We start from the raw sequence: 57,671 nt of genomic DNA, 5'->3' as shown, positions 1-57,671 counted from the left end.
GCTTCGAGCCGCAGCGCCTGCCGGCGTGTGCGGCAAGGACGTGAGCACGGCCTTGATTCAGGCGCAGCTCATGACCGGCCTGCCGCAGACGCCTCGGCTCTTGAAGCGCCTTGCGGAAGAGATTCGTTGGGTGTCGACCTCCGTGGATTCCGCCCATGGCGCCTTCCGCCTCGTTTGGCTCCTCACCTTTCCCTATTTCAAGGGAAATTTCGTCCCCTTCATGGAACGGACACTGAACCTGTGGCCCGTGCTGGATGAGATCACCCACGTGTTTTGGGATCCTTTGGATCCGCAGCGTCCCTACGAGAGCCTGGCGGTCAAGCTGCTTCAGAACCCCGGGCTGGGACCCGTGGACAGGCGGGTGGAGATGGTGGAGCGCATGGTGCGGGAGGCGAAACCCGACGGGGTGGTCCATTTTTCCCATTGGGGATGCCGTCAGGGCCAGGGCGGGGTGCGGGCTGTGGCGGAACTGTTGGAAAGGCTCAACGTTCCTTTTCTGGATCTTGACGGGGATTGCATCGACAGCCGCAGCTATGCGGAAGGGCCGACGCGGACGCGATTGGAGGGTTTCGTGGAGCTTTTAAGAACGCGTGCGGGAACACATCGAAAAACGAGCGCCTCGCGAGACGGGCTTTTTGCCGGAATCGACATCGGGTCCATGACGGCCAAAGCCGTGGTGGTGGACTCGCAAGGGGACATGGTGGCGCACATCATGAGCGCCACCGGGGCGAGTGCCCGTCGGGCGGCGGCCTCCCTGGATCGGTTCCTTCGTGAGGTTTCCCAACGATACGGGCCTGTGCGTCGATGCGTGGCGACGGGCTACGGCCGCAAAGTGGTGGATTTTGCCGACGAGCAGGTGACCGAAATCACGTGCCATGCGCGCGGCATGTGGCACCTGTTTCCCGAGGTGCGCACCATCATCGATATCGGCGGACAGGACACCAAAGCCATTGCGGTCAACGACCGGGGCGAGGTGGAAAATTTTCTCATGAACGACAAGTGCGCCGCGGGAACGGGGCGTTTTTTGGAACTCATGGCTCGAGCCCTGGAGATGGACATCGAGGATTTGAGCGCCCTGGGTGCCAGGGCGTCTCGGGCCGTGCCCATCAGTTCGGTCTGTTCCGTTTTTGCCGAAAGCGAGGTGGTCTCCCACATTGCGGAGGGGCATCCGGTGGAGGCCATCTGTCGGGGCATTTGCGAGAGCGTGGCAGAACGCACCGCGGCCTTGCTGAAAAAGGTCGGGCGGCGTCCCGTGGTCGCCATGACCGGGGGAGTGGCGAAAAACGTCGGGGTTGTGAAGGCCTTGGAGCGGCGTCTCGCAGGGCGCATTGCGACGGCCCCGGAGCCTCAGATCATCGGTGCCCTGGGAGCCGCCCTTCTGGCCCGGGACAGCGCCTGAAAAATGGCAACGTTTTGAAGCATTTCAAGGAAGGAAAGAGAGCGAGAGGTTATGAACGGCAGGCACGAAGAAGGTTTCCGCCCCGGGACAACGTCCGTGTGTGGTTTGACCGACGACGGGCACACCTGCTGTTTGATCATGAACAGCATCGGCGATGGGCTTTTCATGGTCGGCCGGGATCGGCGCATTGAAGGCTTCTTCAACCATGCCGCGGAACGCCTCACGGGGTTTCGTATCCAAGAGGCCCTGGGACGGACCTGTTATGACGTGTTACGCTCCGACCTGTGCCAGACCCAGTGCCCTCTGGACCTCGTTTTTCAGACCGGTGAAGGGGTTCGGGATCGCCCCGCGCGGATCGTCACTCGAGATCACCGGGAAGTGCCCGTGTGCATTTCGGTCTCCCCCATCAAGGATGATCAGGGGCGGGTGGTTGCGGCGGTGGAAGTGGTTCGGGATTGCAGTGTGGAGGAGGACCTCCGCAAGGTGCTACACGATTCTTACCATTTCGGCGAAGTGGTCAGCAAAAACCCGCTCATGCAGGAAATTCTTGAGCTTCTGCCCGTCGTGGCCGAAAGCCCCAGCACGGTGTTGATCCAGGGGGAAAGCGGTACGGGCAAGAGCATGCTGGCCCGCATCATCCACCAGCTTAGCCCCCGCCGCGACGGTCCCTTCGTGAAACTCAATTGTGGAACGATCCCAGACCCTCTCTTGGAATCGGAGCTCTTCGGGTATCGCAAGGGCGCGTTTACCGATGCGAAGAAAGACAAACCGGGACGTTTGCAAAGCGCTGAGGGCGGCACCCTTTTTCTTGACGAAGTGCAGTGCATGTCCGGTGCACTTCAGGTCAAGCTTCTACGGTTCTTGGAAGAACGGGTTTTTGTTCCTTTGGGCACCACAGAACCCGAGTCCGCCGATGTGCGCATTGTGGCGGCCAGTAATGTGGATTTGGAGCGCAAGGTTGAAGATGGCACCTTTCGAGCTGATCTCTTTTACCGGTTGAACGTGATCGGTATTCGGTTGCCTACGCTGGCGGAACGACGGGAAGACATCCCCTTGCTGGCTCGCCACATGCTGAAAAAGTACAACGCCGTGTGCGGGAAAAACATTCGTGAAATTTCGGAGCACGCTTTGAGTCTTTTGATGAACTATGACTTTCCGGGGAACGTCAGGGAGTTGGAAAACATCATCGAACACGCCTGCGTTCTGTGTTCCGGTCCCATCATCGAGGTGAAACACCTGCCCATGGATGTGGTGGGCAAGGTCCGAACCCGCCGCCGGGAAAACCCTGACGCCTCCCCTTTGGCCTCGTCCGAAGAACGCACCATCCGCTGGGTGCTGCGCAAGGTCGACGGCAACCGCGTGGAAGCGGCTCGAGAGCTGGGTATCAGCCGCGCGACGCTATGGCGCAAGATGAAACGTTACGGCATTTCTTAACCGGAGGTCTCCATGCCCGAGACGACCTCGCCTTTCGAACAGGGCTTCATCAAGGTGGCCATTCCCCGCTTCGGGCCCAATGTCGCGCCCCACTTCGCCACGGCGCCGGAAATCCTTTTGTGCGTCTTTCACAAAGGCCGCGTGCGCCTGCGAATACCTCTCGACATGGCAAAACAGACGGTGCAACAAAAACTGGAAAAGGTATTGGCCCTGGGCGTGCAAGTCTTCATTTGCGGAGCCATCGAGGAGCGGGCTCGGGTTTTCCTGGAACGTCGCGGCATTCGGGTGCTCAGCAATCGTTCGGGGCCGGTGGCTGAAGTTGTCCGCCGTTTTGCTTCGAAGGAAGAAAAGCAGAGGCCTTCCTCCCCCAGCCCGACACTTTGAACCGTCCCACCGTAATTACCATCCGCTGTCCCCTAAGGCGCAAGACCGATCGGTCAAGGGCCAAAGGCTGCTGGCCGTGGCCACTTGAAGACACGTTGCCGGACCGGCCACGTACCGATCATAGGCTATCTAGCTGGCGTTGGGCGGACCCCACATCATCCGTCACGTCGTCATATGGCCAAGTCAGAATGTGGGGCGAGGCGGCTTTTCATTTCCGCAAAAGCCGTCAAGACCGTTTGCCGATACCGAGCCACGGCTTCTTCGCAGGCCGCCTAAGGCTCTGCCGCACATTGGCGTTCAACCGGTCACCTTGATTTACGGGGAAAATGAGGGCCGGGTTGACGATCCAAAACAGACTCGCACTGTCGAACAAAGCGCTCAGATCCTTGTCTGGCGTTCAAATCCCCGCTCCAAAATCTCGCCCTCACTTCCAGTTTGATCAAAGAAAAAAACGTTTGTGACCGTTCCGTCATGAGCTGAGGCGGGGTATGCGGCGTGGCGCAGCCTTTCCATAAGGTCACTAGGCCATCCCGGATGCGAAGCGACGGGTGGGCCGACCTTCAGGAGGCTTCAGCCAAAAAAAAAGCGACGGATTCTGTACCAAAGCAGCGCCAAGGGCGTTTCGAACGTGGCCCGCTACATGGCGTTGTCCGAAACCTGGGCCTTTGTGGGTTTTCAAACGGCTGTCGCCGAGGCGGAGGCGGATTTTACGGCACGGTGCACTCATCCCTGAAAATTGCGGCGGCGACAATGGCCCATACCATCCGTACAAGACCTTTGGGACCCGTTCGCGCGTCCCCATCATCGGCTCTTCTGTTCGCCGTCCGCCGTTGAAACCGGCGCCACGGGCTTGAGCTCTTTAGGACACTCACCGGATCTGGCCCAGCATTTTGTGAAACTCCTCTTCCGTGATCTCGCCCCGGGCATACCGCTCTTTGAGAATTTCCTCAGCCCGTGACGACCCGGTCGACGGCCGCGCGTCGTCCGGTGAAGACCGAAGCAGTCGGCGGATCACAAGGATCATGGAGACACAGACAAGCACCCAGAAAAGGACGCCGAAAATCAAGGGAAACCATCCTCCGGCCCATCCCCCGAAAAAAGGACACCACGGAGAGGCCCACGAACCGAGACCCGTAGCCAACCACGGAGCTCGCGCCTGGGCGCCGAAAGCCTTCATAACCATGGTCAAGACAGTCGATGCGGTGTGGATCATGATGACACCTCCATTTTTTTCACCCAAAGCGTAGGGCACAGAACGTGCCAGAGCAAGGTTTCTGTCACGCCAGTCATGACGGGATGTGAAGGCGGTCCGTGCCGCGGCGCTTTCAGGTCTCTGGATCACAACGATCCGTTCGCCCGCAAACCATGGATATTTTGAAACCAGCCTGCCCATGGACTTCATGAACGCACATGGGAATGTGTGCCATAATCATAATATGTTGCGCCTTCCAACGAGCGGCGAAGGCGATGGGGGCCCACAGCCCCACGGAGTCCATGAGGCATTGGAGCGATTCCACCCGAAGATGCTCCTCGATGACCTTAAACCGCACGGCAACGATGGCCGTCACGATGAACACAAGAAGCGCTGCAGCGCTTTCTTTCGATTCTCGGCATCTCTTGTGGCCGCTTCGTCCATAACGTCAACGCCTTGAGCGCTTATGTGCCGAAAGCACCCCGAAATGAAAATGGCGTGCACACAAAGCCTTCGATCCGGCCTCCTTCACCACATTCCGCCCATGGACTGGTGGCCGGCGTTTTCTCGGACTTGCCCACCGGTACCCTGGACGGCCGGCGTAGTGGTCGATGAGACTGGCCCCAGGTCATCTTAACCCGTACGGGCGTTGTTTGAAGAGGCCGATTGCGAGGAAACTCGCACAACATTGGCGCGGTTTCCACACAAAATCTCAATTAACCGAGCAGGGCTGACGGAGTGCTTGCTTGGAAGGGTGACGAGCGGCGCGCAAGTGGTTGCCCATGGGCTGGATAGGGTTCCTTCCGAAAAAAAAAGGGGGGCTTCGAAGCGCATGAAAGGCACCCGAGCCCCCTTCTGTTGAGGCGATGAATCGTTTCGAGCACGCCCCGTGAGGTGTCAGACGGTGCTCGATCGCGGCCAGCGGACGATTGGAGTTCCGGCCGCGTCAAGGATGGTGATCTGGATTGCCGATTCGCCGTCCAGGCGATGAGTGGCGCAGGAAATTCAGGGGTCGTAGGCGCGCACCGCCATTTCCACGCGGTTCAAAAGTCCCTGATCCACGACGCCTTGGTGAATGAGGGATCGAGCCGCCTGCTTAACGCTCAGGTTCATGGGAGCGATGTTGTGGGTGGTTCCGACAATGAGATTGGCTCGAGTGATCAAGCCGTTCTCGTCCGTGGAGTAGTCATGAATGAGGGTTCCGCGGGGCGCCTCCACGCTGCCGACGCCGCGGCCCGCTCGAGGTTCCACCTCGGCCCGAACCTGGGGATCGCAAATCTCGGGATCCTCCAAGAGTTCAATGGCGTGCTCGCAGGCATAGACTTCTTCGATAAGCCGGGCCCAGTGATAGAGGAGCGTCGCTTGGGCGGGGCGGCCGAATTTTTCGCGGAATTCCTCCAATTCCGCCTGCGCTCGAGGGGTGGCGATGCGATCCGCCACGTTGATGCGGGCTAATGTATTGGCCCGATAGATGCCTCGAGGGTTGTTTTCGTCGAGACAAAAGCCTTCGTTCCACACCTTGGCATAAGGCATTTTGGCGTAGGAATACGGTTCCACATGTTCCCCGAGAACGTCGGCGTAGTCCTGAACGTCAAATTCCGTAAAGGTTCCGTCGGGTTTCATGAGGCGAACACGCCCGTCGTAAAGATTTAGGGCGCCCGTCGCATCCACCGTGCCGATAAATCCCGTGCGAATGACTCCCAGGGACTGAATGGTTTCCATGTACGGGGGAAAAACTTTGGTCTTGGCAAATTCCAAAGTAAACAGCGCAAAATCCAACAGCTCCCGCATTTGGGCGAGAATTTCCCGGCGGTCTTCTTCAAGCATGGGTTTGGAAAAACCACCCACCACGCCCGCAATGGGATGGATGGCTTTGCCGGCGAATTTTTCCAGAACCATCTTGGCGCGATGCCGCATGTGCACCACTTTTTGGGCCAGTTCCGGATGTGCCTTGGCGATGCCGATTACGTTGCGCACCGAGTAATCAGCATCGGGGCCGATGACGAAATCGGCGGCAGCCAAAAAGAAAAAGTGCAGCAGTTTATCTTCCGCATGGGCGATGGTCTGCATGAGTTCCCGCAGCTTTTGAGCGGCCGGGGGTGGCGTGACACCAAAGCAGCGGTCCACCGCCTTGTTGGATGCCAAGTGGTGCATCCAGGGGCAGATGCCGCAGATGCGGCTGACGATGCGAGGCACCTCTTCGGCAGGTTTGCCTTCGATGAATTTTTCAAACCCTCGAAGAGACATAATGTTGACGCGCGCATCCTGAACATCGCCCGCCTCGTTGAGCTGAATCTGAATGGAGGCGTGGCCTTCGATGCGCGTGATGGGCTGAATATGAATCTCCCGACTCATGGTCTAACGCTCCTTTCGCGGCCGTGAAGGCCTGAGCAACCGGTGGGCTCCCGCAAAGCGCAGAAGCGACGGGAATTCCGGAAGAGATTTGACGTCGATGCCGTTGGAGGCCAAAGCGTTGAGCATGTCCAGCATGGGGTTGCCGTCGTGGCGCACGGGGCCGTAACAGCCGCGACAGGGGACTCGGGCGGCGATGCATCGCGGCGTTGTGGCGTCCCCGCCGCAGCCGGCTCGTGTCACAGGGCCCATGCACAGGAAGCCCTGTTCCAAAAGACATGGCATCTTGTCCAGAGGTTCCCTCGGGCTGGAATAGAAAGGATTTTGCAAAAATCGGCGCAGCTCCGTCAGCTTTCCCTTGCCTTCGCGCACCGTCGGACACGTGTCGCAGACGCTTTTGGCGGGAAGTTCCGGCATTGTTCCTTGCACGAGGGCTGTGAGTGCCGAGAAGAGCTGGTCTGGGTGCGGCGGGCATCCCGGCAGGTACACATCCACGGCAATGTGTTCGTCCAAGGCCGAGCATCTGTCCAAAAGCTGAGGGACAGGGGGTTCAAAGGTTCGAGGGTTTTCGTCGGTACTTTCCGTGGTAAAGCACCGTTCCAAAAGATCCGATACCGGAAAGCTGTTGGCCAAAGCGGGAATGCCTCCATGCGTGGCGCAGGTTCCCAAAGCGATGATCACTTTGCAGCGGGATCGCATGTGAGCAGCGATGTGCGCATGTTCTTCGTTGCGAATGCCGCCGCTGATGAGACCCACTTCGGCTTCGGGAATATCCACGTGCTTTTTGTCTCCGGTCTGGCCGAAATACTTGTGATCCAACAGAACCGGCATATGGACGATTTCCACAAGATTGAGCACGTCCAGAAGGCGTTCCCCCAGATCCACCAGGGAAATTTCACATCCGGAACAGGCATTGAGCCATTCACTGGCTACGGTCACTGACATGGCTGGTCCTCCTCACGCGGCATCCGCCCCAAAACATTACAGGGCGACAACCACAGCTTTTCCCAATTCACGGCGATGCTCCCTGGCCTCGGCGCGTTTACGCGCCGCCGCCCTCATGACCGCTTCAAGAACCTTGTCCGACAGGCCTGGGTCTTGATGACGATCCATTTCTTCCACCGTTCGGCCTCGCGCATCCAAATAGGCGGCGCGGCCCTTGGGAGTTCGCGTGATGAAGGACGTCCAGCCTTCGGGAGCGCCAAGGCCGCCGAAGGAAATGTCCGCCACTTCGGCGCTGTAGTCTTCGCAGTATCGGCAGGCGTGCCGTTTGAGGCGGTCCAGAACATGAAGGTCTAAGTGCCGCACCGTGCCGTCCTGAAGGTGGACCTGAAAAAATTCCTTGACGTTCATCTTGACCACCTGATCCCAGGAAAAATTTCCGGCTCGCGCCAGTTCCAGGCGATGGGGTTCGTCGAAAAGGAAGTTCCCGGAACAATAGAGGCCAAAGCAGAACGCCACCGATTCGGACGGCACGACGCCCAAGGTTTCCATGCGTCGAAACGCCTGAATTTGACACGGGGTTCCCACAAGGGCCACCCGGCGAAGCCCTTTGCTCATCAGAGGGCTCATGGCTTCCACGCTGGCTCGCGCCATGTAAGCATCGCCCAGCCCCGCCACATTATGGCTGGTATCAAAGAAAAACCCCCGAGACTCCATGATCTCTTCAGGCGATGTGGCCAAATAAGGCTCCCGCTGGTACGGGCCCACTCGCTTGGCCACAATGGCCCCGTCGATGCGCCCTGTGTGAAACAGATGCAGCAACAGAGCCGTAACCAAACCACCGTCCGTGGCGTGAGCGCGCACTGCGGCGTCTGAAGCGCGGGCGACGCCCGCGCTCAGAACGCGCCCAATGGGGGCGCTCCAACTCAGGCGGTGGCGTGTCTCCGGCTCCAATTCGTCGATTTCGGGGCAGACCGCGTGGCACAGGCCGCATTCGATGCATTTTTCCACGTCTTTGTACCGAGGGCGGCCATCTTCGCCGATTTCCAGGGCGCCGTAGTTGACGGAAGTGCATAGGGAGACGCAGCCGCCGCATCGATGACACAATCCCGGCTTGATCACCTCTTGGAGCAAATGGAAAAAAGTTTTCATTGCCGCTCCTCCTTTCAGGCGCACCGGGCTTGGCCCGCCCCCGATTCCTTTAAAGGATTGGGGCCGAGGGCTCGAACCTTTTCCGTAAACCGGGTCACCAGTTGGGCAAACCGCGGGGCTTCGGCGGAGGAAACCCATTCAATGGCGAACCGTTGCGGGTCGATGCCGAGGTTTTCCAGGGCGATGCGTACGGCGTGGCTTCGGGCCAGGGCTTTTTTATTACCGTCCAGGTAATGACATTCGCCCAGGTGTCAGCCCATAACCAGAACGCCGTCGGCACCCTTGAGCAGCGCTCTGGCAATGAGGTCCGGAGGCACCATGCCCGAACACATGACCCGTATGGGCCTCATGTTTGGGGGGTATTGAAGCCGGGAGACACCGGCCAGATCCCCGCCGGCATAGGCGCACCAGTTGCATAGAAAACCGACGATCACGGGTTCAAAGGTTTCGTTCATCGAATGCGCTCCTTTGTGGGCCGCAGGGTCCTTGTTCTGGATCGATCCTGCACCATTGATGGAATTTAACAAACTTCAGCCAACAAGGCGTCGATCTGCGCTGCCAACTGGTTCAGGGTAAAGCCGTGCACCAGGACGCCCCCTTTGGGACACGTCGCTTCACAAAGCCCGCAGCCCTTGCACAAGGCCGGGTCGGTTCGAATGCGCCGACGCACCGCCGATCCTTTGACCTCCTCCAAGGCAATGGCGTGGTACGGGCAGACATCCAGGCACAGGGCGCAGCCGTCGCATTTTTCCGTGACGTAGGATTTGATGGCGTCCAGCTGCATCTCTTCTTTGGAAAGCAGCACGGCCGCTCGAGAGGCTGCGGCTCGCGCCTGCGCAATGGTTTCGTCCAGGGGCTTGGGATAATGGCACAGGCCGGCCACAAAAAGGCCGTCTACCGTGAGGTCCACGGGACGCAGCTTGGGATGGGCTTCGGTGAGAAAGCCGTCGGCGTTGACGCTGCACTTGAAAAGATCGACCGCATCGTGGGTGGCGTTGGGTTCGATGGCTGTGGCCAAGACCACATAATCGGCGGGGATGCGCAGCCTGCGCTGCAAAATGGGATCAAGCACCTCAACCTGTAAGGCCCCGTTGTGGACCGCCACCTGAGGCTTTGTGCCCAGCGTGTATTGAACGAACACAACACCCATGGCTCGAGCCTTTTGGTAGAGCTCTTCCCGCATGCCGTAGGTGCGCATGTCCCGATACAGAACGTAAATGTCCATATCGGGGTTCATGGCCTTCATGCGAAGGGCGCTCTTGACCGTATGCGTGCAGCAGAGCCGCGAACAATAGGGGCGCCGTGGTTCGCGCGATCCCACACACTGAATGAACACGGCACGGTGAGCCGCACGCACCGCGTCCGGTTGCTCAGCCATGAACGCATCCCATTGAAGATGTGTCATCACGCGGGAATCCTGGCCGTAAAGGTATTCGTCCGGCTCGGCCTGACGGCCTCCCAGAGCTAACACCGCGGCGCCGTAAAGGATTTCCCGTTCTTCTCCGTTGACGCTCACGAGGCTTCGAAAACTACCCACGGAACCTTCCACCGTCTTGAGCTGCGCCGATTTCAGGACCGTGATGCGGGGATGGTTTTCCACCTGGGCGATGAGCGCTTCCAGCATGGGCCGGACCGGTTCCCCTTGATCGTTTTCCAGAAGATTCCAGGCATGGCCTCCCAACCGGTCCGCTTTTTCCACCAAGACGGCCTGAAAGCCTTGGTCCGCCAGATACAGCGCCGCGTTCATCCCAGCCACGCCGCCTCCCACCACCAAGGCCTTTTGAATCACATTGACCTTGAGACGGCTGATCGGGGCGTTGAGGGCCGCTTTGGCCACGGCCATGCGCACCTGATCCTTGGCCTTTTCCGTGGCTTTTTGTGAATCCTGCTGATGAACCCAGGCGTTCTGATTGCGAATGTTGGCCATTTCCACCAGAAAGGGGTTGAGTCCCGCTTCGCGCAGGGTGTCTTGAAATAGGGGTTCGTGGGTTCGCGGCGTGCACGCGGCCACCACAATGCGGTTCAGCCCCATTTCCTTGATCTTTTGCGCGATAAGAATCTGCGTGTCCGCCGAACAGGTGAACAAATTGTTTTCCACGTGAACCACGTGAGGAAGCGTTCGGGCGTACTCGGCCACCGCCTTGACATCCACCGTGTTGGCGATGTTGATGCCGCACGAACAAACAAAAACACCGATTCTCGGCGGTTCTCCACTCACTTCGCGTTCCTCGGGGTAGGTCTTGGCGCGGGTGAGGCTTCCTCGAGCGGTCCACAGAGCGCGCGCGCCTTCGGCCGCCGCCGTGGAGGCTTCCGTCACCGCGTGGGGAATGGCTTTGGGCCCATGAAAGGCGCCGGTGGCGTAGATGCCGGGGCGGGTTGTGGTGACCGGATTGAAGCCCGAAGTCTTGGCAAACCGATGGGCCGTGAGCTCAATGCCCAGCGCGGCGGCCAGGCTTTGCGCATCTTTGGGCGCTTCCAAGCCGATGGACAAGACCACCATGTCAAAGGCTTCCGAGACGGCGTGCCCCGTGTCGTCCACGTACTGGATCACCGCCCCTTTGTTGTCCGGCCCGGGTTCGATGGTATGGGGGCGGGCTCGAATGAACCGCACGCCCACCTCTTGGGCATGCATCAGGTAGCGTTCAAATTCCTTTCCGTGCGTGCGCATGTCCATGTAAAAGACGGCGTGCTGCAGATCGTTGCCGCTGCAGTGCTCGGCCGTCACCAGGGCCTGTTTGATGGCATACATGCAGCAGACGCTTGAGCAATAGGCGTTGGTGCACTGATGAATATTGCGCGACCCGACGCACTGTATCCAGGCGATTCGCCGAGGTTCCTGCTCATCGGAAGGGCGCACGAGATGACCCTGATAAGGCCCGTTGGAGGCCAACAAACGCTCGTATTCCAAGCCGGTCACCACATCACGAATGTGGCCGTAACCGTACGTATCCAACCGCGTGGGGTCAAAGGGCTCAAAGCCCGCGGCCACAATTACGGCCCCCACATCCATGGTGAACGTCTTATCCGTGTCCTGAAAGTTGATGGCGCCCGTGGGACAGAACTTTTCGCAGGCGCGACACTTGCCTCGAGTCAGGTAAAGACAGTGGTCGGCATCGATGGCGTATTTCAAGGGGACGGCTTGGCCGTACTTGATGTACGCCGCTTTGCGCTTGCCTCGGCCCATGTTAAAGGGGTCATCCACTTTTTTCGGACATTTTTCGGCGCACAGCCCGCAGGCGATGCACTTGTCCATGTCCACATATCGTGGGCGCTGATGCACCGTGACCTGAAAGTGTCCTAAAGATCCCGTGACGTGGACGATTTCGGAAAGGGTAAGCAGTTCGACGTTGAGATGGCGGCCGACCTCGACCAGCTTGGGCGCGATAATTCACATGGCACAGTCGTTGGTGGGAAAGGTCTTGTCCAGCTGGGCCATGACCCCGCCGATGCCCGAAGATTTTTCCACAAGGATGACTTTGTAGCCGGAATCGGCCAAATCCAGGGTGGCTTGAATGCCCGCAATGCCACCTCCCACCACCATGATCGATCCAAGGGGTTGTGCATGCATAGCTTTTCCTCCATGGGTATCCAACCGCCCCACCGGGGCGATTCCTGATACGGCCAAGCGCGCTCCGAAATCTCGGGACCTTTTGGACCTTTTCCGCAAAGGTTTTCAAGGCAAGGCGCCCGTAAAACGGGGCCCGCCGCGCCGTCCATCCGCGCCATGGCGCCTGAAGAGCTTTACGCGCCGGATAAAAAGGCCGAGTTGACCGGGGCCGGCGCGTTGGTGCCAAAGGCGCGGACGCCTTCGTGCTGAGGTATCGCGGCGAACCTTACGATGGGCGAAAAAAGTGTGCAAGTATTTTTTGCACAAAATGCACAATTTCAGTGGGCCCCCGGCCACCAGCGCACCTGCAGGGGATCGCGTTCCGGAAGCCGTCGAAAGCGCACCTCGGGATAGCCGGCCATCAGACAGCCCATGACGGCGTGGTCTTCAGAAAGGCCCAGAAAGTGCCCCAGGTCAGGGCGTTCCATGGCAAAGGCGTTGACGTATCCCGCCCAGCATGTGCCCACACCCCACGTCGTGGCGTAAAGTTCCACGTATTCCAGGGCCAGGTAGGTGGTCACGCGGGCGGCCTTGTGGGATCTCGGGGCCGAGGCCACGATCAGGTGCGGGGCATGGCGCACAATAGGGTCTTCGCCTCGTTCATAAGCTCGCACGATGCCCGCCATGTGCCACTGGGTGGCGAGAGGCGACCCCTGGTCCACAAGATCTCGCATCCACTGGACAACCATGTCCCGAACGGCGGCCACGCCCTCTCGGGAAAGAATCACGGTAAAGGTCAGTCCTTGGGAGTTGTGGCCCGACGGAGCGTATCGAGCGGCTTGCAGGACCTTTTCCAAGACGTCTTTCGGTACGCTTTCGGGGCGGTAGCAGCGCGTGGAGCGCCGTGATCGAAGAAAGCGCAGAGCCGTTTCCGGATCCAGCACGGGAAAGCGTTCCAGAGGGCTTTGGGCCGCTCGAGGGGCCCGAGCATGATCCAGAGCGCCCCGAGGGCACGCGGCCACGCAGTGCCCACAGGCAATGCAAAAAGAAGCCATGCCTCGGCGCACGGCCGGTCCCGTCTTGGCATCCACCGCAAGGATGCCCGCGGGACACACCCGAGCGCACGTTCCATCCCGATCACATTTTTCCACGTCCACACGAATCAGTGCCATGCGTTCCTCCCTTTTCTTGAATGTCATCGACGTAGGCATTGGACACAATGACCCCTTTCAAAAAATCATCCGCGCGCTGATGAAGCCTTCAAAGATCCCTGCGGGTCAAGACGTGGTGATGGGCTTTCTACGAGCAACCACGTGGGCGGAGGGTGTCTTTTCTCATGAAGAAACCTTAAGGTCCTTGCATGGTAGGATCGTGCCCTCGTGGTCTGGGGACCAGTGCACGACCGTTGGGCGCCCCCCTTAAAGTTGGGGAACTCGGTCTCAAACCCTGCCCCTAGAATCACCTGTCATGCCCGTTTTTAGGCCCTTGCCGTGCTGTGAAAAAAAGCCGGCTCCTCACGTTGATTTTTGCCCACCATACCAGCTTTCTATGGAGACGATCGCAAAACTCAATACTAGAACACATAACTATCAACATATAGTATTGAGCTTAAACAACCCCACGGTCTTATCCAGTATTTTCGCTGGAAGCGGCAAAAGGCTTTTTAGGAGGAAGACGGTGAGAAGATTGGGGCGTCTTTTGGTGGTATGCCACTGCCTTTTTGAAAGTCCAGACAAAAGTCTATCCATTGGCGAACGATCCTGGCGTTTATATGGAAGCTTTGCAAGAGCATTGGGAGAAAGGGCACGGGTTATTCCAATGACCGTGCCCCGAAGTCACGTAATTGGGCATGAATCGCTGGGGCATGACCCGAGAACAATACGAGCACCCGAATTTCCAACGTCATGGCCACCGCATTCTTGAGCCCGTGATGGACCACTTGGTGGCGTTACACAGTGAGGGATACCAAATTCTGGGCGTGGTGGGCATGGGCGCATAGATGCCATTATCGTTGGATAGGCCTATGCGGTGAATCAAATCAAAGTCGATCCGTCCTATGAAGTTCTTGGTGAGGCGCGAACAGGACAACCGCCGCCGTTTTGGGCCTTGGACTCAACGGCGGCGCGTACATTTTGAAAATCATCCGCGGCGCCATGGCCTCTGTTGAAAGAGGGCAGATGAATGCGGCGAGGGCTCTGGGTTTGACATGGTTTCAAAGCATGGTACACGTCATCGGCCCCCAGAGCCTGCGTGTCGCGGTGCCTCCTTTGGTCAACGCCTTTTCTGCCGTTCTGAAAGAATCTTCACTGGTTTCCGTCTTGGCGATCACGGAACTCACGCGCATGAGTCAGCTCATTTACACGCGCACTTTTCGTGCCTTTGAAGTCTATTTGGCCGTGGGTGCGCTTGACTTTCTTCTGACGGCCGGGGTATCCGCCGTGTCGCGCCGTCTGGAGCAACGGGCTTACGTCGGTGGTCGCATGGTTTGACCTTCACGGCGCACGTCGTGTCGGCCGCAATTAGTGATAATCGTGGGTGCCCAAAACCACGGGAACACCGAATTTGCCTTGGAGCATTTCGGCCATCTGTTCGGCCGTGGCGTAGGGGCATCCCGGTTTGGCGTTGACCAGGCATGAACTGAGATAAATGGCATCGGGCTTGATGTCCGACATTTTCATGGCCACGCCCATATTGGGTACCGTCGTCCGCCCGGGGCACTCACAGCGCACAAATGCCGTCACATGCACGGGTTCGCTGAATTGGCCTTCTCCAAGAGCCGCCGCCTTGAGGCAGCGCCATTCGCCCGAACACCCGTAGCCGCTGTCCATGTAGGCCCCGCATCCCACAATGGCCACCTTTTTCATTGTCCAGCCCTCCTGTGTTCCGGTGACATGCGCCCTTGTTTTGGCGCCAGCCGTTCCAGCGCCGTACCTGAAATTCCCTTGACTCCCTGGTTGTCTTTTATTTCACAGACAGGAAGATGAATCAACCATTTTATGAAGACCTATGATCTGACAAGATCCATGAACCCTCATTGGCACCAACGGGACACTTGACATGGTCTTTGATCGGGTGTGGCGGGGCCAACGTGTCGTTGACCCTTAGGTGAGCCCTTGATAATGTCGGCCCGAGCCTAGACGGAACAGGGGGAATGATGTTGCGTTTTCAGAGCGCGTTGGGCGTGGTGGTGCTTTTGTTTATCGCGTGGATGTTTTCAGAAAACCGGCGGCGGCTTGCTTGGAGGTCGGTGTGGGGAGGCGTTGTGCTGCAGCTGGGCATGGCTGTGGCCATGGTCCATGTGCCGAAGATTCAAGAAGTTTTTTTTCTTCTGCATCGCGTGGTGCAGGTGGTCTCCGAGGCGACGGAAGCCGGAACGGGACTGGTTTTCGGCTACCTTGGGGGCGCTCCGTTGCCCTTTGAAGTGAAGTCCGGAGCTTCGGCCTACATTTTGGCATTTCGAGGGCTGCCCTTGGTGGTGGTCATGAGCGCTTTGTCTTCTGTGCTGTTTTACTGGAAGATCATTCCATGGGTGGTCCGCGCTTTGGCGTGGTCCCTTCGCAAGTCCACGGGGCTTGGAGGCGCCGAAGCCCTGGGCACCTGTGCCAACATTTTTGTGGGCATGGTGGAAGCCCCTGTTTTGGTGCGCCCCTATCTGGAAACCCTTTCGCGCAGCGGGCTCTTTACCTTGATGACGGCCGGCATGGCCACCATTGCCGGCACGGTGATGGTTCTTTATGCAAGCATTCTGCAAAAGGCTCTTCCCGGTGTCATGGGCCATCTCCTGGTGGCTTCCCTCATGAGCGCGCCGGCGGCCGTGGTGGTGAGCAAGCTCATGGTGCCGCCATCCGAGGCGTCGTCTGAAACCGACGAAACGACCTTCGAGGTGGTTTCGGACGCGCGCAGTACCATGGATGCGGTGACGCAAGGCACGGTGGCGGGCTTGTCGTTGTTTCTCAACATTGTGGCCATGCTGATTGTTTTTGTGGCTCTCGTGCATCTTGCCAACGCCATTCTTGCCCTCGTACCCCCTTGGCATGGAGAGCCATGGACGATTCAGCGCCTTTTGGGCGCCGTCATGGCCCCCGTCACGTGGCTCATGGGCATGTCCTGGAGTGAGGCTCAGGTGGCCGGGCGCCTCATGGGGATCAAGACGGTCCTCAACGAATTCATGGCCTATTTGGACCTGGCGGCTTTGCCTGAAGAGGCGTTGTCGTTGCGCAGCCGACTCATCATGACCTATGCCTTGTGTGGATTTGCCAACATGGGGTCTTTGGGAATCATGATCGGGGGGCTGGGGGCCATGGTGCCGTCGCGGCGCTCGGAAATCGTGGCCCTTGGCATGCGATCCATTGTGGCCGGCACGTTGGCCACCTGCGTGACCGGTGCGGTCATCGGCATCTTTTATTGAACCGTTAGGAAAGAGGCGTTCATGGAACACCTTCGCAATTTTAGCATCATTGCCCACATCGACCACGGCAAGTCCACTCTGGCCGACCGCCTCATTCAGGCGGCCGGACTCGTGGATGCGCGGGGATTTCGCGACCAGATTTTGGATACTTTGGATCTGGAGCGAGAGCGCGGCATCACCATCAAGAGCAACACGGCGACACTTCCCTACACGGGCCTTGACGGCCGTACCTATCAGTTGAACCTCATCGACACCCCAGGTCATGTGGATTTTTCCTACGAGGTTTCCAGAGCTTTGGCGTCGTGCGAAGGCGTGCTGCTTCTGGTCGACGCCTCTCAAGGCGTGGAGGCCCAGACTCTGGCCAACCTTTACGCGGCCATGGAGCATGATCTGGTCATTGTGCCGGTGATCAACAAAATCGATCTGCCCTCGGCCGATGTGGATCGGGTCAAGGGAGAAATCGAAACCGAGCTGGGCCTTGAAGCGGACCGCGCCATATTGTGTTCGGCCAAGGAAGGCTTGGGCATTCAGGATGTCTTTGAAGCCATCGTCTCGCGCATTCCGGCACCTCAAGGGGATCCGTCAAAGCCCTTGGCCGCCCTGGTTTTTGATGCGCACTACGACCCGTTTCGCGGGGCAGTGGTGGCGTGCCGAGTCTTTGACGGGCGAGTGCGGGTGGGGGATCACATCCGCTTTCTTTCCAACGGCGCGGTCTACAAAGTGGAGGAAGTGGGGCTCTTTCGCCTCAAGCGCGAACCCCGGCCGGAGCTGGAAGCCGGCCAAGTGGGTTACATCCTTGCCGGGATCAAGACGGTGAGTGATGTGCGCATCGGAGATACGATCACCCTGAATGAAAAGCCCGTTGCCGCAGCTTTGCCAGGCTTTCGGGAAGTGAAACCGGTGGTGTTTTCGTCCATTTATCCTGTGTCTTCGGACGACTATGCGTCCCTTCAGGACGCCCTGGAAAAATACAAACTCAATGATGCGGCGCTGGTCTATCAAAAGGATTCGTCGGCCGCTCTGGGCCAGGGCTTTCGGTGCGGTTTTCTCGGATTGTTGCATTTGGAAATCGTTCAGGAACGGCTGGAGCGCGAATACGATCAGTCCATCATTATGACCATTCCCAGTGTGCAATATCGATTCACTCTGGATACGGGCGAGACGATCACGGTGGAAAATCCTCAATATTATCCGGATCCCGTGCACATCAAAGGCACGGAAGAACCTTACATTCGAGCGGCCATTTTGTGTCCGGATCGTTACATGGGCGCCGTGCTCAAGCTGTGCACGGAACGCCGGGGGGAAAACCCGAGGTTCAGCGTACCCGGTCCGGGTCGTGTGGAGATCGTCTGTGACATGCCTTTAGCTGAAGTCATCTACGACTTTTACGACCGGCTCAAGACAGTCACCCAAGGCTACGGCTCCTTTGACTACGAATGGATCGGCTACCGCTCCAGTGACCTGGTGAAGTTGGACATTTTGGTCAACGGTGAAAAGGTGGACGCTTTGTCCCTCATCGTTCACCGAAATCGCGCTCGAACCTGGGCCGTGCAGGTCTGCGACCGGCTTAAGGAAGAAATTCCCAGACATCAGTTCAAGATAGCCATTCAGGGCGCCGTTGGGGGAAAGATCATTGCCCGATCCACCATTTCTGCCTTTCGCAAGGATGTGACGGCCAAGTGCTATGGAGGAGACATCACACGAAAGCGCAAGCTTTTGGAAAAGCAGAAAAAAGGGAAAAAGCGCATGAAAATGGTGGGTTCCGTCTCCATTCCACAAAGCGCCTTTGTGGCGGTGTTGAAAACGGACAAGGAATGACGGAGGAGCACAAGGCGGTGGCCGACGGCCCGGGGCTCTATGTCCATGTGCCGTTTTGCCGAGGCAAATGCGCGTACTGCGCCTTTTATTCCACGGTGCAGGAAAGCTGGATGCCCGACTATGTGGACGCGCTGTTGCGGGAAGCGGATGGGTACCGCGACCGTTTCGGCCCCGTGGACACCCTGTATGTGGGAGGCGGCACGCCCAGCTTGCTTTCCGCGCCTCTGCTGCGCCGAATGCTTCGAGGTTTGCGCCGGCGCTTCGCCTGGGTCGAAGACTGCGAAGTGACCTTGGAGGCCAATCCGGAAGATGTTTCTGGAGACGCGGTGGCTTTGTGGGCCGATGAAGGCATCACTCGGGTGAGTGTGGGCGTGCAGGTGTTGGATGAGGCCTTGTTGAAGAGGCTGGGCAGGCGACATACGGCGTGCCGAGCCCTTGAGGCATTGGAGACGCTGCGCCGTGCCGAAAGCTTTCATCTGAGCGTGGATCTCATGTGGGCCGTGCCGGGGCAGAGTTTGTCCCAATGGATGAAGACCCTTAAGGACGTTTTGTCGTTCAACCCGGAACACCTCTCATGCTACGAACTGAGCGTGGAACCGGGAACGCCTTTGGCGAATTCCGTGGCGCAAGAGCGACTTTTTAGGCCGAGCGAAGACACGCTCTGCGTCTTTTTCGAAACGACGTCGAATTTTTTGCAAGACCGAGGCTATATTCATTACGAAATTTCCAACTACGCGCGGTCGGAAAAATGGATGTCGCGCCACAACGGCAAGTACTGGCGGCGGGTTCCCTATCTTGGGTTGGGGCCGGGAGCCCATTCTTTTGACGGCCAAAGGCGGTGGGCCAATGTGCGGTCCGTGGCGCGCTACGTCGCGCAGCTTCGAGACGGCGCCTCCTGCGTGGACTTCATGGAGGAACTTTCTGCCGAGCAGGCGCGCCTGGAGCGGCTCTTTCTCGGTTTTCGCACCCGTGAAGGCGTTCCCATGGACGTCGTGGGCGCAGACGAAGCTGCGGTCTCGGCGGTTCACAAAGCCCAGGCGGACGGTCTGGTCCAGGTTCGAGACGGCTTTGTGGTGCCCACGCGAAACGGGTGGCTGGTGGCCGATCGGCTTCCACTTCTGTTTCCGTGACGGTTAAACTAAAAGAGTGGTGTTTCGGTTTGCTGCGGGAGCGGCGCGAGCCGCGATGGGCATGTGCTCGGCGATCAGCGGGCGAGCGATCTTTTCAAGAGAATCGCGCCTTGCGGCGCTTCCGCGCCGAGACAATACCCCGGCGAAGGTTCTCTCATTCAGCGGGGTGATGGACCTCGCCATGACCGATACGAGAAGGTGACAAAAAGGTCCCGAGGGCGAAGCCATGCGCCTACCTTTGAAAATGAAACTAAACATTCGCCAAAAGATCGCCTTCGGCCTCTGGGCGCTGACGGTGTGCGTCGTAGGGGTTGGAGGCCTCTCGTACAAATATCTGTTGGATATTGAGCAAAAAATTCATTTCGTGGAATATGCGGACGACCTCAGCAACACCATTTTGGAAATGCGCCGTTATGAAAAAAACTTCTTCTTGTATCAATTGGAAGATGCCCTGCAGGAAAACGAGGATTACCTGAACAAGGCTTTGACCATGATTGAGAATTGGTCTCCTCACATGCGGCGGCTGCACGGGGGGGAGTCCTTGAAGGCCCTTCGAGCGGAACTCGTGGGCTACCAAAGCGTGCTGAAACAACTGCAAACGAACCGCTCGGCGAGCGATGTGGAACTTCTGGAAAACAGCATTCGCGAGAGAGGCAAGAACTTGGTCGAGCTGGCCAACCAGTTAGTGGCCTTTGAGAGGCAGCGCATTCTGGACATCATTCGATCCCTGAAAACCCAGTTGGTTTTGTCCTTGGCCGTTTTGATTGTTTTCACCATCTTCTTGATGCCTTTTGTGAGCCGAAAGATCATTGGGCCGTTGCGCATCATCGAAGAAAGCACCATGAAGATTGCTCATGGAGATTTTCGGCCTGTGGACGTGCCGCAAACCCATGACGAAACCCAGCAGGTTTTGGAGGCCTTTAACCGCATGGTGGACGAGTTGAAGCGGCGCCAGGACCAGTTGGTGCAGACGAAGAAACTGGCATCCTTGGGCATTCTCACCTCCGGCATCGCCCATCAGTTGAACAACCCGCTCAATAACATCTCCACGTCGTGCCAGATCGCCCTGGAAGAAGTGGCGTCCGGAGACACAGATTTTCTGCGCCGTCTTCTGGTCAATGTGGAACAGGAAGTGACCAGGGCCAGGGACATCGTTCGAGGTCTTCTGGAATTTGCCCGTGTCAAGGAATTCACCATTGCGCCCACCCCGCTGAAGCATCTGGTGGAGCGCACGTTCCGACTGATTTCCAGCCAGGTGCCCTCCGGCATCTCCATGGAAGCCGATATACCTGAAGACCTCGTGGTGCCTTTGGATTCCCAGCGGATGCAGCAGGTCTTATTGAACCTTTACATGAACGCCATTCAGGCCATCAAGGATGGCACAGGAAAGATCACGACGCGAGCGTGGACGGATCCGGCGAGGGAAAAGGTCTTTATCAGTGTGGAGGATACGGGTGGCGGCATTGCTCCAGAAAACCTGAGCAGAATCTTTGATCCCTTCTTCACGACCAAGGAAGTGGGTTCGGGCACGGGGCTGGGCCTGTCCATCTGCTACGGTATTGTGGAGCAACACCGGGGAACCATCACGGTGGTGAGCCACGAGGGGGAAGGCACGCGTTTTACCCTCACGCTGCCCCTCAAATCCCCTGTCGCGGTGCAAGACGGTGAGAAGGCATGACGGCGGCGCAGATTCTTGTTGTGGACGACGAACGCATCGCTCGGGAAAACCTGGCCCATGTGCTCAGTAAGGAAGGCTACCATGTGGTGATGGTCGACAGCGGAGAAAAGGCGCTGCGGGAGTTGGAAAAACAGACCTTTGACGTGGTCTTGACGGATCTTCGCATGGAAACCCTTGGGGGCATGGCGGTTCTCGAACGATGCAAGGAATTGAGCCCCACCACGGAAGTCATTATGATCACCGGCTATGCCAGCGTCTCTTCGGCTGTGGAGGCCATGCAAAAGGGAGCCTATTACTACCTGCCTAAGCCTTTCAAGCTGGACGAAGTGCGCCACTTGGTTCGCAACGCTTTGGAGCGGCGACGTCTCCACCAAGAAGTGCAGGAATTGCGCCGGCAGGTGGTCCAAGGGGACACCAAGGCACTTTTGGTGGGCAAGAGCGCCAAGATTCAGGCCCTGCAACGAATGATTGAACAGGTTGCGCCCACCGACTGCAATGTCCTCATCCTTGGGGAAACGGGCACAGGCAAAGAACTGGTGGCCCGCGCCATCCACGTCCTGAGCCCGAGGAAGGAGAAACGCTTCATGGCCATCAGCTGTGCGGCCTTTTCCGAAGAACTCTTGGCCAACGAACTCTTCGGCCATGAAAAGGAAGCCTTCACGGGAGCCGGGAATGTCAAGATCGGCCTGCTGGAAGCCGCCTCGGAAGGCACGGTCTTTCTCGACGAGGTGGGCGACATGCCCCTTTCCATGCAAGTCAAGCTCTTGCGCGTTCTTCAGGAAAGGAAGCTTCTACGCGTCGGGGGCACCGAAGAAATCCCTGTGGACATTCGCGTCGTGGCGGCCACCAACAAGGATTTGTCCAAAGAAATGGCCACCAAGAAGTTTCGCCCGGATCTCTATTACCGCCTCAACGTGGTCACACTTTACGTGCCCACCCTGGCCGAACGCAAGGATGACATTCCCTTGCTGTGCCGCCATTTTCTAAAAAAGGCAGCCACGGCTCAGGGCAAGGAGGTGCACGACATCGCTCCGGAAGTTTTGGATATTCTTTTGCGTTACGAATTTCCAGGAAACGTGAGGGAACTGCAAAACATCATTGAACGGGCCGTGGCTCTGGCCCAAGGATCCACGATTTTGCCCGAACACCTTCCTCCGGACCTGCAGCAGATCACGCTTCGCGTGAGTCGCCCGCCTTTTCGAGAGTTCCTCACACTGGAGGAAGCGGAAAAGGAATACATTCTCTGGGTGCTCAAGAAGGTTCGAGGGAACCGAACGCGCGCGGCGCAAATCTTGGGTATCAACCGCGCTTCTCTGTGGCGGAAGCTCAAATCGTACAACCTCGCCGATTAGAACCCTTCGGCCTGGTGTCAGATGCGGCATGGAGTTTTGGGTTCCTGGGGAACAGACAACGGCTCAGACGCCAAGACTTCCTCCACGGCCTGCAGAATTTCCCCGAAGGTCAGGATGGTGAGGCCTTCCAGAACGTCCGCGGGCAGGTTTTCCACCTCTGCTTTGTTCCCTTCTGGCAAAATGACGGTCCGCAAATGGGCCCTTTGAGCGGCCAAGAGTTTTTCCCGAACGCCGCTCACCGCCAGCAGACGCCCCCCCAAGGTCATCTCGGCGCTGATGGCCACATCGCAGCGAGCGGGCCGCCGAGTCAGCAAGGACACCAGGGCCAAACAAATGGTGGCTCCTGCCGAGGGACCATCCTTGGGAATGGCGCCGGCAGGGATGTGGATGTGGATGTCGGTCTCCTGAAAAAAGTGTGGATCTATTCCCAAAGCCTCCGCGTGACTGCGCACAAAACTCAAGGCCGTCTGAGCGGATTCCTTCAAAACGCTACCCAAGGAACCCGTCAGGATCAATTGCCGAGCACCTGGCATGCGCGTCGCTTCCACAAAAATAATTTCCCCGCCCAGTTCACTCCAGACCAAACCTGTGGTGACACCGACACGTGGGGCGGTGGCTGCCGCCGTGGGCGCATACCGCGGTGGCCCCAGCAGTTCCTTGACGGCCACCTCATCGATGTATTCGGGTTGGCCGAGAATCTGGGTTCCCTGCACGTAGGCTCGAGCAAGTTTTCGGCAAATCGAAGCAATTTCCCGTTCCAGTTGCCGCAGTCCGGGCTCTCGCGTGTAGTCTCGCACGACAGCCCTTATGGCCTCATCGGTAAAATGGACCTTGCATCCTTCCAAAGCGTTTTCGCGAAGCTTCTTGGGAATAAGATGTCGTTGAGCGATCTGCTCCTTTTCCTTTCCCGTGTAGCCTGAAAATTCAATGACTTCCATTCGATCCAGCAGGGGACCGGGTAGCCTCTCCACCACATTGGCCGTGGCAATAAACATGGTCGCGGAGAGGTCAAAGGGCACATCCAGGTAGTGGTCCATAAAGAGGGTATTTTGTTCGGCATCAAGAATCTCCAGAAGCACCGACGCGGGATCTCCTCGAAAGTCTTGGCCGATCTTGTCGATTTCATCCAGCATCAGCACAGGGTTTCGAACCCCCAGGCGCCGAATCTCCTGAATGATGCGCCCCGGCATGGCCCCCACATAGGTGCGCCGATGCCCTCGCAGCTCCGCCTCATCCCTCAGCCCGGCCAGGGACATGTGGGCGAAACGCCGCCCAAGGGCCTTGGCAATGGAGCGGCCGATGGAGGTCTTGCCTGTTCCCGGAGGTCCTGAGAAGCATAGGACCGGGCCTCGAGCCATCTGCATGTGGCGTTTCTTTTCTTTGATGGAGCGCACCAGGGCGCGCAGCGCGTCCAGTTGCACGGGCTTGGACAAGTAGTGCACCGCGCCCTTTTTCAAGGATTCCACGGCGGAATCCACCGTGGCGTAGCCTGTGATGATCACGGTTTCCGCGTGCGGCGCTTCCTTGCGGGTCTGTTCCAGGAGCTGTAAACCGTCCAGCTTTTCCATCTTAAGGTCGGTTAAGATGAGGTCGAAGGGGCAGGCTTTGATTTTCCGCAGAGCTTCTTCGCCGTTGGCCGCCGTGTCCACGCGATAGCCTTCCTTGCGCAAAACATACTCTAGATTCGTGCGGGCGATCTGTTCATCGTCGACCACGAGGATCTGAAACTCTTGAAGAGAACACAGCGTGCGCACCGCCAGATACTCCAAGATCCGTTCCTTGACGGGCTGAAGCCCGTAATGGTCCGCCTCCAGCACGGCGTGCACATGGTCCAATCGAAGATCGTCTTCGGTAAAATGAAACCAGGGCAGGGAGACGAGGTAATCGAGATAGGTGATGCCGATGCCGTATTCCGCCGTGGAGGGATCCAGGCTTTCCAGAAGTTCCAGTTCCTTAAGCACCACCCGATGCACATGATGGGGAAGTTTCGCCTTGTGGACGGCAGCCCGCAGCACATCCAGCTTGCCGATCTGTCCCTCGGGATCGTCCTGGGATTTGCGAAAAAAAATCATAGCCCTGTCCTTTCCTGCCTCACTTCCGCCACACCTCGCCTCGGCCTCGTTCCGTGCGCCTCAAGGCGATGCATTTTGCAACGACATCTTCGGGAAATGCAACGTTTCATAAGAAACTGGTTTTTTAAGCTTTTTCTGTTTATCTTTTTAAATAGTTGCATTATGCAACGTAATGAGCGAAAGGGGATTAACGGGGGTGATGAAGAAAAACTAAGCCATATCAACAGGGTGACGAAACAACGCCGAATCGGCACGACTCTTGACATGGAGTGAGGATAACCACAGAGGGTGCAAGGCGATGCCGGGAACCCTAAAACCGAGGAGGAAGTCATGAAACGGTGGAAAGAAAAATTGGAGGCCATGGCGGCGGCGGTGTCCTTTGCCGAAGCGGGCGATTGGAAGACCGCCCGGGACTTGATGCGAAAAGGCGCTGAGGAGCGCGCGACGGTGCATTCCCAAAAACGCTCTCGTCCGTCCGATCGCCCTCGTGCTCGAATGTATCGAACTTAGAATGTTGTGGCAAGCGTGCCGGCGTTGACCACATCCACAAAAGGGGGGATGAAGATGCTGAAGAAGATCAAGAAAATGATGAAAAAGGATCGTCCCCGGACCCAAGATCCCGTGACCGAAAAAAAGGATCTGCTCAGAGAACGGGTTGAAGAGCAGATGGTGGCGGCAAGCCTTGCGGAAGCCGGCCTAGCAAGCGAGGCTCAGGACATGCTTCGCGAGGCAGAGTTGGCTCGGCGCAAGATTCTTGTGGTGGGCCGCGAAGATCGCATATCGGATCCTGTTATTCATTACGCCGTGGGCTTTGCCGAGCGCATGGGGTACGACGTTGTGGTTTTGAATGTGGTGCCGCTTCCTCGAGATGCTTCCCGCACGCCGGCGGCCATGGAGCAGATCGTGCAAGAGTATGAGCGTTCCTGTGTCGCCTGTGTGAAGAAGCTGGAAGAACTGTGTCAAGGGCGAGGGATTTCGTGTACGCACGTTTTTAAGACGGGTTCCGTGGAAGACTGTGTGCGGGAAGTGCATGAAGAGATCAAGCGCATCGAGTTTGTCATCAGCGAACCAGACATGCCTGAAGAGGCGCTTGCCGGCGAAGAACCCCGGGTGATCCCCGTGTACTGTTTGGCCCACTGAAAAATCATGGTCGCGTGCCTGCAAAGACAAGGCTCTTCTTCCTGGAAGTGCGGCCTTTGGTGAACACAAGGGGTAAAGGTCGTCTTTCCGGGAAGAAGTCTGTGTCTGAAAGCGGACCAAGGGGGCTGGAGCGTGTGGGCACGACGTGGAGACGGGCAGCACAGAAAGGGAAGCGCATGACGGGACATTTTGTGTTTTCCGTTGGTTTAGTGGCCGCGGTTTTTTTTCTCTGCTACTGGTTTCGAAAAGATAACCGTTGAAGGTAGAAAGAAAGCGAGGATGGTCGGGCAGGTGAAGGAGGCTCTATGACCCAGGACATGATTCTGACTCTATTGGTGCTCTTCCTTGCGGTGTTCCTTTTTATCTCTGAATGGGTTCGGGTGGATGTGGTCAGCATTATCATGATGGTCATCCTGCCCCTCATGGGTCTTGTCACCCCAAAGCAGGCTTTTGAAGGCTTAAGCAGCAACGCCGTGGTGTCCATTATTGCCGTGATCATCATCGGGGCGGGTTTAGATAAGACAGGTGTCATGAACAAGGTGGCCTCTCCCATCATCAAGTTTGGAGGACGCAGTGAAACGCGCATCATGTGCCTTGTGGCCGGCACGGTGGGTGTGATTTCCAGCTTCATGCAAAACATCGGGGCCGCGGCGCTTTTCTTGCCGGCCACCCAAAGGGTTTCCAAGCGTTTGGGCATACCCATCTCCAGGCTGCTCATGCCCATGGGCTTTTGTGCCATCATAGGAGGGACCCTTACCCTGGTGGGCGCCAGCCCGACCATTCTCCTCAATGACCTTCTTGTGGTCAAAGGCCAGAAGCTTGAACCCTTCAATCTTTTCACCCAGACCCCCATTGGCGTCGCCCTTCTGGTCAGCGCTCTGGTCTACTTTGCCCTTTTGGGCCGAAAAATCCTTCCGGACGTCCAGGGCGAGGAAGATGCAGGCATCACGGCCAAGCTCATCAGTGCCTACAATGCCTTGGATGTGCCCTATGAAGTGGAGGTGCCGGAGAGCTTTTCCGGGCCACAGGCCCTCGCAGCCCTGCGCATCCGCCAGGACTTTCTCGTCTCGGTGGTGGCCATCGGAAACCCGCGCACGGGCTCTCGGCGCTTTTCCGTTCAAGGCCGAGACACCGTAGGGCCCGGAAATGTTCTGGTGGTTTTAGGGGACGAGGATCGTGTGCTCAAGATGGCCGCCTATTATGGATGGAAGGTGAAGCCGAATTTGGAATTTTTTGCCGACGACTTTGCTCGAACCAATGCCGGCTTGGCGGAAACCATTGTGTCCCCGCGCTCTGAATTGATCGGAAAAACTTTGAGCGAAGTGGATTTTGTGCAACGCTTTCGGCTCAACCCCGTCGCCGTGCAAACCAAGGACCGCATCTACTATTCGGGCGTGAACCATGTGCGCCTCAAAGCCGGCGATATCATTCTCTTGCAGGGCATCTGGGCGCGTTTCCATATGCTTCGCAACATGCCCCAGCCTCGTGCTTTGACGTTCGCCACTCCCCTGGAAGGCGAAATCCTTCGGCCGGAAAAGGCCAAATGGGCGGTTTTTTGGCTGGCCTTGGCCTTGACGCAGACGGTCTTTTTTGACGTCCGTCTTTCGGTGGCCCTCATGTCCGGCGCTTTGGGCATGGTGGTCACCAGGGTCTTGTCCATTGAAGAAGCGTACCAGTCCGTGGACTGGATGACGGTTTTCCTGCTCGGTGGCCTCATCCCTCTGGGCATTGCTTTTGAGCAGACCGGCACGGCGGCTTTTATCGCCAATAAGATTCTGTCGGCCGTCGGTCACGTGCCGCCCATCGGGTTGATGGCCCTCGTGGCTCTGCTCACCTCAGCCTTTACCCTAGTCGTTTCCAACGTGGGCGCCACGGTCTTGATGGTTCCGTTGTCCATGAACATGGCCATCCTTACCGGATCGGATCCTCGGATGACGGCCTTGGTGGTGGCCCTGGCCGCTTCCAATAGCTTTATTCTGCCTACACACCAGGTGAATGCTTTGATCATGAGGCCTGGAGGCTACCGCACCGCCGATTATTTAAAGGCCGGCCTTGGGATGACCTTTATCTTCCCGGTGGTCATGTTGGGTATGATCTGGCTGTTTTATCTTTAGGATTCTGGCCGGCAAGGCTCTTCTTAGGATTCCGTCCGATCCCCTGAGGAGCTTGTCCGAGAAGGCCCTTTCGGTTGGTGCTTGGGAGCGGCGTGGCGCTGATCAAGGCATCGCGGCGTGCATAGCTCCAGGAAAAGACATGTTCAAACAGGGCCCCGTCAATCGGCGGTTGCCGGGGGCGTTTATTGCGGTGCCAAGATGCATGAGGCCTTGGCACCGCGCTTTTTTGGGGATATGGTGAGAGCAAAGCGGACGACCTTCGGGGAGCGAAGGCCCAAGCCTGCAGGAGTGGGCGCTTGCAACAAAGGAGGGTGGTATGAGCACGGCGAAAAAAATCTTGGTCATCGACGACGACCCAGAAATCTGCCAGGCCATGGAAACGATTCTGGGGGACAACGGGTACGAAGTCTATGCAGCGACGGACACCGTTCGTGGGGAGGCTTTGTTGCAGGAACGCCAGCCTGATCTTCTCATCTTGGACATCATGATGGCCACCATGCATGAAGGGCTGGATTTTGCCGCGAAAATCAAGAAAAAGGAAGGCCCTTACGGCCTGCCCATCCTCATTGTTTCGGGTCGGCCGAGTTCGGAAAAAGGGTACCAGCGTTCGGTGGAAGAAGACCTGGACTGGATTGCGGCGGACATCTTCATGGAAAAACCCGTGGACCCCGAGGATCTTTTGCGCAACGTGGAAACCCTTCTATCGCGACGCAAAGCCTGAGGCCGGCCGTGTTGGCCTCGGCGCAAACACCTTTAGGATCGCCCTTTCTAGGCGAAACTGTTCAAGACAGCGGCGCATCGTGAGCCAACTCATGGGGCGTGAGTTGTTCTGCCTGGAACTCTCCCTTTTCTGAAATCGTTCTCTCGTCGCGCAAATCTTTCCTACGCTTGAGGCTTCGGGTTTTTGGGAATAGGGGAGCCCACATGCGCCGGCACGGAGCAAGCCCGGTGAGGGGCTAGGTCATGTGGTACCGATCCCTTGGCTTGAGACTCATTTTTGTCGTCGGCGCCGTCACATCCGTCGTCTTTGCCGTGTTCTTTTATGGGACATTGCAAACGCAAAGCCGCGAGACGCTAGACGAAATGGTGCGAAGCGTTCATTTGGCGAGTGAAATCGTGCGCCGATCCCTTCGCTATGACATGCTGCAGTATCAGCCGGAGCGGCTGCATCGTGCCATCGACACCATCGGAGGACACGAGCGGATCGATAAAGTGCGCATCTTCAATGCTCTTGGCCGAATCATCTACTCTTCTCACAAGGCCGAAATGGGCACCTATTTGGACAAATCGGCCGAACAATGCTACGCCTGCCATACGCGCGAAGAACCCTTTGAGCGGTTGGATACGGCGGAGAGAACGCGGATTTTTCAATCCGAAGCCGGCTATCGTGTCCTAGGCATGATCAATCCCATCTATAACGAGCCGGATTGCTTTAACGGATCGTGCCATGTGCACCCACCGGACCAAAAAGTGCTGGGGGTTCTGGACATCGATGTGAGTCTGGAAGGCATGGACCGGGCTTTGGAACGCATGCGCACCCACATGTTTCTTCTGGCCGGTTGTGCCGTGATAACCATTGCAGCGATCCTTGTGGTGCTCATCCATCGATTTCTCAACCGGCCCTTACAGCAGCTCCTTCAGGGCATTGAACGCGTGAGCGCCGGGGATTTGTCCACGCCCATTGTGGTTCATTCCCGCGATGAGATCGGAGTTTTGGCCAAATCGTTCAACACCATGACCGAACGATTGCGCGCGTCTGAAAGGGAACTTCGAGAGTCCGAAGCCAAGTACCGGTCTTTGTTTGAAAACGATCCCAATCCCATTTTCGTTCTGGACCTGGAGACGTTTCACATTCTGGATGTGAACATTCGCGCCGTGGAAACCTACGAATACAGCCGCGAAGAATTGCTGGCCATGTCCTTTTTGGATTTGGCGGAAGAAAAAGACGCCCAAAAGATTCGAGAGTTGGCCACGCAAGCCTGCATCTTTCTTCCGCGAGTGCGGCATCGAAAAAAGAGCGGGGATTATCTTTACGTCAATATTCATTCATGCCCTCGGCTGCATTTGGGCCGGGACGTCATCATCGCCAACATTGCCGACATCACCGATCGCGTGCAGACGGAAGCGCAACTCATTCAAGCGGCCAAGATGGCCACCTTGGGCGAAATGTCTGCAGGGGTGGCCCACGAACTCAACCAGCCCTTGAACGCCATTCGCATTGGGTGTGAGTTTTTCCTAAAGAAGGTACGCCGAGGTGAACCCGTCGAAGCGCACACCATGGCCAAAGTGGCGACGCAAATTGTTGAGCAAGTGGAACGGGCTTCCGGTATCATCAATCATTTGAGGGAATTCGGCCGAAGGTCGGACGCCTTTGAAATGGAGCCCGTGGACATCAACCGCCCCATTCAGGACGTGTTCACCGTGTTGGGCCAACAGCTTCGACTGCGGGAGATCCGCGTGGAACTGGATTTGGCCCAAGGACTGCCTCCCGTCCTCGGGGTGGCCAATCGTTTGGAGCAGGTTTTTCTCAATCTGGTCATGAACGCGCGGGACGCCATGGAAGAGAAGCGGCAAAGAGGCGAGGACGAGGAAATGGTCCTGTACATCCGGACCTTTCAGGAAGGCGATAAAGTGGTGGTGATGGTCCGTGATACGGGCACGGGCATTCCCGAAGGGATTCGGGAACGCATCTTTGAGCCTTTCTTCACCACCAAGGAAGTGGGGCGAGGGACCGGTTTGGGGCTTTCCATCAGTTACGGCATCATCAAGGAATGCGGAGGAAGCATCGAAGTGCACAGCGAAGAGGGCCAGGGCACAACCTTTCGCCTGACCTTTCCCGCGTGCCAGGAGCCGGAAATGTGGGCGGGGTGGCGTGCCGTGTGATTCCACAAAGGCGGAGTGGGCCATGAGAAGGATTCTTGTGGTGGATGATGAGGAAAGTACGCGGGAGCTGCTGGCTTTGAGTCTTCAAAGCGACGGCTATGAAGTCCTGTGCGCCGAAGACGGCTACAGCGCCATGGAGATCTGCGCCAACCATCCGCCGCAAATCGTCCTCACCGACATCAAAATGCCGGGCATGGACGGTATTGAGCTCCTTCGCCGAATCAAGCATCTCAACGCCGACATCGAAGTCATCATGATCACGGGGCACGGCCAAATGGAACTGGCCATTCAAGCGCTGCAGCTGGAGGCTTCGGATTTCATCAACAAGCCCATCAGTGATAACGCCTTGAGTGTGGCGCTTCGGCGTGCTGAGCAAAAAATATGGATGCGCGAAAAACTTCGAGAATACACAGAAAACCTGGAATGCATGCTCAAACAAGCCACCGACGAAATCCGCAAGCGCTACGACTTCGAACACAACCTCATTCAAACGTCCATGGACGGAATCATCGTGAACGATCGGGACGGCAACATTATTTTGTTCAGTGAGGGAGCATCGCGCATCTATGGCTACAGTCGGGAAGAGGCGGTCTGCGGTCTCAAGGTCACGTCCCTTTATCCTGAAGGGGAGGCGCGCCGCGTGAAAAAGCTCATCTATTCACAGGAATACGGTGGGCCGGGGTACCTGGTTAACTACGAAACCACGGCGCGAACCAAGGACGGGCGCCTCGTGCCCATTCTGCTTTCTGCGGCCCTGCTCTACGAGGACGGCGAGGAAGTGGGCACCGTGGGCTATTTTAAGGATATAACGGAGGTCAAAGAGCTCCAGGCCCGTCTTCTCGAACAAACCCGGCTGGCGGCCATGGGAGAAGCCATGGCGGAGGTCGCTCACGGGGTGAAGAACATCCTCTATGGGATGAAACTCGGAGCCTACATGGTGGAAAAGGCTTTGAGCCAAGGGGATCGGGGCCGGCTGGAAAAGGGCTGGGACATGGTTCGAAAAAACATGGATCGCATCGCGCGCCTGAGCCTGGAGATGTTGGATTATGCGCGCGGTAAAAGCCGGCGTCGAGAGGCCATAGCCATCAATGATGTGATCAACGATGTGTATCAGGAACTGAGTAAGCGGGCCCAGGAGGAAGGAGTTCGACTGGAGCTGGAAACGGTCTGCGATCTTCCTTATCTATTTGGGGATGTGGAGGCCTTTCATTCCTGTGTGCTGAACCTCATGACCAATGCCCTGGAAGCCTTTGGCGAAGAAAGCGTTGAAAAGCGCGTCACGTTGAGAACCTTTGTTCAGGAAAACCGCTGGATTTGTGTGGAAGTGGAGGATACGGGGCGAGGGATTCCACCCGAAGTCCAAGATAAGATTTTTCATCCTCTTTTTACGACGAAAGGGGCTCGAGGCACAGGCCTAGGCCTGGCCATTGCCCAAAAAATCGTCCAGGAACTGGGGGGTGTGATGGATTTTCACACCACACCCGGCCGAGGGACCACCTTTAGGCTGCGCTTTCCTCTTGTCACATCCCAATAAAACCCCTTGTGTTCACTTCCACATGCACGGCTGACCGTCTCCATGAAAAGCTCGGCTACCGACCGATGGATTGGCGGGGGAAGCGGTTTGAGACTGTGCCTTCCGCGTGATGCTGTAGGAACGGCGCCGGCCACGAGGCCATTTTCGGGCTTGCGGTGCTCCTGCAACACGTCTTCTCGAGCGGGGCCTAGGCTTCCCTACGCACGGTGTGGCCTCTGTGATAAGGTCGACGACCATTCCCTGCCAGCTGGACCCGAGCCCCTCTATTGGGTTTAACGAACAAGCGGTCAAAGACTTCACATCTCGCCGGCGCGTTTTTGGCGTTCTGCGGCACGAGCCAGCCTTTGCACATTTTCCCGGGCTTCGTTTGCATCAAAGTAAAGCATCCACCGCGCGCTCACCGTCTTGAAGAGCCCCGACAGAGATGCGGCCCTGGTGCAGATTCCGCCTTCTTTGAGTTCCGCTGCGCCCATGAAGGCGACGGGTTTTAAAGCCCGACAAAGTCCATGTGAAGCTTCTTTTCCAGGTAATTGGCCAGATGGATCAAAGGGTAACAGACCGCAAAGTATAGAAGCCCCACCAACCCAAAAACCATAAGCCCTTCCGGAATGCGCTGCACCGTGAACCAGCCCACGCGAGTTACATCGGTGACGCCGATCACGGAAACCACCGACGAGTCCTTGATGAGCAGCACGTATTGTCCGACAAGCGGTGGTAGGATGGTTTTGATGGCTTGAGGAACGATCACGTAACGCATGCGCTGAAACCAGTTGAGGCCCGAGGCTTTGGCGGCTTCCATCTGGCCTGAAGGGACCGCCAAAAGCCCCGCTGCCACGATCTCGCAAATGTAAGCCGCCGCGTACAAAGTGAGGCTCACGACGGCCGCGGTAAAGGCTTCCAGATGAACTCCCCATTCGGGCAGAATAAAGAAGATGATAAAAACCTGCACCAGAAAGGGCGTGCCCCTCATGAAATCCACATAGGCAAAAAGAAGTTTTCCCAGCACGGGCACTCGAAACGCGCGAACGATGCCCGTCACACACCCGATGACCGTGCCCATGACGAGGCTCAGGCCCGAAACGGCCACAGTCATCCACAGGCCCTTGAGAAAAAAAGGCAGAGTCTGGGCCAGCTGTTTGAGGTAATAGAGCCACATGGTCGAAAAGGTGCACTCCTATGCCGGGTGAACAAAGATGAGCTTTTTTTGCCACCAGGACGACAAGGTTTTGAGCGCATAGTAGATCATCAGATAAAGCAAGGCCGTGGTGAAAAAACCTTCGGCGGGCATGAACCGCTCGGATGTGAGGATCTGGCCGGCTCGGGTCAGTTCAAAGACGGAAATGAGGGACAACAGAGCGCTGTCCTTGACCAGCACAATGGCCTGGCCGAGAAGCGGCGGAATGGTGATGCCCAGAGCCTGGGGCAGCACGATGTAGCGCATGCGCTGCAAATAGGTTAGGCCAAAGGCGATGCCCGCTTCGATCTGCCCCCAGGACACCGAAAGAACTCCAGCTCGAAGGATTTCAGCCATATACGCGCCGCTATTGAGCGACAGAGCCAAAATACCCGTGTGGTGCTCGGGCAGCCGAACCCCAAGGCTCGGCAGCCCGAAGTACAAGAAGTAGAGCTGGGCCAGCAGGGGCGTGGAGCGTATGGCTTCGATATACGCTGCTGCTGCCGCCGAAAGGAACCCAAGCCGAGACAATCGGGCGCCGCAGGCGAGAATCCCCACCAGCAAGGCCCCAAAGAGCGACAGGGCCGAGAGCCACACGGTGGCCCACAGCCCTTTGCCAAAGAGCGGCATGTAGTCCAGGAGCACTCGAAAGTTAAAGGCTTCCAGCATGCCGGCCTCAGTGATCTTTTTTCCAATCCAAAGACTTCACCCAGTAGTTGATGTTCTCATCATAGCGCCCGTCTTCTCGAATCCATTGAAAGAAAAGGTTGATCCATTGCAATAGATGGGTGTCTTCTGGACGCACGGCAAAGGCCAAAGGTTGCTTGGACAGACGAATGGGAAGAATCTCGATGCTGTTTGGCGGGAATTCCTGCATTTGGCCCACCACGGCGGTTTCGTCGTTCACGCCGATGTCCGCGTGGCCCGCCAGCACGGCGTTGATGAGCAGCGGGCCGCCGCCCTTATAGGATTTGATCTTGGCCTTGGGGAAGAAACGCTTGGCTTCCACTTCTCCGGTGCTTCCCAGAAGAACCGCAATGGTCACATTTTCTTTGTTGCAGTCTTCAATACTCTTGAAGGTGCTGCCTTTTTTCGCAAAGACGACGGCTCCCGTGTAGTAAAAGGGATCGGTGAAGGACACCTTGAGGGCGCGTTTCAGAGTGGCCGTCATGTCGGCGGCCAAGAGATCGGCCTTCTTGGAAAGAAGCGCCGGAATCAGGCCGTCCCAGTCGTAGTCCAGAAAGGTGACTTTGACGCCCATCTCCTGGGCCATAAGTTTGCAGAATTCCACAGAGCTTCCCGTTCGCACGCCGTTTTTGTCCACGAAACTGAAGGGAGGGCCTTGCGTCTGAACGGCTACGCGAAGCTCTCCCCTTTGAAGGATTTCCTGAAGGGTGTCGGCCGGCGCTGGAGCGCTTAGCCCCAACAGAAACACCGTCGCCATGCTCACAATCCACAGCCTCGTTGCCCATCGTTTCATGATTGCCTCCTTGCTCTCGTTTCAGGTCAAGAACCGGCCGGCGTCCAAACGCCGGCATGCTTCGGCAGGGTGGCTAAAACAAACGGGGCCACAGCGCGTGTGTCTAGAGGCGCTTCAAAGCCTCGTGAGGCGGTATCCAGGGGCGCTGCTGAAATTTTCCCGCGTCATGCCAGGTCAGCGTGCCACCGATGGCCGTGACCCCTTCCAGCAGTGCCGGTGAGCGTCGCAACGCGTCTGGAATACCATGCTGAGCAAGGGCCCTCAAGTACGGAAAAACCTCAAGAGCCAGCGCTTGGGAGGCCGTGTGTGCCACCGTTCCCGGAATGTTGGTGACCGCATAGTGGATCACGCCGTCGACTACCCACACCGGGTCGGCGTGGGTGGTGTAGCGGTCGATGGTCTCCACGGCGCCGCGAAGGTTGGCCGTCACATCCACGATGATGCTTCCCTTTTTCATGCGCCGCACGAGAGCTCGGTCGATGACGTGATGGTCGCTATGGGGAGGCACCGTGGCGGTGTTTACCACCAAATCCGCTTCGATGACATAAGGCGTCACATCCACCACATGGGCGTTGTGAAGATGCACGTTGGCCGATGCGGTTTCCGCAACCGCGCGAAGGGTGCGCTGGTTGATGTCAAACACGTGCACGCGACATCCTAAGGCTGCAGCGACGCGCGCCGCCTGACGGCCCGCTTCCCCCGCTCCAAGGACAACGACCACCGGCGTTTCTAGCCCGGGATAGGCCACCAGGCTTTTCCCCACGCCCCCGCGGTGATTCCAGAGAAACTGCATGCCCTGTAGCACGGCCTGCTGCCCGGCAATGACGCTCATGGGGCGAAGCAGAGGAAAGGAACCGTCCGATTCACGCACATTTTCAAAGGCAATGGCGGTGAGGCGCTTTTCAAGAAGCATATCCACAAGCTTGGGCCGCGTTTCACTGTGGAGATAACAGAATAGAATCTGCCCTGTTCGAAAGAGGCTGAACTCCTCTTCAACCGGTTCCTTGACCTTGACCAGCAGGTCCGCCCCGTCGCTCACCTCCTCGGGCGATTCCACCACCCGAGCTCCGGCCTCACCATACGCCTCATCCGAAAATCCGGCACCGACTCCAGCTCCCCTTTGTACGATGACCGAGTGCCCGTCGCGCACCAGTTGCGAAACATTTTCCGGCACCACCGCCACACGGTATTCCTGCGGCTTGATTTCTTTAAGGATGCCCACACGCATGGTTTTGCTCCTTCTCGGTTAAAAATCCATACCACAGTTTTCTTGATCCGCCGAACTGCTTTGTCTTCCCCCTGGCCATCATGGCGGCCCTCGATCGTACCGCATGGATCAAAAGACCTGCCCTGAGGACGAGAGTCCTCGAACGGTGTGATCCTGTTCGCAGCATCATGGAAACACGGGGACGCCGGACCTTTCCTTGCAGCTCAGGCCGTTTCCGAAAAGCTGAGCTGCGCTTTACGCAAATCGCATAAGAAATCCTAGACATTTCATCTTGTCGTAAAATCACAAGGACCTATGGACAAAGGGTGCCGATGAGGCATCACTTCTACATAAATCAAGATGTGACCCCCTAATCAGGAGGAGGGGATCGACAGAAGGTCTTGAAACTGGCAGTATGGCTGCCGGCCGTGATCGTGGTGAGGAAAAATCGGGCAAAGGGCTTTCAGGCCTGAAAAAGGACGAGACGATGGGGACACAAAAACCGGATGTGGCCATTGTGGGAGCCGGTGTCATGGGGCTCATGACCGCCTATTATCTTCGACAGCAGGGGGCGACGGTCACCGTGCTGGAAAAGGGGCGGTTACCGGCGGGAAGCTCCTACGGCAATGCGGGCCTCATCGTTCCGAGCCATCTGCAGCCTTTGTGTTCCCCGGGAAATGTCAAGGAAGGCGTGCGGCACCTGCTGAACTCGACCGGCCCCTTTTCCATCGCCCTTTCGGCAAATCCCCGACGCTGGGTATGGCTCGGCCGTTTCGTGCGCCACAGCACCAAAGGGCATGTGCGCTATGCCGTAGGGATTTTCAAAGAACTGGCAGACAGAAGCCTGGAACTCCACGATGCCCTGGCGCAAGGTGCCGGTTCGGCCTACGAGTACGATCGCAGCGGGATTTTGTGCCTTTATGAAACCCGGAATGCGTTCCTGGCGGCAATCAAGGATGCGGAAGAACTGACGCGAGCCGGCCGCCCGGCTCGGGTTTTGGATGCGCATGAGGTTCGCGAACGGATTCCTTTCGTGGGAAGATCCATCCTCGGCGGCGTCCTGCAGGAACCGGACGGGCGTCTGAATCCGGCGGCTTTTGTCTCGTGGCTTGCAGAACAGGTGCGCCGTGCTGGAGGCCATATCCTGGAAGAGACCGAAGTTTACGGCGCCACCTTGGCTGGTTTTCAGCTCAGGGAACTCAAGACCACGAGAGGGCCCGTGAAAGCGGACCAGTTTGTGCTGGCGGCGGGGGCCTGGACGGGGCGCCTGGCCGCCATGATGGGTCGCAGACTGCCTGTGGAAGCGGCCAAAGGATTCAGCATCACTTACGAAAAACCCGCTGCTGCTTCCTGTGTGCCGCTGCTCTTGGAAGAAGCGCGGGTGGCCGTGACGCCGTTTGCCCATGCCCTTCGGCTTGCGGGTGTCCTGGAACTCTGCGGCCTGGACGATCGGCTTTCGGCACGACGCATCGAGGCCATGGAACGTGACCTTCTTAGAACCTTGCCGGGACTGGCCCCTCTCAAAGTCAAAGAAATTTGGCGCGGCTTTCGACCCTGCACCCCGGACGGTTTGCCATACATCGGCCGGCTCCAGCGCCTTCGCAACGCGGTGGTGGCCACAGGCCATGCCACCAAGGGCATCTTTCTCGCTCCGGTTACAGGCCGTCTGAGCGCGGACCTGCTGGCCGGCGATTCCCTGGACCCTCTTCTGTGCAAAGCCCTGGATCCCCAGCGGGCGGCCAGGTGACCAGGGATTTCGGATCGAAGCGTCGTGGCGGTCTTCGGCACGCCCTTGGATGGCAAACCCGGTGGGTTTTCTCTCGCGTCTTCAGGGGGTGCTCCGTGCCATGCTGAGACAGACGCCAGCCCGACAAGCCTTTCGTCAAGACTCTTGCATGCTTTGTCCAAGAGTTTGCTCCAAGAAAACAAAAAAGGAGTCCCCACACCGGCGTGTTCTTAGAAGTGGCGGACGTGCCTTAAGGAGAGGCGTTCGGTTGAAAATCGGTGTACACAAAAGGGTCGGATTCAATCCCGATAGGTTTCGCGCATGAAGAAGGTGGCGGTCAGCACCACCAGGGAGGAAAAGAACAAGCAGGACAAAAGCGTCGTGTAAGCTTCCAGAGGATAACCAAAGGCTTTGGACGCTCCGCTTCGAAGGTCCAAAATCCAGCCGAGAAGAGGCATGGCCACGGCGCCTCCGAGAAATGGAAAGAGGTTGAGTGAACCTAGGGCGGTTCCGGCAATCTCGATGGGAAAGAGTTCCTTGACGGCCGTAAAGGCGACGACCACCGTGGACGAGGAGCTGATGGAAAAAAGAAGGAAAAAAAGCATCAGAGCCCAGGTGGGAAGCCCGGAGGGAAAGAGCCGAAGAAATCCCAGTTCCAGAGTCATGGCGAGAGCGCAGGCCATGAGCGGTTTCTTGCGGCTGGCAAGAACGCGATCGGAAAGCAAGCCCAGCGCGGGGCTTCCGAAGATCATGCCCCAGGCAATCAGACTCAGCACCGAACCCGCCTGTTCTCGACTCATGCCGTAGACATGCATCAGGTAGGGCCCGCTCCACAGAGCTCCAAAGCCGAAAAAGATGCCGTAGTTCACAAAGGACCAGAGGGAAAAGAGCCAAAATTGTGAAGACGCCAGCACGTGCCCAATGCCCTGTCGAAGGGATGGGGTCCTTGCGGGATTTTCTGTCGTTTTTGGCCCGGCCGGTGCGACGGTCAATGGCTTCCAGCCTTTGGCTTCCGGGCGGTCTCGAACCACGACCCAGACCAGCACGGCAATGATGAGGCTGATCCCGCCGATGAATTCAAATGACAAACGCCAGCCAAAGGCCGTGGTCAGCCGAGCCAAGAGCCATGTGGCCGCAAGGATTCCCATGCCCCCGACGGCGTTAAGAATGCCCGAAACAGAAGCGAATTCTATCGGGCGATACCATTGGGACAAGATCTTCATGGTGGGAATGAACACCATGGCGGCTCCCAGTCCCACAAGAAAACGACCCGCAAAAGCCGTCGTCAAATTGGGGGCCACCCCGAAAAGCACACTGCCCACCGCGGCCACGACCGTAAAGGCACTGACGGCCTTACGCGGTCCAATGGTATCGGACAGCAGCCCTGCCGGAAACTGCATGAAAGCATAACAGTAAAAGTAGACGGATCCCAAGAATCCCAAAGCCCCGGCGGAGGTCCCGAATTCCTTGGCCAGTTCCTCGGCCACCACGGATAGGCTGAGTCGATGAAAATACACGAAGAAGTAGGCAAAGGCGAGCGTGGCGAAAATGAACCATCGGTACCGAAGGAGCTTTCGATGATCTTTGTGCTCCACGAAAGGTTCTCCCACCACGTTTCGGCCACGTCCACACCCCCCACGCCAACGCCCTATACTTTGACGAGGGAAAGGCCTGAGCAGCCCTTGTCGCACCGTACCCTACCACATGGGCCGAGCGCGTCAAGACGCGGCAAGCTCACGGCCGGACATGCATCTCCACCAAGCGGTTGGCCCAAGCTTCGGCCGAAACGTCCTTAAGCCAACCGCTCTTCACTTCCGGCTGGCAAGATGTTGTTGTCGTGCGAGGCAAAATGCCGTCGCTCCCGCGATGGCATCTCAGGATAAAGTCGGCAACCGGTCATAAAAAAACTGTCATTTTTCAAAACTATGTTAAAATAAATTCAAAAGACAGCATCCATACCAAAGGGGTGGCCATGACTGAGAATCCACGAGAAGCCAAGGCCCATGCACAGCACTTCTGCGCGTGCTACGCCACTCGGGAAGACCGCAATAGCTTGATAGAGTCTTTTCTCTGCGACGGTCTCGTGAGGGGTGAGCAAATCCTGTGTGTCGGTTCGAACATGGAAGGAGCGGGACAAAAAATCTTGAGTTCCCCTTGTGTGGATGGCACCGGTCAACCTCGGGCGCATCAGGTGACCTTTCACCGCGCAGAAAGCCTTTACCTGTCCAACGGCGCCTTTGATCCCGACCGTGTGCTTTCGTTGTTGGTATCCTGTGTGGGATCCGCCTTGGAAATGGGGTTCACCGGGGTGCGAGTGATCTCGGATGCACTATGGCTTCTCGAGCATCCTCTTGGCGCCCATCAGGTCGTGGATTACGAGCATCGGGTCAACGAGGTGGCAAAGGGGTTGCCGTGCTCGTTGCTATGCCTCTACCCCGGACGAGCCCTGCCCAAAGCGTTTCTGACCTATGTGTTCTTGACGCACCCCTATGTGGTGCGAAAAGGTCGCCGGTTTTTCAATCCGCACTACAAGGATTTCGACGTCCTTATGGACGGTCCATTTCAGACCTCCACTTACGAGACCCTTGTCAAAGCCCTTGTGCCTATCAGACCTTAGCCCTTGTGCCGACCCTGTGCCATGTGCGAGCAGTAGGCGCCGCGAAACGCTATTGCTTCCATGAAGTGCTTACATAGCGTGCAGCCCCGGGTCCATTCTTGGACATGTGGCTTTCCGTGGGTTCGATATGCTTTTTCCCTTGAAACGCGGTGTTCTGTTTCGCACAAACGGCTTGCGTACTGGGTTCGGCATGGCCCCAAGCCCTTCCTCGTAGAAAGCTTTTGAAATGCCCTGCGGGTTGATGCCCAGGGTTGTGCGGGAAAAAAAGAGGTCGGTACAGTGGTAAGGACCCTGAGGGCCAGAACGGCATGCGGGTAGGGGGGAGTAATTGTGGGTGCAAAGCTCCAGAATGGGTGCAAAGCGGTGAACACCGGGCGCACGGTGCTGCATGTGGGAAAGTATTTTCCACCGTTTAAGGGGGGCATGGAAAATTTTGTGGCCGATTTGGTGCGTGCTCAGGCCACATGGGGGCCATGGCGCCCTGTGGTGCTGGCTCACGGCCGCTCAGGTGAAGATCTGGAGCCGTGGGTACGGCTGGTGCCGACGTGGGGTGAGGTGAGTCATGCTCCGGTGAGCCCTGGGTTTCCGTTGGCGCTTCGATCCATCATCGGCCGGGAAAGTCCGGCGCTTTTGCATCTGCATCTTCCCAACACGAGTGCCTTCTGGGCGCTGATATTGCCGTGTGCGCGCCGCCTTCCCTGGGTGGTGCACTGGCATGCGGACGTGGTGCCTTCACGGATCGACCGGCGTCTGGCCGCACTGTACCGCACGTATCGGCCCATGGAACAGGCCGTGCTGCGACGGGCGGCGGCCATCGTTGCCACATCCCCGGATTATCTGGCCGGAAGCGAACCCCTTCGGGGGCACCGCGCCAAATGCCATGTGGTGCCTTTGGGTATGGATCCGGAAAGGCTGCCCCCTGTGAATGAACTTCCCATGCGCCGTGCCCAAGTTCTCTGGGGGCCGGGCCGGCCCCTTCGCGTGCTGGCAGTGGGGCGCCTCAGCTATTACAAGGGCCATGACGTGCTCCTTCGAGCCGCCGCTCAGGTTCCTGGGTGTCGAGTGATCATTGCCGGAAGTGGCGAGCGCCGCCCCGCACTGGAAAAGCTCATGGGCGCGTTGGGCGTGAAACATCGGGTGACGCTGACGGGCTTTCTTCCGGACATGGACCTCTGGGCGCTGATGGGGAGCGCCGATGTGCTGTGCCTGCCGTCTCTGGAAAAGACGGAAGCCTTTGGGGTGGTGCTTTTGGAAGCGCTGCGCTACGGCCTCCCCGTCGTGGCCAGCGACATTCCCGAATCCGGCGTGGGGTGGGTGGTGCGCCGCGCTTCCTGTGGCGTGCTTGTGCCGCCGGGAAATGCGCAAGCCCTGGCCCGTGCTCTTTCCCATTTTTCCCAAGACCCTCTGGCTTTGAAAGCGCTTAGGTCTCGCATGGGAAAAGGCTTTCCCCGCCAGTTTCACATTCGCTATGTCGCCGAGCGCCTGGAGAGGGTCTATGCCGCCGCCGTGACACCGTCGTCACGGGGCGACGGAAAGATCGCTTGAGGGTGACGGGGTCGGCGCCGTGTCGTGGGGGGTGAGCGGGTCCGTGAAGCCCCCGTGCTCCTTAAGAATCCGCACGGTTTCGGCGATTTCTTCGGCGCTCACGCTTTGGCGAAGCCGTTCCATGTCGTTCATGATGCCGGCAAAGCGCACCCCTTCGGCGGCGCTGACCCAGGCCAGTTGAAGTCTTTCGGGGCGGATGCCCAGCTTTTCCATTTTCCGTCGCACCTTGGCGATGCGTTTTTCCGTCCAATGATTGGCATTGATGTAATGACAGTCGCCGATGTGGCAGCCGCTCACCAAAACCACCGGGGCGCCGTGGCGGAAGGCATGCCAGATAAAGGATTCGGCAACCCGCCCTGAACACATGGTTCGAAGCAGACGGACGTGGGGCGGGTACTGAAGCCGCGACACGCCGGCCGCGTCGGCTCCCGCATAGGAACACCAATTGCATGCAAAGGTGAGAATCTTTTCTTCGGGTTTTTCGGCCAGCAGCGTTTCGATCTGATCCAGGATCTGCCGGTCGGTGAAGTGATGCATCACGATGGCCCCCGTGGGGCATTCGGCGGCGCAGGTGCCACATCCGGCACAGGCTGCGGTGGTCACCACGGCCGCCGTTTTCTTTTTCTTATCTGTCAGGTCCCGTGGCCTTCTTGGCCGGCCAATACGGCGAACATGTCGGCACGGCGTGCATCAAGGAAGCCCAAGGCAAAGCGCCTTCGTGGACGCGCTGCACGGCGCCATGCCTTCCAATTTCCTGTTTCTATGTGGTTTTGACACGCCCCTGGGCGCACTGTGGGGCGCTCTCAAAAGCACCTGGATGCCCCAGGTTCTGTGATGGGTTTTTGCCGGATTTTCTTCCTTCACGGGCTGGCTGGGCCGCGAGCCATGGATGGGCGCTATTTCGAACACCGCCGGGGGGAAAGTCAGGGCAGGTGTGGGCCGGGGGGGTTCTAAAAATCGTCGAGGATGCGGCCCGTGGCGGCGCGGAGTCGTATCCAGGCGCTTTCCAGGGCGATGCGGCTTTGCGCCAGCTGGCTTCGGGCCAACACCAGGTCTCGCTGGGCTTGCGTGAGGCGCACCAGCGAGGCTTGTCCCGCCGCGTATTCCTTGTCCACCAAATTCCGGGTTTTTTCCACCAAGGCGGCGGTTTCTTTTTGCAGCCGAAACTGTTGTTGGGCACTGAGAATCTGTTCCACAGCGGCCTGCACTTCGGAGGCGGCCTCGATGATGGCTTGCTGCAGCGTTCTTTGGGCTTCCCTGCGGGACTGTTCCGCTTCTCGAACCCTGAAAACGTCCTCACCACCCGAAAAAAGCGGCACGACGAGGGCGATACCTATGGAAGATCCGAAATCGTCGGCCTGAAAGTGGCCGTCATTCGCTCGGGATCCTTCCAGCGTGCTGAAAAGGTTGAAAGACGGGAAAAAGCGCGATTTTGCCGACCCCACGTTGGCCTGAGCGGCCCGGAGAGCAAAGCGGGCCTGTTCCAGATCCGGCCGATATTGGGTGGCCTCGTCAAGGGCTTTCTGGATCGAAGGGACTTGAAGCAGGCTGGCATTGGGTTCTTGAAGAGCGGCGAGGGTGGTGTGTTCGCTGAGGGTGCCTTCGGCTAAGCCCATAAGGGCGGCAAGGCCCGTCAAGGCCACGCGTTCTTCTTGTTCCGCCTGAATTTTTTGGGATCGAGCCAAATTGACCTGCACCTGAAAGTTCAAGACATCACTTAACGAACCAGCCCCCAAAGTTTCTCGAGCCTGGGCATCTTTGAGTTGCCGTTCGTTAAAAGCTTCGTCGGCCTGGGCAATGAGGCGGCGCTGGCGGGCCAATTGAGCCTGAAAGTAGCTGTCGGCCACGGCACGCAGCAGCACGCGCTGCGCTTCCCGGTAGGCCGCCTGGGATCCCTGTTCGCTGAAGCGGGCCGCGGCCAGAGCGAATTCCCGCTGAAAGCCGTCAAAAAGCGTAAGCGTCGCGTTGAGAGCCGCGCGGTAAATGTCTTCTCGTTCGGGGTAAAAGATGCCCGAAGTTGTGGAGGAAAATTTTGACGACGGCAAGGTTTGTTCCTGGTTTTGCGGCGAACGCACATGGCTGGCGCTGGCGGTGCCTTCCACGCGCGGTAAGTACCGCGACCAGGCCTGTCGAACCCTTTCCCGGGCTTGGGCCACTCTCGCCTGGGCGGCTTGCAGGGAGGGGTTGCTTTGCAAAGCGAGCCTCTGGGCCGTCTTGAGGTCCAAGACGGCCGGTAGCGTCACGGCGGGGCCTTGGGGTGAAGTCTCGGCGGCTGCAGCCGAACCTTTCGCAAAGGCCTCGACGAAGTCCAAAGCCACAAAAGATAAAAGCAAAAGGAGCGCCACCCATGGGCGAATGAAGTCGTGACCATGTTTCATACGTCGGTTGTCCTCCTGAAAGCCCGTTGAGGCCGCAGCCGCTTCAGGCTCTTGGTCCCGGCCATACGCTCAGCCGGCAGGTCAAAGGCTCAGGCCTTAAAGCACCATGTCGGAATCCGCGATGCTTGAGCGGCCTCTGCCGCCTCATTGAGCTGCCGAGTTTCATGCAGCCAAAGCGTCCGTCGCCCGGGATGGCGGTGTTTCCTCGCCGTTGTCTCTGCGCCGGCGCGCGGGTTCCACGTGCTCTCGGCGCGAAGGCCACCGGCCGTGCCGCGCTCGATACACGAGCAAACGAAGGTCGTTCAGGATGGCCAGAAGCGACGGAATCAAGACAAGGGTCAGCACCGTGGCAAAGGCCACGCCGGCGGCCATGGTCACGGCCATGGGAATGAGGAATCGGGCTTGAAAGTCCGTCTCCAGAATCAAGGGCATGAGGCCCCCCACGGTGGTCACCGTCGTCAAAATGACCGCTCGAAAACGGCGGCGACCCGCTTCCACCACGGCGTCAAAGAAACGCATGCCCTCGGCCAGGTTTTCGTTCACCCGTTCGATGAGCACGATGGCATCGTTGACCAGGACGCCGGTGAGGGCCACCATACCAAAGAGGCTCATAATGGACACATCAAAGCCCATGAGAAGATGGCCCACCACGGCGCCGATGAGGCCAAAGGGGATGGTGAGCATGATGATAATGGGCTGCACGTAGGATCGAAAGATGGTGGCGATGATGATAAGAATTCCGAGCAGAGCCAAGGGGAAGCCCACTTTGAGGCTGGCGAGGGATTCCCGCATTTTTTTCTTTTCACCCTGCAGAGCGATGCGCAGCCCTGGGTAGCGCTTTTCCAGCGCCGGGAAAAAGTTGGCCGAAAGGTCCTGAAAGATTTCGCTGGCGTTGGCCCGATCGCTGTCCACCGCGGCACTCACGGCCACGCGGCGCATGCCGTCCGTGCGCGTGATGACGGCGTAGCCAGGAGCCTGTTCAAAGGACGCCACGGAGCGCAGCGGCACCTGCGATCCTGACGGTGTGCGAATGCGCACCTGGTCCAGCCGTGACAGGTCATGGCGTTCCCCTTCCGAGTAGCGCACCTTGATGCGAACATCGTCCCGGCCTCGCTGAATGCGCAAAGCTTCTTCGCCGTAATAGCCCGCATAGATCTGGCGGGCCAAATCGTCCACAGTAAGGCCCAGGGTGCGGGCTTCGGGTTTCAAGCGCAGCCGAAGTTCTCTCTTGCCTGCCGCGTAATCGGATCGAATCTGGTACACACCGTCGAATTGTCGCAGCCGTTCCATAAGTTCTTCCGATGCGGCCACGATAGAGTCCATGTGTTCTCCCTGAATCCACACTTCGATGGGCGCTCCAGGGGGCCCCGCTTCCATTCCTTCAAAGGTGAGGGCCTTGATGCCGGGAATCCATCCCGTTTCCTTTTCCCAGGCCACCATGATGTCCTTGGAATGAATGCCGCGCTCTTCGGAGTCCAGCAAAATGGCCTGAATGGCTCCGTAATGGGGACCTTGGAGCGGAATTTGTCCCAGGGTCTGGCCGACCAGCACCAAGCGGTCCACCAGCATGGGCTTTCCGGTGCGGGTCTTGAGCCGGTCGTTGAGGCGCAACAGAGCGGATTCCACGCGCGTGACCGCCTCGCGGGTCACGTCCGCGGGGGTGCCTTCCGGAAATTGAATGGTGGCGTTGATCACGAAACCGTCAATTTCGGTAAAGACGACGAACTTGACGATGCCTCCTCGAATGACGCCGACGCTGATGAGAAGCACGGCGATGGCCGAACACATGCCGATGTACCGCCATTGAAGAAAAAAGCGAAGCGACGGCACATAAATCCTTTCAATGAACCAGTTCGTTCCGCGCTGCACACTGTGCTGTACCCCGCTGAGGAACCGTCGCACGCTACCGAGCTTGGATGCCCGATGGTTCGGATCGGAAAGCTCATTGAGATGTGCCGGCAGAAGGGCCAGGCACTCCACCAGAGAAATGCAAAGGCACGCCACCACCACCTGGGGCAAAATGGCGATAAATTTTCCCATAATGCCACCGACGAAGGCCAGAGGAATAAAGGCCACGATGGTGGTGGTCACGGCGGCCAAGACGGGAAAGATCACTTCCGCCGTCCCCTCCACCGCGGCCCTCAGAGGCGATTCACCGCGTTGCCGATGGACGAAGATGGATTCACCCACCACAATGGCATCATCGACGATGATGCCCAAGACCATAATCAAGGCAAAAAGGGAAATCATGTTGATGGTCCCGCCGAGACCCCAGATGATGGCCAACCCCCCGGCAATGGAAACCGGAATGCCCATGCCGGCCCAAAAGGCCAGGCGAAGATCCAAGAAAAGCCATAGAAGAATGAGCACGAGGGTGAGGCCGTAGAGGCCGTTTCGAAGCAAGAGGTGAATGCGGGCTCGAAGCATGTCCGTGGTGTCGTAGAGAATCTTGATATGGAGGGAATCTGGAAGTTGCCGCGCCTTGCGCTCCACGTACCGAGACACGGCCCTGGAGATGGCCAGAGCGTCTTCCTGGGATGTCTTGAAGACGATAAGCATCACGGCCGGCTGTCCGTTGACCGAGGCTTGAATGGGGTCTTCCGTGAAGCCGTCCACGATGCGAGCGACGCGCCCCAAGGGAATCATGGCGCCGTCGGCAGTGGCGAGAAGCACTAAAGATGCCAGTTCTTCGCCCCGGTATCGGCGCCCCACGGTGCGCACGCGAACCTCTTCGCCCTCGGTGCGGATGGTGCCCCCGGCCATATTGAGGTTGCTTCGGCGCACGGCGTCCGCCACCTGGGCAAAGGTCAAGCCGTAGCGGCGCAAGGTCTCTTCCGACACTTCGATGTGGATTTCGTAATCGCGCGTGCCAAAGGTTTCCACCTGAGAAATTTCAGGAAGCGCCTGAAGGTCGTCCTTGACCCGTTCAGCCCATTCCTTGAGCCGCTCCTCACTCATGTTCCCTGAAAGATACACCAAGGCGATGGGACTGCGCAGCGTCACGTCCGTGATGACGGGCTGCTCCGCATCCACAGGAAAGGTGGAAATGGCATCGATTTTGGCGCGCACTCGATCGAGCACCACGCGTAGGTCAGCGTTTTCCATGACCTCTATGGTGGCCGTGCCCACATTTTCCTGAGCCTGCGTGGTGATCTGCTTGATGCCTTCCACTCCTTCCAGGGCTTCCTCGATCCTACGACAGATCCCCTCTTCCACCTCTTCCGGGTCGGCTCCAGGGTAGGGCACTTGGATGGTGATCATATCCAGGGAAAATTCAGGAAAATTTTCCTTGAGCATAAAAAGGCCGGCCATGATCCCCGCGGTGAAGATCAAGACCAGAACGATGTTGGCAAAGACTCTGTTCCTGGCAAATGAGGCCAGCAGGGATTTCATGGCGTGGGTTCCTTGGACGACGGATTTTCGAAGGAGGCCACCTCGAGCCGCATGTTTTCCAGAGGGTTGACGAGCCGCGTGATGATCACCCAGTCGCCGTCTCCAATCCCTTCTTCGATGAAAGCCTCTTTCCCTTGAAGGCGTGCGACGCGCACCGGAACCGTCTTAAGGCGTCCGTTGACGGACAAATACACCTTGTTGTCGTAAGTGACGGCCCATTGCGGCAATCGCACCACGCGCTGCAAAGTGCGACCGGGAATGTCCACGGCGCAAAACATGCCGTCCACCAGGGGCATACGGGCGCCCTTTCCAGAAGCCTCTTGGCCGGACACGCGAACGGCCACGGTCAGGGTTCGGCTCGTGCGATCAAAGGCCACGACACGGTGCAGAAAGCCTTTCCATCTGTGCCCTTGTGGATCTTCGACCCACCGTACCTGGCACGGAACCTGCCGCAGGCCGTGAAACCATGACAGATCCGTTGCCGAAGGCTTTTCGTCAAAGGTCAGCCATCGGCGCGCCTCGTCACTGTCTAAGGGGACTAGAATTTCCAGCAGGGAGTCGTCGGCCAGAGTCAGCGCCGGCGTGCCTGGGCTGAGGAACTGCCCCAGTTCAATGGACTTTTCCACAACACGCCCCGCAAAAGGGGCCCGAACCGTGCAGCGTTCCACCTGAACCAGGGCTCTCTGGCGCTGAGCGCGAGCGGCTTCCAGGCTGCTTCGGGCTTCGCGCAGCCGCACCGGATACAGCGCCAAGCTCTGTTCCAAAAGCTGCAACTGATCCAGGGCCTGGTTGTAGGCCCTTTCAGCGGCTTCCACTCCGGACTTGGTCCCCACGCGGCTTTCGTCGTAAAGGCGCTGAAGTCTTTGATATTCCGCCCATGCCAGATCGCGGCTGCGCTGAAGGACCCTGAGGCGGCGTTTTTCCAAGCCCCATTCCTTTTCCAGACGTGTCACCGTATGTTCCAGCTGAGAGACCAAGGCTTCCGCTTCCGCAAGGGCCGATTGGGTATCCCGCGGGTCGATTTGAAAAAGGATATCGCCTTCGGCAATGATTTCCCCCACAAACAGACGAGGGTGTACCGCGATGACCGTTCCGGAGACTTCGGAAGCGATGTGCACGCGCCGAATGGAGTGGACCTCCCCATAGCCGGTCAGGGTCACCGGCACATCTTCTGAATGGGCTTGCAGGACTTCCACCTTGTAGGCTTGTTCTTCAATGACCGCTTGGGCCGGAGGTTTTTTCAGTGAAGACAGAGCCGCCATAGCCGCGATGCCGGCCACCAGAATGGCGCTGCATACCGCGAGGCGAAAGAAAATTTTGCGATCTTTCACACCGGCTTTTGAAGAATCCATGGTGATATCTCACGGTTTGACGGGTTCATGAGGCGCCATGCTCACGGAACCCCTGAAAGGCTTCTCGAGAAGGCGACCCATGGGCGCGGCTCGAGCCGAACCGTCCCGTTGCGCCATGGGGCGTTCCGACGGAATGAGTTCATGAGGGCCATTCTCGGAACAAGCTCATGGGTTACGGCCACAATAAGCGGTAACGGTGTTGAATTTCCGCTTCCACATCTTCATGGAGCAGTTCTACCGGCCGCGCCCCTCGAGGGCACAGCGCCGTCCTAGACGTTCCAAAAAACCGGCAGGTAAAAGGTCTCACCGGGTAGATTGTGCACCCTTGGTCGGAAAGGTAAGGGCAGGTCGTCCCTTGGGCCGAAAGAATCTGTCGTCCATGAGCCTTCAGAAAGGCACGAATGCGTTCGTCTTCCTCGCGCGTGCGAGACGGTATTCCGAAAAGACGACAGCACTCCGTACACCCGGGGATGCATTGCATTTCGGGAATCATGGCGTAAAGGTCGTCCAGACTCATGACGTCTTCTCCGACAAAGCGCCGCCTTTATCCTTTGGCGTTTAACATCTTTTGGGTTCAGCCGAATCTTGCACAGCGACCCCATGGCATCGTATGCTAACCATAAGGATGAAGGGCCGATTCCCGTCAGAGACTATAGAACCGAAAGAGTTTTTAGGCAACACGGAGGCTCCTTGCCAGGCATGGATACACGGAGGTGAAGCCATGACGGAGTGCATTTTTTGTCGCATTGTTTCCGGACAGATTCCCTGCGCCAAGGTTTACGAGGATGAACATGTGCTTGCTTTTCTGGACATCAACCCTCTCATGCCCGGCCATACTCTGCTGATTCCTAAAAAACATGCAGACACACTCTTCGATATGACTTCGGAAGAGGTGGCGGCCTGCGGTGCGGCCCTGCAAAAGGTCGCTACGGCCGTTTTCAAAGGAACCGATGCCGAAGGCCTGAACATTCTTCAAAACAATTACGAAATTTCGGGCCAGGAAATCTTTCACGTCCACTTTCACCTCATGCCTCGAAAGACCGGGGATGGCTTTAAGGTGCCGTGGCCGGCCAAAAAATACAGCCCTGGGGAGATGGAACGCGTCCTGAAAAGAATCCTTGAAGCTTTCTGAGAAAAATGCCGGGCCGTCTTTAAATAGGTCTGGATTGTTGAGGGCGGTCCGGATATACGATGCATAAAAGGGTTTTTTTCAGGAGTTTTGTATGCCGTGGTCGTCAAAAGAGAAATTGACCCCGGAAGTGCACGAAGCCATTGGGGAAGCTGTGGAACGGGCCTTGGCCGAACGCCTGCCGGTTTTGCTTTCGGAGCATCTGGAGCAATACGTGCGAGGCGGCGAAGCCCAGCTCAAAGAACTCTCCCTCCTTGAGCGCGTGATTCGAGTGGAGGAGGAACTCAGGGCACTGAGGGAAATCGAGGCGGCTCGCTTTGAAAGCCTCGAGAAACGCTTTGAAGCGTTGCATCGCGAGGTACAGGCACGTTTTGAGGCCGTGGACAAGCGTTTTGAAGCCGTGGACAAGCGTTTTGAGGCCATAGACAAGCGTTTTGAGGCCATAGACAAGCGCTTTGAGGCCGTGGACAAGCGTTTTGAGGCTTTAGACAAACGCTTCGTTACGCTTCAGTGGAGCCTCGGCCTCGGCTTTTCGGTTTTGGCCATCATCATAGGTCTGGTCAGGTTCGTCCCTTAACGGTTCCCATTTTCCAAAAGGGTCTCTCGAAGCCATGTTAGAACGCGTACGGCTTCGTCCTGTTTGCCGCGCTTCAGGCATCCTCCCGCATAGATGGATGCTTTGCGCTTGAGAACCTTGAGGGTTTGATCCCGCTGCATGGGCGTCAGCGGCGCGCTGTGAAGGAGTTTGGCCATGGCCTTCAGCCGATAGCGATCCAGAGCGGGAATGGTGGCGGAGAGTTGGTCGTCGTGTCCGCCTCGCTTCACCACCAGGGCCCTTGGCACAAGCCCTATGGGATAGCGGCATCCAATGCGCAACCACATATCGTAGTCTTCACAGGCGGGTAGCGATTCGTCAAACAACCCCACTTCTTCAAGGAGCGACCGGTGCATCATCACGGCCGAGGGGCTCACCAGGCAGCGTTCCAAAAGGCGTTCAAAACACCATCCGGAAGGTTTGGTGTGGTATTTTTTGGGGTTGCGGCGCCGGCCTCGATGAATCCAGATCTCCTCCGTTTGGCAGATGCGCATGCCCGTGTACGTCCTGAAATATTCCAACTGAGCGCTCACCTTTTGGGGAAGCCACATATCGTCGGAATCCAAAAAGGCGATCCATTCCCCTCGTGAAGCCACAATCCCCGCGTTTCGGGCAGCGCTGACACCCCCTGAGTGTTCCCGCCGAATGACCTGAATGCGTGCGCTGTAGGCCGTGAGGACATGGGCCGTGTCGTCTGTGGAACCGTCATCCACCACGATGACTTCCAAAGAAGCGTCTTTTTGGGCCAGCACGGACTCCACGGCTTGCCGGACCATGGCAGCGCGGTTCCGGGTCGGAATGATGACGCTCACCAAATTCGGCACCATGGAAAAGGTCCTCGTTTTAGAGGCTGCCCAGCCAAATCCACAAGCATCCGAGAAGTCCTACCCCCACCAAAACGGATTCGATGAGGGTTTCCAGGTAAGCCGCATCTTTGATGCGCCGGCCTCGAAAGTACCGAAAGAATACGCCATAGGCCGCAGCCGCTGCGGCGAAAAAAACGCTAAAAGGCGAGCTCAGCCTCCATAAGGGACCCGTCAGCGCTGCGACCGCTATCAGAACCAACACGCCCACAATAAATCGACCGGCGCGCTGTTCTCCCCACAGAACCACCACTGTCTCTCGGCCCACCAACCGATCTCCCTGAATGTCCAAGCAGTCCAAGAGGGCCGTGCGGGCCAGCACGAGAAGAAACACGAGCATGAAAGCGTAGAGCAGCTTTCCCAGACCGTCTTGGATGTGCTGAAGGTGCGGCAGCCACACGGTGACACTGGCCCAGGCCAGGGGAATGGTCAAGGTCTTGGATCCGGGAATGTCCTTGATCATGATGATCTTGGTCCGTTCAATCCAATGGGACTGGAACAAAGGCACCGCATAAAGGGATCCCACGGCCAGGATCAGGACCATGAGTAAGGCCGTGAGCATGCCGTCTGCGGTGGCACTGCCCAAAGCGACCACGGCGGCGGTGACGCCTGTGGCCGTAAAAGCCGCGCGCTTTGAGGCATAATAGGCGGCCCGTTGTGGATCGTTCAATTGGAGGGCTTCCCGGTCGATGTAGCGGTTCAGCGTATGCATGGCAAAAGCGTAGGATGCGGCCATGAGAATGTGCACAAAGCCGATGGGCAGGTTTGTCACGGCGGATACCGCCGCGGTCAAAAGCCCTGCGGCCGCCGCGGAGGCGGCGTTGGTGTAGGCGAGTTTTTCCAGGCGGCGTCGCCACACGGCGGCTTGGAGAGCGTGGGGATTCGGCTCAAGATTTTCCAGAAACCGCACCACATTGCGAATCATCCAGTTGGGCGTGGACGCTCCCGCAGAAACCCCCACCGTGTGAAACTGGCACATTTCTTGACAATCCAAATCCTTTTCCGTTTCCACGTGATAGGTCGGAACGCCGCATTCCCGAGCCGTCTCCGCCAACCGCTGCGTGTTGCCACTGTGGGTGCCGCCCACGATGACCATGGCTTGCACGCGCTCACAAAGGCGCCGCACTTCATTCTGGCGCTCATGGGTCGCTCCGCAGATGGTGTTATGTACAACACCCTGAGGAAACCGCTTTCGAAAGCGCGCCTCCACGGCTTGAAACACGTCCTGGTTTTGCGTGGTTTGGGCCACCAGGAGGACCAAAGGCCAATTGGCGGGCACGCGGTCCAGATCGTCGGGCGATTGAATGACCATGCCTCGGCCTTCCGTATAGCCCATAAGTCCAATGACTTCCGCGTGATCCGCATCACCCACGATGAGGGTGTGATAGCCTTTTCGAGCGTATCTGCGAATGATGGCTTGAACACGCGCCACGCGTTTGCACGTGGCGTCAATGAGGCCCAGGGAGATTTCTTTAAGCCGCCGGCGCTGATCCGGAGGAATTCCGTGGGCGCGAACAATAACCCATCGGTTGCGGCATGCCTCTTCGATGGCGGCTTCTTCCACGCCCCGTTCCTTGAGCATGGCCAGAACTTGGCGGTTGTGAATGAGAGGCCCGAAGGTGCACAGAGGTTCCTTTTGGCGGGATCGGGCCGCCTCCAGGGTCATTTCCAATGCCGTGCGAACGCCTTGGCAAAAGCCCGCTGTTTCGGCCACGATGACTTTCATAAGTGCTCCTGTGCCAAGCCGTTGTCTCTGACTTTGCAGGTGAGCACATCGGCCTGGGACGCGGCGAGTTCCAAAACGTAGGCATCAAAAACATTCAGCAAACTGGCGCCGTCGGGCGCACTCATCAGGCGGTATCGCCACACCGAAGCGTTGGGGCATCCTTTTGTGTACCAGACCAGATGTTTTTTCAAAGCGCCAATGGCCTTAGGTTTTTCCTGAATAAACATTTCAGCAAGCTCATGAACCGTGCGCCTAAAATCTTCCCATTGGGGCCGCGGCGCCTCGGCCCTCTGAGGCCGGCAGAGCTGCGCGATGACCTGAAAGAGCCAGGGATTTCCCAGAGCCCCTCGACCGATCATCACGGCATCGCAGCCTGTTTGACTTTTCATGCGAAAAAAATCCGACGGACTGGTCACATCTCCGTTTCCGATGACCGGGATGGAAAGTTCCCGCTTGAGTTCGCCAATCCAGGTCCAATCCGCCTGACCCGAATAGATCTGGCGGGCCGTTCGAGCATGCACGGTCACGGCGTCTGCTCCGGCTCTTTCTAGCCGCCGGCAGACGTCCAGCACGTTCAGGGTGTTCTTGTCCCAGCCCAGGCGCGTCTTGACCGTGACGGGTATGGACACCGCGCGTTTTACGGTTTCCACGAGGCGCATAAGGCGGTCCGGATCCAGAAGCAAGGCGGCTCCCGCCCCTTGGCGCACGATTTTCCGCACGGGGCATCCTGCATTGATGTCGATGACCGCGGCGCCTCGGTCTTCCGCGGCACGGGCTGCATCCCCCATGACTTCGGGGTGGGCTCCAAAGATCTGAATGGCCGTTGGGACTGAGACCCGCGCGGGAACGGCAAGAATTCTTTCCGCGGAAGGGTCTTTTCGCCGACAGCCCTCGGCGCTCATCATTTCCGATGTCACCATGCCCACACCAAACCGAGAAACAACGGACAAGAACGGCCCGTCCGTCACTCCAGCCATGGGCGCCATGACCACGGGAGGATCGACCGTCACGGCGCCGATTTGCATGGTGCCACACAGAACGTTTTCATCGTCGTGCATGGAATCTCTCGAAGACCGTGGCCTATGGGCCACCGCCGCATGGATTATGAGGCCAATGCCAGAAGGGGACCCGGCCTCAAGGCGCCGCATGGTATGCTGCCTTCCATCTTCCAATCCGCATCGCATCGTCGACCGGCCCTTCTCACGGCGTGCGCCGCGAAAGCTTCTTAAAGGAACTGTTCCGACGAAGTCAACCATGGGCCGGCCCCTTGCCTGCCATGAACTCCATGGACCTCTTGACTTGGTAGGCTTTCGGCCAACACCTTTGCGGAGCAGTCCCTTGGTCATGGGCACAGGCTCGCACCGCGACGTCGTCTCCTCCTTGAGATTTCCTATGCGAAACGTTCGCAAGAAAAATCATCTGTGAAAGGGGCCATGCCAACCGTGTTGCATTGACAGAGCTTTTTGCTCCTTGCTAGCTTACCGAGGGACGTGCACGCGAGGGGGAATGTCTCTCGACGTCCCTCTAAAGTGCATTCTGTGCATGCAGCGCAACGCGCCGTCACGGTTGGCACCTTCTTCCACAGATTGGCCGCTCGAAAAGCCCGGCAAGGATCAAAAAAAACGGAGTGCATGGAAGAGTCTTTTGAAGCCTTGGATGTGTTGATCGTGGGCGCTGTTCCTTTGGAAGTCAAGCCCCTTGAAGGATGGCTCCGCGCCCCAAAGCCTCTCTTGACGCCATGGACCACGCTATGGGCCGGTCGCTGGGGCCGCCTTCGCGTGGGACTGGCCTGCCTAGGCATCGGAAAAGTCAATGCTGCAGCCGGATCGGCCGTGCTGATAGAACGGTGTCGCCCGGCCATGGTCTGGGTCGTGGGTAGCGCGGGAGCCTACTCAAAGGGGCCCTTGAGCGTGGGCGACGTGCTCGTGTCCACGTCGATCCTCTTGGGGGATGAAGGCGTTTGGGAGCGGGCCGGCATGGGTTCCATGAAGGCCCTCGGATTTGCAGTGGGCCACGAAAGGGGAAGGCCTGTCTTTGAACGTTTTGATCTCAGCGAGGATTGGGCGCTGAAATGGGCTGCCACACTCACACCGGCCGGCTGGTATACTTTGGGGACGTCGTCCACAAAAATCCCCACGGTGCATCCATGGGCCGAGGACATGCCAAAGGCGGCGGCTGTGCGGGAACCCAAGCGCGAGATTTTTCAAGTGGCTTTTGGACCTTCGGTTACGGTAGGTATGTCCAGCGGCGATGCATGGATCGCCGAGGAACGGTTTACCCGTTACGGTGCGTGGGCGGAAGATATGGAAGGAAGTGCGGTGGTGCAGGTGTGCCGCCGGTATGGCGTGCCCGTTGTGCAGTGTCGTGGAATCAGTAACCGAGCCGGTGAGCGGGACAAGAGCCTATGGTGCATGGACAAAGCCCTGGCCCACAGCCATGCCGTGCTGGGAACATGGCTTGATGGCATGAAAACAGCCGCTTAGGAGGACGCTCGTGTCCCAAGTGCTTTCTTTGGGCTATTCCACGTGTCCAAACGACACCTTCATTTTCGGCGGCCTTGCCTTAGGCGCCGTTCAACCGAACGGGCTGCGTTTCGAACCGTTTCTTGCTGATGTGGAAGTCCTGAACCGGTACGCCAAGGAAGCCCGCTTGGACGTCACCAAAATTTCTTTCAATGCTCTAATCCATTGCCTGAAAGACTATTGGCTGCTGCGATCCGGAGGCGCTCTGGGCCGAGGGTGCGGACCCATTGTTGTGGCCAAAAAACCCTGGGCTCCGCAGGATCTGGCCACCGCAACCATCGCCATTCCCGGCCGTTTGACTACGGCCAATTTGCTTTTGGAACTAAGCGGTCTGCATCGAGGCGAACGGGTTGAAATGTCCTTTGAAAAGGTCATGCCGGCGGTGGCCGCCGAAGAGGTGGACGCGGGACTTGTCATTCACGAAGGGCGTTTCACCTATGAGAACCTGGGCTTGTCCCTCGTGCTGGATCTGGGAGCCTGGTGGGAATCCCGCACGGGATACCCTCTGCCGTTGGGCTGCATCGTCATTCGCCGTCGTCTGGGTCGTCACACGGCGGAACTCATGGATCGAGCCATTGTCGAAAGCCTCGACTGGGCTCGAGAGCATCCGGATCAAGTCTGGCCTTACATTGAAGCCCACGCCCAGGAAATGGCCTCGGACATCATTGCTCGCCACATACAGACCTTTGTCAATGAATTCAGTCGGGACGTGGGAACGGAAGGCCAAAGGGCCGTTCGCAGACTGCTAGACGAAGCCGCGCGCATTGCGGGCGTGTCTCTGCCCGACGTTCCCATTTTCTGGACCGATTCCTTACCCCAAAACGAGGTGCTGTGAATGCAGGAGAAGTCTGTTCGCCTGTTTCTTTTTCCGCATAGTGTGTTGCCCGAATCGGTCGCGCGATGTCTTTTGACCGTTTGGCCCACCATGGATTGCCTGCAGGCCATCGGCCCCGCCTTTGTGCCGGACTGGGCTAAACCTCTATGTCCATCGCACGGCGTCGTGAAGGAGGAAAGCTTTTGGGAGCAGGTGCGCCGTGTGTTGAAGGGCTATCAGGAGCTGGGCTCCCGCGTGGGTGAAGATGGACTGATGGCTGTTATCAGTCGCGATTGGGCCGTGGATGAGGCGCCGGAGACACGCAGCCACATTCAATCGGTGCTTCGAGGCATCAGTTCGCAGCCTTATGATGCCGCCGAAGGGCTTTTCGTGGAAGCCTTGGTTTTCCTTGAAATGGCCAAGGATCTGGATATTCGGGAATTGGAACTTTCCACGAATCTGGAAGAGATGGAGCAGCTAGAGGAAAAGCTCTATCAAGCGCTGGGGGCCGATGAAGAAGACAGCGCCGAACTGCAAAGAGCCCTGGAAACCGCCAACCCACCCCTGAGTCCCGACTGGGGGCATTTTGGGTATCTGCTGCGGGTGCGCATCGGGTTTT

Annotated in this window: 45 protein-coding genes and 1 pseudogene (2 of these 46 only partly in view); 24 read left to right on the top strand and 22 right to left on the bottom strand. The window is 57.9% G+C overall.

The genetic code is table 11. The annotated features are described in order from the left end of the window. The 3 genes in view from EDC27_RS02600 to EDC27_RS02590 are tightly spaced (at most 51 nt apart) and all read left to right on the top strand, a layout consistent with a single transcriptional unit that may run on beyond the window. On the top strand, positions 1 to 1,399 hold the 3' portion of the coding sequence (locus tag EDC27_RS02600) for an acyl-CoA dehydratase activase (protein WP_170161534.1). Its footprint begins 629 nt before the window's first position; 1,399 of the gene's 2,028 nt are visible here — the last part of the coding sequence; its start codon lies off the left edge, out of view; it ends in the stop codon at positions 1,397 to 1,399. A gap of 51 nt (positions 1,400 to 1,450) precedes the next feature. Next, entirely contained in the window at positions 1,451 to 2,833 is a 1,383-nt protein-coding gene (locus tag EDC27_RS02595) for a sigma-54 interaction domain-containing protein (RefSeq protein ID WP_123289049.1), read from the top strand. 12 nt (positions 2,834 to 2,845) lie between these two features. Continuing rightward, positions 2,846 to 3,217 carry a NifB/NifX family molybdenum-iron cluster-binding protein gene (locus tag EDC27_RS02590; RefSeq protein ID WP_123289048.1) on the top strand — a complete coding sequence of 124 codons (372 nt, stop codon included), beginning with the start codon at positions 2,846 to 2,848 and terminating at the stop codon, positions 3,215 to 3,217. Positions 3,218 to 4,085: 868 nt separating this feature from the next. Here the strand turns inward: EDC27_RS02590 and EDC27_RS02585 are convergent. The 7 genes from EDC27_RS02585 to EDC27_RS02545 form a co-directional block, all read right to left on the bottom strand. After that, positions 4,086 to 4,430 (bottom strand): SHOCT domain-containing protein, encoded by a 345-nt coding sequence (locus EDC27_RS02585; RefSeq protein ID WP_211334746.1) that lies wholly within the window; start codon positions 4,428 to 4,430, stop codon positions 4,086 to 4,088. Positions 4,431 to 5,414: 984 nt separating this feature from the next. Then, positions 5,415 to 6,764, bottom strand: a complete 1,350-nt coding sequence (locus EDC27_RS02575) for a Ni/Fe hydrogenase subunit alpha (protein ID WP_211334745.1) — start codon at positions 6,762 to 6,764, stop codon at positions 5,415 to 5,417. Between the two features lie 3 nt (positions 6,765 to 6,767). Further along, positions 6,768 to 7,706 carry an NADH-quinone oxidoreductase subunit B family protein gene (locus EDC27_RS02570; protein ID WP_123289045.1) on the bottom strand — a complete coding sequence of 313 codons (939 nt, stop codon included), beginning with the start codon at positions 7,704 to 7,706 and terminating at the stop codon, positions 6,768 to 6,770. A 36-nt stretch (positions 7,707 to 7,742) separates the two neighbouring features. Next, positions 7,743 to 8,855, bottom strand: coding sequence for a Coenzyme F420 hydrogenase/dehydrogenase, beta subunit C-terminal domain (locus tag EDC27_RS02565; RefSeq protein WP_123289044.1), 1,113 nt, complete (start codon positions 8,853 to 8,855; stop codon positions 7,743 to 7,745). 14 nt (positions 8,856 to 8,869) lie between these two features. Further along, positions 8,870 to 9,310 (bottom strand): hydrogenase iron-sulfur subunit, encoded by a 441-nt coding sequence (locus EDC27_RS16420; protein ID WP_245994172.1) that lies wholly within the window; start codon positions 9,308 to 9,310, stop codon positions 8,870 to 8,872. Between the two features lie 65 nt (positions 9,311 to 9,375). Further along, the gene (locus EDC27_RS02555; RefSeq protein WP_170161532.1) at positions 9,376 to 12,423 is read right to left on the bottom strand and encodes an FAD-dependent oxidoreductase; all 3,048 of its coding nucleotides are present in this window, start codon (positions 12,421 to 12,423) and stop codon (positions 9,376 to 9,378) included. Positions 12,424 to 12,740: 317 nt separating this feature from the next. Next, the gene (locus EDC27_RS02545) at positions 12,741 to 13,574 is read right to left on the bottom strand and encodes a nitroreductase family protein (RefSeq protein ID WP_170161531.1); all 834 of its coding nucleotides are present in this window, start codon (positions 13,572 to 13,574) and stop codon (positions 12,741 to 12,743) included. A 692-nt stretch (positions 13,575 to 14,266) separates the two neighbouring features. Between EDC27_RS02545 and EDC27_RS16650 the strand changes: the two genes are divergently transcribed. Then, on the top strand, positions 14,267 to 14,401 hold the full coding sequence (locus EDC27_RS16650; RefSeq protein ID WP_281273098.1) for a hypothetical protein: 135 nt from the start codon (positions 14,267 to 14,269) through the stop codon (positions 14,399 to 14,401). Positions 14,402 to 14,501: 100 nt separating this feature from the next. Beyond that, complete coding sequence (locus tag EDC27_RS02540; RefSeq protein WP_123289040.1) at positions 14,502 to 14,891, top strand: amino acid ABC transporter permease; 390 nt, start codon at positions 14,502 to 14,504, stop codon at positions 14,889 to 14,891. A 30-nt stretch (positions 14,892 to 14,921) separates the two neighbouring features. Here the strand turns inward: EDC27_RS02540 and EDC27_RS02535 are convergent, their stop codons facing one another. Further along, positions 14,922 to 15,266: a CGGC domain-containing protein gene (locus EDC27_RS02535; RefSeq protein ID WP_123289039.1), complete on the bottom strand. Its 345-nt coding sequence runs from the start codon at positions 15,264 to 15,266 to the stop codon at positions 14,922 to 14,924. Between the two features lie 287 nt (positions 15,267 to 15,553). Between EDC27_RS02535 and EDC27_RS02530 the strand changes: the two genes are divergently transcribed. The 5 genes from EDC27_RS02530 (at position 15,554) to EDC27_RS02505 (ending at position 22,788) form a co-directional block, all read left to right on the top strand. Next, positions 15,554 to 16,810, top strand: coding sequence for a NupC/NupG family nucleoside CNT transporter (locus EDC27_RS02530; protein WP_211334744.1), 1,257 nt, complete (start codon positions 15,554 to 15,556; stop codon positions 16,808 to 16,810). Between the two features lie 21 nt (positions 16,811 to 16,831). Beyond that, the gene (lepA, locus tag EDC27_RS02525) at positions 16,832 to 18,628 is read left to right on the top strand and encodes a translation elongation factor 4 (protein WP_123289037.1); all 1,797 of its coding nucleotides are present in this window, start codon (positions 16,832 to 16,834) and stop codon (positions 18,626 to 18,628) included. Beyond that, positions 18,625 to 19,758: a radical SAM family heme chaperone HemW gene (gene hemW, locus EDC27_RS02520; RefSeq protein ID WP_123289036.1), complete on the top strand. Its 1,134-nt coding sequence runs from the start codon at positions 18,625 to 18,627 to the stop codon at positions 19,756 to 19,758. The genes lepA and hemW overlap by 4 nt, the downstream gene beginning before the upstream one ends. A 226-nt stretch (positions 19,759 to 19,984) precedes the next feature. Continuing rightward, entirely contained in the window at positions 19,985 to 21,436 is a 1,452-nt protein-coding gene (locus EDC27_RS02510) for a sensor histidine kinase (protein ID WP_123289034.1), read from the top strand. Then, entirely contained in the window at positions 21,433 to 22,788 is a 1,356-nt protein-coding gene (locus EDC27_RS02505; RefSeq protein WP_123289033.1) for a sigma-54-dependent transcriptional regulator, read from the top strand. Before EDC27_RS02510 ends, EDC27_RS02505 begins: the two co-directional genes overlap by 4 nt. A gap of 17 nt (positions 22,789 to 22,805) precedes the next feature. Here the strand turns inward: EDC27_RS02505 and EDC27_RS02500 are convergent, their stop codons facing one another. After that, positions 22,806 to 24,860 (bottom strand): S16 family serine protease, encoded by a 2,055-nt coding sequence (locus EDC27_RS02500; RefSeq protein ID WP_123289032.1) that lies wholly within the window; start codon positions 24,858 to 24,860, stop codon positions 22,806 to 22,808. A 330-nt stretch (positions 24,861 to 25,190) separates the two neighbouring features. On the opposite strand from EDC27_RS02500, the gene EDC27_RS02495 reads away from it, so the two are divergent. The 6 genes from EDC27_RS02495 (at position 25,191) to EDC27_RS02470 (ending at position 32,531) form a co-directional block, all read left to right on the top strand. Next, positions 25,191 to 25,370, top strand: a complete 180-nt coding sequence (locus tag EDC27_RS02495; protein WP_123289031.1) for a hypothetical protein — start codon at positions 25,191 to 25,193, stop codon at positions 25,368 to 25,370. A gap of 54 nt (positions 25,371 to 25,424) precedes the next feature. Further along, complete coding sequence (locus EDC27_RS02490; RefSeq protein WP_123289030.1) at positions 25,425 to 26,000, top strand: universal stress protein; 576 nt, start codon at positions 25,425 to 25,427, stop codon at positions 25,998 to 26,000. A gap of 305 nt (positions 26,001 to 26,305) precedes the next feature. Continuing rightward, complete coding sequence (locus tag EDC27_RS02485; protein WP_123289029.1) at positions 26,306 to 28,114, top strand: SLC13 family permease; 1,809 nt, start codon at positions 26,306 to 26,308, stop codon at positions 28,112 to 28,114. 316 nt (positions 28,115 to 28,430) lie between these two features. Further along, positions 28,431 to 28,835, top strand: coding sequence for a response regulator (locus tag EDC27_RS02480; protein ID WP_123289028.1), 405 nt, complete (start codon positions 28,431 to 28,433; stop codon positions 28,833 to 28,835). Between the two features lie 242 nt (positions 28,836 to 29,077). After that, entirely contained in the window at positions 29,078 to 30,997 is a 1,920-nt protein-coding gene (locus tag EDC27_RS02475; protein ID WP_123289027.1) for a sensor histidine kinase, read from the top strand. A 22-nt stretch (positions 30,998 to 31,019) separates the two neighbouring features. After that, positions 31,020 to 32,531 (top strand): ATP-binding response regulator, encoded by a 1,512-nt coding sequence (locus EDC27_RS02470; protein WP_123289026.1) that lies wholly within the window; start codon positions 31,020 to 31,022, stop codon positions 32,529 to 32,531. A gap of 487 nt (positions 32,532 to 33,018) precedes the next feature. On the opposite strand, the gene EDC27_RS02465 is transcribed toward EDC27_RS02470, so the two are convergent. From EDC27_RS02465 to EDC27_RS02450, 4 genes are all read right to left on the bottom strand, one after another. Then, positions 33,019 to 33,687: an amino acid ABC transporter permease gene (locus EDC27_RS02465; RefSeq protein WP_123289025.1), complete on the bottom strand. Its 669-nt coding sequence runs from the start codon at positions 33,685 to 33,687 to the stop codon at positions 33,019 to 33,021. Positions 33,688 to 33,705: 18 nt separating this feature from the next. Further along, positions 33,706 to 34,374 (bottom strand): amino acid ABC transporter permease, encoded by a 669-nt coding sequence (locus EDC27_RS02460; protein ID WP_123289024.1) that lies wholly within the window; start codon positions 34,372 to 34,374, stop codon positions 33,706 to 33,708. Positions 34,375 to 34,381: 7 nt separating this feature from the next. After that, the gene (locus tag EDC27_RS02455; protein ID WP_123289023.1) at positions 34,382 to 35,185 is read right to left on the bottom strand and encodes an ABC transporter substrate-binding protein; all 804 of its coding nucleotides are present in this window, start codon (positions 35,183 to 35,185) and stop codon (positions 34,382 to 34,384) included. 103 nt (positions 35,186 to 35,288) lie between these two features. Beyond that, positions 35,289 to 36,413, bottom strand: coding sequence for an alanine dehydrogenase (locus EDC27_RS02450; RefSeq protein WP_123289022.1), 1,125 nt, complete (start codon positions 36,411 to 36,413; stop codon positions 35,289 to 35,291). 466 nt (positions 36,414 to 36,879) lie between these two features. Here EDC27_RS02450 and EDC27_RS02445 point away from each other — a divergent pair, with 466 nt between their 5' ends. Continuing rightward, complete coding sequence (locus EDC27_RS02445; protein ID WP_170161530.1) at positions 36,880 to 38,139, top strand: NAD(P)/FAD-dependent oxidoreductase; 1,260 nt, start codon at positions 36,880 to 36,882, stop codon at positions 38,137 to 38,139. 278 nt (positions 38,140 to 38,417) lie between these two features. On the opposite strand, the gene EDC27_RS02440 is transcribed toward EDC27_RS02445, so the two are convergent. Next, on the bottom strand, positions 38,418 to 39,713 hold the full coding sequence (locus EDC27_RS02440) for an MFS transporter (RefSeq protein ID WP_123289155.1): 1,296 nt from the start codon (positions 39,711 to 39,713) through the stop codon (positions 38,418 to 38,420). A gap of 377 nt (positions 39,714 to 40,090) precedes the next feature. On the opposite strand from EDC27_RS02440, the gene EDC27_RS02435 reads away from it, so the two are divergent. Together EDC27_RS02435 and EDC27_RS02430 are read left to right on the top strand one after the other, a co-directional pair. Beyond that, positions 40,091 to 40,735, top strand: coding sequence for an MEDS domain-containing protein (locus EDC27_RS02435; protein ID WP_170161529.1), 645 nt, complete (start codon positions 40,091 to 40,093; stop codon positions 40,733 to 40,735). Between the two features lie 330 nt (positions 40,736 to 41,065). Then, entirely contained in the window at positions 41,066 to 42,280 is a 1,215-nt protein-coding gene (locus EDC27_RS02430) for a glycosyltransferase (RefSeq protein WP_148045658.1), read from the top strand. A gap of 57 nt (positions 42,281 to 42,337) precedes the next feature. Here EDC27_RS02430 and EDC27_RS02425 read toward each other — a convergent pair. From EDC27_RS02425 to EDC27_RS02405, 5 genes and pseudogenes are all read right to left on the bottom strand, one after another. Further along, positions 42,338 to 42,910: pseudogene (locus EDC27_RS02425) on the bottom strand (hydrogenase iron-sulfur subunit); the annotation flags it as partial. A 320-nt stretch (positions 42,911 to 43,230) separates the two neighbouring features. Continuing rightward, positions 43,231 to 44,658 carry a TolC family protein gene (locus tag EDC27_RS02420; protein WP_123289017.1) on the bottom strand — a complete coding sequence of 476 codons (1,428 nt, stop codon included), beginning with the start codon at positions 44,656 to 44,658 and terminating at the stop codon, positions 43,231 to 43,233. Between the two features lie 162 nt (positions 44,659 to 44,820). Beyond that, positions 44,821 to 48,051, bottom strand: coding sequence for an efflux RND transporter permease subunit (locus EDC27_RS02415; protein ID WP_123289016.1), 3,231 nt, complete (start codon positions 48,049 to 48,051; stop codon positions 44,821 to 44,823). Then, entirely contained in the window at positions 48,048 to 49,403 is a 1,356-nt protein-coding gene (locus EDC27_RS02410) for an efflux RND transporter periplasmic adaptor subunit (protein WP_123289015.1), read from the bottom strand. Before EDC27_RS02410 ends, EDC27_RS02415 begins: the two co-directional genes overlap by 4 nt. A gap of 172 nt (positions 49,404 to 49,575) precedes the next feature. Further along, positions 49,576 to 49,920: a YkgJ family cysteine cluster protein gene (locus tag EDC27_RS02405; protein WP_123289014.1), complete on the bottom strand. Its 345-nt coding sequence runs from the start codon at positions 49,918 to 49,920 to the stop codon at positions 49,576 to 49,578. 204 nt (positions 49,921 to 50,124) lie between these two features. On the opposite strand from EDC27_RS02405, the gene EDC27_RS02400 reads away from it, so the two are divergent. Together EDC27_RS02400 and EDC27_RS02395 are read left to right on the top strand one after the other, a co-directional pair. Then, positions 50,125 to 50,535, top strand: coding sequence for an HIT family protein (locus tag EDC27_RS02400; RefSeq protein WP_123289013.1), 411 nt, complete (start codon positions 50,125 to 50,127; stop codon positions 50,533 to 50,535). Positions 50,536 to 50,626: 91 nt separating this feature from the next. Beyond that, positions 50,627 to 51,109: a hypothetical protein gene (locus EDC27_RS02395; protein ID WP_123289012.1), complete on the top strand. Its 483-nt coding sequence runs from the start codon at positions 50,627 to 50,629 to the stop codon at positions 51,107 to 51,109. Here EDC27_RS02395 and EDC27_RS02390 read toward each other — a convergent pair. From EDC27_RS02390 to dusB, 3 genes are read right to left on the bottom strand one after another with little or no spacing between them, the layout of a single operon-like run. Then, entirely contained in the window at positions 51,106 to 51,954 is an 849-nt protein-coding gene (locus EDC27_RS02390; RefSeq protein WP_123289011.1) for a glycosyltransferase family 2 protein, read from the bottom strand. The two genes, EDC27_RS02395 and EDC27_RS02390, sit on opposite strands and share 4 nt — an antisense overlap. A 16-nt stretch (positions 51,955 to 51,970) precedes the next feature. Continuing rightward, complete coding sequence (ispH, locus tag EDC27_RS15870; RefSeq protein WP_170161528.1) at positions 51,971 to 53,716, bottom strand: 4-hydroxy-3-methylbut-2-enyl diphosphate reductase; 1,746 nt, start codon at positions 53,714 to 53,716, stop codon at positions 51,971 to 51,973. Beyond that, positions 53,713 to 54,774 (bottom strand): tRNA dihydrouridine synthase DusB, encoded by a 1,062-nt coding sequence (dusB, locus tag EDC27_RS02380; protein ID WP_170161527.1) that lies wholly within the window; start codon positions 54,772 to 54,774, stop codon positions 53,713 to 53,715. The genes ispH and dusB overlap by 4 nt, the downstream gene beginning before the upstream one ends. A gap of 573 nt (positions 54,775 to 55,347) precedes the next feature. On the opposite strand from dusB, the gene EDC27_RS02375 reads away from it, so the two are divergent. The 3 genes in view from EDC27_RS02375 to EDC27_RS02365 are tightly spaced (at most 10 nt apart) and all read left to right on the top strand, a layout consistent with a single transcriptional unit that may run on beyond the window. Beyond that, positions 55,348 to 56,199, top strand: coding sequence for a phosphorylase family protein (locus EDC27_RS02375; RefSeq protein ID WP_148045656.1), 852 nt, complete (start codon positions 55,348 to 55,350; stop codon positions 56,197 to 56,199). A gap of 10 nt (positions 56,200 to 56,209) precedes the next feature. Beyond that, on the top strand, positions 56,210 to 57,073 hold the full coding sequence (locus EDC27_RS02370) for a 1,4-dihydroxy-6-naphthoate synthase (protein ID WP_123289008.1): 864 nt from the start codon (positions 56,210 to 56,212) through the stop codon (positions 57,071 to 57,073). After that, a protein-coding gene (locus EDC27_RS02365; protein WP_123289007.1) for a hypothetical protein crosses the window boundary here: on the top strand, positions 57,074 to 57,671 show its 5' portion. 527 nt of this gene lie beyond the right edge of the window; only the first 598 of its 1,125 coding nucleotides appear in the window; it begins with the start codon at positions 57,074 to 57,076; the stop codon falls past the right edge of the window. It begins immediately after the preceding gene.

The organism is Desulfosoma caldarium, from assembly GCF_003751385.1.
Taxonomy (GTDB): Bacteria; Desulfobacterota; Syntrophobacteria; order Syntrophobacterales; family DSM-9756; genus Desulfosoma; species Desulfosoma caldarium.
This window is presented reverse-complemented; position numbering and strand designations above follow the sequence as displayed.

What these genes read in the sequence shown, in the direction of transcription:
- EDC27_RS02595 (WP_123289049.1), top strand. Translation starts at nt 1,451, where the DNA reads ATGAACGGCAGGCACGAAGAAGGTTTCCGCCCCGGGACAACGTCCGTG.
- EDC27_RS02590 (WP_123289048.1), top strand. Translation starts at nt 2,846, where the DNA reads ATGCCCGAGACGACCTCGCCTTTCGAACAGGGCTTCATCAAGGTGGCC.
- EDC27_RS02585 (WP_211334746.1), bottom strand. Translation starts at nt 4,430, where the DNA reads ATGATCCACACCGCATCGACTGTCTTGACCATGGTTATGAAGGCTTTC.
- EDC27_RS02575 (WP_211334745.1), bottom strand. Translation starts at nt 6,764, where the DNA reads ATGAGTCGGGAGATTCATATTCAGCCCATCACGCGCATCGAAGGCCAC.
- EDC27_RS02570 (WP_123289045.1), bottom strand. Translation starts at nt 7,706, where the DNA reads ATGTCAGTGACCGTAGCCAGTGAATGGCTCAATGCCTGTTCCGGATGT.
- EDC27_RS02565 (WP_123289044.1), bottom strand. Translation starts at nt 8,855, where the DNA reads ATGAAAACTTTTTTCCATTTGCTCCAAGAGGTGATCAAGCCGGGATTG.
- EDC27_RS02545 (WP_170161531.1), bottom strand. Translation starts at nt 13,574, where the DNA reads ATGGCACTGATTCGTGTGGACGTGGAAAAATGTGATCGGGATGGAACG.
- EDC27_RS16650 (WP_281273098.1), top strand. Translation starts at nt 14,267, where the DNA reads ATGACCCGAGAACAATACGAGCACCCGAATTTCCAACGTCATGGCCAC.
- EDC27_RS02535 (WP_123289039.1), bottom strand. Translation starts at nt 15,266, where the DNA reads ATGAAAAAGGTGGCCATTGTGGGATGCGGGGCCTACATGGACAGCGGC.
- EDC27_RS02530 (WP_211334744.1), top strand. Translation starts at nt 15,554, where the DNA reads ATGATGTTGCGTTTTCAGAGCGCGTTGGGCGTGGTGGTGCTTTTGTTT.
- lepA (WP_123289037.1), top strand. Translation starts at nt 16,832, where the DNA reads ATGGAACACCTTCGCAATTTTAGCATCATTGCCCACATCGACCACGGC.
- hemW (WP_123289036.1), top strand. Translation starts at nt 18,625, where the DNA reads ATGACGGAGGAGCACAAGGCGGTGGCCGACGGCCCGGGGCTCTATGTC.
- EDC27_RS02510 (WP_123289034.1), top strand. Translation starts at nt 19,985, where the DNA reads ATGCGCCTACCTTTGAAAATGAAACTAAACATTCGCCAAAAGATCGCC.
- EDC27_RS02505 (WP_123289033.1), top strand. Translation starts at nt 21,433, where the DNA reads ATGACGGCGGCGCAGATTCTTGTTGTGGACGACGAACGCATCGCTCGG.
- EDC27_RS02500 (WP_123289032.1), bottom strand. Translation starts at nt 24,860, where the DNA reads ATGATTTTTTTTCGCAAATCCCAGGACGATCCCGAGGGACAGATCGGC.
- EDC27_RS02495 (WP_123289031.1), top strand. Translation starts at nt 25,191, where the DNA reads ATGAAACGGTGGAAAGAAAAATTGGAGGCCATGGCGGCGGCGGTGTCC.
- EDC27_RS02490 (WP_123289030.1), top strand. Translation starts at nt 25,425, where the DNA reads ATGCTGAAGAAGATCAAGAAAATGATGAAAAAGGATCGTCCCCGGACC.
- EDC27_RS02485 (WP_123289029.1), top strand. Translation starts at nt 26,306, where the DNA reads ATGACCCAGGACATGATTCTGACTCTATTGGTGCTCTTCCTTGCGGTG.
- EDC27_RS02480 (WP_123289028.1), top strand. Translation starts at nt 28,431, where the DNA reads ATGAGCACGGCGAAAAAAATCTTGGTCATCGACGACGACCCAGAAATC.
- EDC27_RS02475 (WP_123289027.1), top strand. Translation starts at nt 29,078, where the DNA reads ATGTGGTACCGATCCCTTGGCTTGAGACTCATTTTTGTCGTCGGCGCC.
- EDC27_RS02470 (WP_123289026.1), top strand. Translation starts at nt 31,020, where the DNA reads ATGAGAAGGATTCTTGTGGTGGATGATGAGGAAAGTACGCGGGAGCTG.
- EDC27_RS02465 (WP_123289025.1), bottom strand. Translation starts at nt 33,687, where the DNA reads ATGTGGCTCTATTACCTCAAACAGCTGGCCCAGACTCTGCCTTTTTTT.
- EDC27_RS02460 (WP_123289024.1), bottom strand. Translation starts at nt 34,374, where the DNA reads ATGCTGGAAGCCTTTAACTTTCGAGTGCTCCTGGACTACATGCCGCTC.
- EDC27_RS02455 (WP_123289023.1), bottom strand. Translation starts at nt 35,185, where the DNA reads ATGAAACGATGGGCAACGAGGCTGTGGATTGTGAGCATGGCGACGGTG.
- EDC27_RS02450 (WP_123289022.1), bottom strand. Translation starts at nt 36,413, where the DNA reads ATGCGTGTGGGCATCCTTAAAGAAATCAAGCCGCAGGAATACCGTGTG.
- EDC27_RS02445 (WP_170161530.1), top strand. Translation starts at nt 36,880, where the DNA reads ATGGGGACACAAAAACCGGATGTGGCCATTGTGGGAGCCGGTGTCATG.
- EDC27_RS02435 (WP_170161529.1), top strand. Translation starts at nt 40,091, where the DNA reads ATGACTGAGAATCCACGAGAAGCCAAGGCCCATGCACAGCACTTCTGC.
- EDC27_RS02420 (WP_123289017.1), bottom strand. Translation starts at nt 44,658, where the DNA reads ATGAAACATGGTCACGACTTCATTCGCCCATGGGTGGCGCTCCTTTTG.
- EDC27_RS02415 (WP_123289016.1), bottom strand. Translation starts at nt 48,051, where the DNA reads ATGAAATCCCTGCTGGCCTCATTTGCCAGGAACAGAGTCTTTGCCAAC.
- EDC27_RS02410 (WP_123289015.1), bottom strand. Translation starts at nt 49,403, where the DNA reads ATGGATTCTTCAAAAGCCGGTGTGAAAGATCGCAAAATTTTCTTTCGC.
- EDC27_RS02405 (WP_123289014.1), bottom strand. Translation starts at nt 49,920, where the DNA reads ATGAGTCTGGACGACCTTTACGCCATGATTCCCGAAATGCAATGCATC.
- EDC27_RS02400 (WP_123289013.1), top strand. Translation starts at nt 50,125, where the DNA reads ATGACGGAGTGCATTTTTTGTCGCATTGTTTCCGGACAGATTCCCTGC.
- EDC27_RS02395 (WP_123289012.1), top strand. Translation starts at nt 50,627, where the DNA reads ATGCCGTGGTCGTCAAAAGAGAAATTGACCCCGGAAGTGCACGAAGCC.
- EDC27_RS02390 (WP_123289011.1), bottom strand. Translation starts at nt 51,954, where the DNA reads ATGGTGCCGAATTTGGTGAGCGTCATCATTCCGACCCGGAACCGCGCT.
- ispH (WP_170161528.1), bottom strand. Translation starts at nt 53,716, where the DNA reads ATGAAAGTCATCGTGGCCGAAACAGCGGGCTTTTGCCAAGGCGTTCGC.
- dusB (WP_170161527.1), bottom strand. Translation starts at nt 54,774, where the DNA reads ATGCACGACGATGAAAACGTTCTGTGTGGCACCATGCAAATCGGCGCC.
- EDC27_RS02375 (WP_148045656.1), top strand. Translation starts at nt 55,348, where the DNA reads ATGGAAGAGTCTTTTGAAGCCTTGGATGTGTTGATCGTGGGCGCTGTT.